Origin of the sequence: Pseudoalteromonas sp. SG43-4 (assembly GCF_014164325.1) — a bacterium.
Lineage (GTDB): Bacteria > Pseudomonadota > Gammaproteobacteria > Enterobacterales > Alteromonadaceae > Pseudoalteromonas > Pseudoalteromonas distincta.
In genome coordinates, this window is record NZ_JACJFB010000010.1 from 115,344 (window position 1) to 162,121 (window position 46,778).

Consider the following 46,778-nt stretch of genomic DNA (forward strand, 5'->3'; position numbering starts at 1 on the left):
AGCGTATTTACTAAGTAATGAAATGCCGGGCAGCCCAGCGCAACTTCTTCGTGATAAAGGATGGGTGTCTCAGCTTTCAGCTTCAGCTGCACCAAATCAATATGGCAACTATGGTTCGTTAAATGTAAATGTAGAGCTTACAGATGAAGGCATGAAAAATCGTGACGAAATAGTTGCGACTATTATGCAGTACATCGATTTAATTAAAAAAGAAGGCGTTGATAGCAAGTACTTCAACGAAATTCGTACTTCCCTTAATAACCAGTTTAAGTTTTTAGAAAAAGGTGATGAGTTTAATTATGTAAGCTCGCTTACGCAAAGCATGCAAGACTATCCGTTAAATCACGCTATTAATGCACCTTATTATTATGCAAAGTTTGACGCTGACGCTGTAAACAATGTACTTGAGCAGTTAAATGCCGACACCCTTCGTATTTGGTATGTATCGCAGCAAGAAGAGACAGACTCACAACTACACTTTTACGACGGTAAATACCGCATCAATGACATTAGCGATGATGAAATTGCCAGCTGGAAAAAACCAAGCGAATTTAAGTTAGCACTACCAACAGTAAACAATTTATTGCCTGAAAATTTTGCAATAAAAACGCAAGCATTTAAAGAGCAAAAACACCCAGAACTTGCTTACGATAAAAATGGTGTAAAAGTATGGCGCCAAGCAAGTCAAAAATTTGCAGAGCAGCCAAAAGGGCTTGTTGAAGTTTATATAAATACTCAACCAGGTTTGAACGATATCAAAGCAGAAGTACTTTATTCTGTTTGGGCTGATTTATACAATATTCAACAAAGTCAGTTAAGTACCGAAGCAGCAATCGCCGGTATGAGCGTAAGCTTAGCACCGAGTAATGGCCTTGTTTTATCTATGAGTGGTTTTACAGATAAGCAAGATGTATTGCTTAAACAAGCTTTAACCGGCTTAAAAGCTGATGAAACAGCACAAGCATTTAGCCAAGCGGTAGATCGCTTTAAACGTAATTTACTAAACCAACAAAAGCAGTTTCCGTATGCACAAGCATTTGGCGAGTATTCAAAACTAACCCGTACAGGTGGCTTTGATACAGATGCGCTTATAAAAGCCGCTGACTCACTGAGTGTTGCCGACTTAGCACAATTAAAAACAGCTACGTTTGCACAAAACGATTTACGCGTATTTAGTTACGGTAACTACGATCAGCAAGATATTGACGCGATTGCACAAGAGTTAAGTGCAACATTACCAAGTAATCATAAGCGCAGTGAATTTGCACGAAGCAAAGCGTGGTTGCCACAACCGGGCGAAACACTGGTACTGCAAAAAGATATCGATGTAGCCGATGTAGCGGTGGTTGATATGACCGTTCATCCTGTTGCGGGTTACAAACAAAAAGCAGAAGCAGCTGTATTACAAAGCCACTTTAGAACAGTTGCGTTTGATAAAATGCGTACTGAGGAGCAACTTGCATACGCAGTAGGTGCATTAGCTCGCCCAATCGAGGATTACTCAGCAATTGGTATGTATATTCAAACACCAGTTAAAGGACCAAAAGAAATACAAGCTCGTTTTGATAAGTTTAAAAAAGAATACGCAGTTGAACTTGATAACATGAGCGAAGAGACTTTTGAGCAGCTGAAAAACTCTACCCTTGTATCACTTAAAGAGCAGCCTAAAAACTTAAGTGACGAAATGAGCCCACTTATAAACGATTGGTACCGTGAAAACTTTACCTTTGATTCTAAGCAAAAGCTGATTGATGAAGTTGAAAAAGTAACGCTTGCAGATATAAAAGACTACTACAAGCAAACAATGCTTAACCCTAATGCTGCACGTTTAAATGTGCAATTACGCGGGACTAAGTTTATAGAAAGTGACTTTGCCGATTTACCAAATCAAACTAAAATCACAACGCTTGATGCCTATTACAATGGTATTAAACTACAAAAATAAGCTTTATTTATGTAGCTAAAATAAACCCCAATGTATCACTACATTGGGGTTTATTATTTATCTCACTATATTTACTAATAATACCAATTCGCTTAATTAAGTGATCTATTTTGAGGATGGAAAAACGTGTTGATAGCTAGGCAAAAAATTCGCTATTTAGTTGTTCTAAATGAAAATTTTTTAACGCAGGTAGCAACTCGTTTAGCCCCGCAAAATGATTAAGTATTATTGCGGATTGGTATAGTATTTAAGCCATTATTAAAAAGCCTATAACAGCTAATGCCGCAGCAATTAGCGTGTATGGCAATTGTGTAACAGCATGGCTCATTAAATTACAACCAGAACCTTGCGCTGCGAGTACGGTTGAATCTGAGTAAAAACACGCTTGGCTACCAAAAGAAGAAGCCGATAATAGCGCCCCAATGACCAGTGGTATGTTTGCATCAACCGCATTAGCCAGTGGCATAACAATGGGAATTGATACAGCAAAAATACCCCAGCTAGACCCCGTTGCAAACGCTAAAATAGCCATTGAAATAAATACCACGGCTGGTAAGTATGCAGCGGTCATATAAGGACTTAAGCTGCCAATAACAAACTGAGGCAAACCAATTAAGTCGCATACATCTTTAAATATAAACGCAGCTATAACAGTACCAATCGCGGGGATCATACTTTTAAAGCCATCAAGCATGCGTTCAATCATTTCACTTACACTCATTAATTTTTGTAGAGCATAAAACGGGAGAGTGACCGCCATTGTTGCTAATAAGCCTTTGTATACGTCTATTTCAAAGTAAACAGTAAATGCAACCAGTAAAATAATCGGCACCAAAAAGTTACGTAATTTACCTTTAGGATCAGCATCTTCAAAGTTCTCTTCTACGGCTTTTACCGCATATTCATCCGCTGTTTGAACGTCATTGTATTGAGCAGGGTCGACTTGAGCTTGCTCAATTTGTGCCATTTGCTCTGCTTTTTTCATTGGACCAATCGCAGGAATAATACCCAGCACAACAAGTAAAACAACAAGCACTGCAAACCACGCATAAAACATGTACGGTATGGCTTGGATATAAACTGCAATCCCTTTGCCTTCTTCTGCAATACCGTTATCTACAAGTAAGCCACCAAAAAAAACCGCCCAGGTAGATAAAGGGACAAGTACACAAATTGGTGCAGCAGTAGAGTCTACAACATAGGCAAGCATCTCACGGCTCACTTTAAATTTATCGGTAATGCGTTTCATGGTTTCACCCACGGTAAGCGCATTTAAGTAGTCATCAATAAAAATAACTACACCCAAACAAAAGGTCATAAACAAAGATGAGCGTTTACCTTTAGTGTATTTAAGGGCTAACTTGCCAAAAGCCGATGCGCCACCTGTGCGCACTAATAGCGCGATTAAAGCACCGAAGCCACCACATACAAGTATTAGCCAGCCGATGGTTTCGTCTGTCATCACTTTTAGCGATGTACTCGCAAAGTTAGTAAGTACCTGTGCAGGATCGGCGATAACTAAACCAACTAAAGCACCAATAAGTAAAGATAAAATAGGGCGGCGTAATACAACAGCCAATACAACTACCACCAAAGGTGGCAGTAAACTTAACGCAGAAGGTTCAAGCATTTAAGTATTCACAAAATTAAAAGCATGTATAAAAATTACAATAGTATTAATTTTTAAACTGCTTATACAAAAACAAAGAAGATGATAAGTTTGTTGTAAAATCATCTTCCAAGTCACTGCTTTTGTACGCGAGGGAGAGACACATAAACAGTTATGTTAAATAGCGGCTTAAGTGAAACGCGTTGGCTTTGGCGCCAGACGGTGCAAGGAGTGCAAACCGCTATTGTTGTGCCTGTAAAAACATCGGCGCAAAAATAATCTGCTTTTTAATTTCAGTCAACAAAAAGTTACATGCAAAACAAAGTTTTTTAGAGGAGCTTACATTGAACGCTGTATTTAAAACAAATCGATTGTTATTGCGCCATGCAAATGAGCTTGATGCAGCTATTTTACTTAAGCTAGTTAATCAGGCGAGTTTCATAGAGCATATTGGTGATAAAGCAATCTATACCCTTGATGATGCCAAGTCGTACATTATAGGGCCTATTTATCTTTCGAGGTTAAATTTGCAGCAGTATGTTTGGTATTTAGGCAAGGCAGAGCCTATGTAGTGTGGTTATTCCCCATAAATAGGCGATAACACAGCATAAATGCCAAACATGCGCTGCCCGAAGGGTTCTACCTAGGGGCAATTAACTCTTTGTTGCTCGGTTTTTACTTAGCCCACTAGGTTATAAACCTCACGCCGCGATTAAATCGCCCCTAGATTGAACAAATTTTAATCCTGAAAGGTCAACAGGCCCTAGTCATTTATTGCTTCTCATGTACGCCAAGGCTTTGGGCCTTACATTATTACTTTGCATAATGCTGTAGTGGTTGGCGTTGTTGGGTTTTATAAACGCGCCGCGTTACTGCAACCTGATTTAGGTTTTGCACTTGTAAGCGTTTTTGAAAAAAAGGGTTATGTTTTTGAAGCGGCCAGCGCACTTTTGCAACATAAGCATGAATTTGGAATTACAAAACTGTGTGCAATAACATCACCAGATAATAGGGCATCGCAGAATGTGTTGTTAAAATTGGGTTTTAAAATAGAGGGCAAGGCGGTTATCAATGATGACAAAACCGCCGTGATTATATTGTCACTTAACGATTAAAGTCTTGCTTGTTCTATTTGTTTTGCAACATTTAGGTTTATATTTAGCCATGTTGCTTCAAGTGTTGAAACTAAACCGTCATAGCCATCATCATCAATAGGGACCAATTGCGAAAAATTATTAATACTTATAAGGCGTCGGCCTGTTTCAGGGTGTGTGTAATATAAACGCCAAAGCCCAGAAATATCAGCGTTACCTTGCATATCGCCATTAAAGTGGTGAATTTCGTATTCAAGCTCATAAAACGTTTGTTGATCAAGTTCAGTAATGACCGGTAAGCCTTTTATTACCATCCAGTTGGGCATAGCATTAAAAAGTGTTTGCTGGGCTGTTGCAGTAAGCATTACATCCGGCGATTCGCCCCACAGGTTATAATTTGCAGCATGAATTTGGTTGCTATCTATTTTCATAGCAATGCCCAAATTATTTAAAGCGCCTCTAAGTACAACAGTTTGCATTCTTAGTTGCGCATCTGTATCTGCAACGTTTCGAGACGATGCACCTATAGGCTGCTCAAACTGGTAATACTGTGTCGCAGTTTGTATTGATGAACTACAACCTGCCAATAGTAATAATAAACTTGCAGTTAAAAATAACGATTTCATTATTGCTTCCTTGGTTTTGGATCTGCTGGTAATGATTTATCAAAAATTAGCATATTAGGTTGCTCGTTTAATCCGCGAGTTAGAGGCTGTAGGCCCTCACTTAAACGTTTAAACTCTTTTAATGTTTGCTGTATTTGATGATGAAGTTCAGAACCGGCTTGGTAACTGGCCATGGTTTTATCAAATTGGCGCATAGTGACTTCAAACTGCTCCATGCTTTTTGTCATCTTTTCGAAATTACGGTTAAAGTCGCCAGGTAAGTTTTGTGTATCTTTTTGGCTTAGCAGCTCTCGCATTTCATTAGCAAGCGCTCGGTAATCGGTAAATGTAGCTTGCATTTGTGCCAAGCTATCTTCAACTTTTAAGTTATTTACCTTATTAAGTACGTCAGAAACTTGATCTGCTAATACAGTTATACCGCTAGAAATACTCGGAAAAACATCATACTGCACAAGTTTACCTAGGTGTGCTTCTGGCGCGTCGGGGTATATATCAAAATCTACATACACAGCACCCGTTAATAAATTACCAGGCTTTAACGAGGCGCGCATACCACTTTCAATCCAGCCTTTTAAACTACCTTGCCAATACTCTTTTGCTGAAGCACTGTCATGATACAAGCGTCCGTATTCTACTTTTATAAGCACTGGAACCGCCGTATTATGGTTTCTAAAGTGGGCAGGTTTACCGTCAATAATTACATTGGCAGGGGTTTCAACAACAGTACCTACACGCATACCTCTGTATTCGACAGGTGCACCTGTGCGTAGTCCTCGAACTGATTGTTCAAATTCAATTAGGTAGTAATCAAAATCATAAAAGCGCTCTTCTAACGCCTCTTTATAGCTTTGGCTTAATGAAAAGCTATGCCCATCTTGTGCTATTTCACCCGGGGCCTGTTGTTCAGGTAAACCAACCGAAATACCGCCTTTTAATAGTTTACTCAAAGAGCCCGTATTAATATTGATACCATCGGCAGATAGGTCAATTTCAATTCCTGCGTTCACCCAAAATATTGAGTTCATGGTGATCAGATTTTGATAAGGGGCTTTAATAAATACGCCATACTTCATTGCTTGGTTTTCCCAATCAAAAGTGGCGGTTTCTATTTGCCCTATTTTATAATTTTTGAAGAATATACCGGTGCTTACATCAAGTACTTCAGCGTTGTAACTCATTAATTTAAAACGACCACCTTTCACATCTTTACCAATGAGGGCGGGTTCATCTTGTAACTTAAAACGCTCTTTTAGTTCTTTACTTTCACCGGGTGAAAACTCTAAATATACACCAGACAATAACGTACTCATCCCGCTAATACCTGTTTCATCAATGCGCGGTTTTACGACCCAAATTTTGGCATCGTCAGTCAGTAGCTCGTTGTAATTTTTATCTATTTGCGCGCGAGCAATTACGCTGTCTTGCGTGTCGGATAGCCGAACATGATCAATTTGACCTATTTTTACACTGCGCACTTTTATTTCAGTCTTACCTGCAATAATACCTTCTGCTTGTGGCATTTCGATAAAAATAGTAGGGCCTTTATTAGCTTGGTATTGGTATAACATCCACATGCCCACTAACAGCGCAATTGCCGGAATGATCCAGATAGCGGAAATTTTCGGTTCTTTTGTTATTTCGGCGGTTTCGGTCATGCTTTGTTCTCTGATTTTTTGTTTTTAGGGGAATCCCACAATAAGCGTGGGTCAAAGGCATGGGCAGCCATCATTTGGCATATTACCATAACTGTAAAAAATACAATGCCTAATCCTGGCGTTACTGACATTAAATTACCCAGTTGAACTAAGGCCACTAAAATAGCAACCACGAATACATCTATCATCGACCATTTACCAATAAACTCAGTCAGTTGATAAATTCGGGTGTAACTTTTTGTATGTTTATTGGCAGGCCTTGTAACCATAAAGCATAAAAAGCTCAATACAAATGCCTTAGCAAGCGGTACAACCACACTGGCTAAAAATATAATAGCGGCAATAGGGTAGGAGCCACTGTTCCAAAGAGTAATAACCCCACCAATTAAAGTTGAAGGGGATTCATCCCCAAGGCTAGTGGTGTGCATAATAGGTAAAACATTTGCTGGAATATAACAAACAACAGAAGTAATTAGCCAGGCTGCTGCTTTTTGTACGCTATAAGGGTTTCTGACGTGTGTTTTTGTATGGCAACGCTGGCAAATATTACCGGTACATAGTTGATGGCACACATGGCAGGCTTTAATATTTTCATCTATTGCACGTTTAGCATGCTCTGCGCCTTCGAGTACTTTTACAGGCTTTATTTGAGCCCATAAGCGTGGGCGATTTAAGTGAACAAGTGCAGCTATGTATAAAATAACAAACCCCACATAAGCCCAAAAACTCGTGCCGAAGCTAATATCAGCCAGCGACATGATTTTAACCATACTAACAAGTACGCCAATTAAAAATATTTCCGACATAATCCAAGGCTCTAACGCCAAAGTGAACTTTAGTAGTCGCCTTGCTATGCCCTCTGGTAATGCTTTTAAAAGCCCAAGATGCAAAGGAATTAAAATAACAAGCAAACCCATGGGGAGGGCAATAATGCTCAAATCAATAAATAAGCCAAGTAGCTCACTATCATAATTAAACAAAATTCGAGCCGCGTCGGGCAGTGTAATAGTTTGAGTTATACCGCTACTACTAAATGAAATAAAAGGGTAAAACATACTGCTGAGCAACATTAATAGTGCGCTAAAGCTTAGTGCAACTATGCGACTGTCGTGATTAACATCGGCTTCGCAAAGTTTATGGTGACAATGTGGGCATATCGCCATTTGTTTTGCGATTATGCGAGGTATATCTATGATCAGATCACAACAGGGGCAGACAGTTTGCAATTTAATACCAAGCAAGAAGAATATTTCTTCAATTTTGCTATATTTAATACATTAATACAACGCGTTCTGCCATCAAGCTGCTCGTTATATAAAGGAAGCGTGTGAAATATTATTTGTACTGCATACTAATGTGGCTCTTTATTTGTTCGCAAAATGCTGTGGCTATTAATAAAGAGCGAGAAGTAATTATCGCCGCGAGCGCATCAATTCCGCCCTATGTTTTTGCAAAAACAGACTCGGGTATACACCTAGGTTTAATCAAAGCCGCGTTAAAGGCTAATGGATTTGCCAATATTAATGTGCAATATATGTCGAATAAACGCGCTGAGCATCAATTGCATAATAAAGGAGTAGATATACTTTTAAATTATGCAGGAGAAAGTAGTGCAGGTATTTACTCAAGTAAACCGGTACTTAGTTATGAAAATGTAGCCATCACACTCAAGCGAAATAAATATAATATTGATGAAATAGAAGGCATGTTTAATAAAAACGTCCTTGCTTTTCAAAATGCAACTGCATATCTGCCTTCTATATTTAAAAGTAATGTTAAACACTTTAGCTCATATCAAGAGGTTATTAATCAAAAGGCGCAGGTAGATAAGCTGTTAAAAGGTTGGGTGGATGTAATTGTGTTAGATAAGCGTATTTTTTACTATTACTACAATCAACATAAATCACCCGAAGCTGTGCAAATTTACACTTTATTTCCAAAAGCAGAGCGACCTGCTTATTTTAATAACCTCTCTTTAGCTACTGAGTTTGATATAGGTTTGGCGCTCATCAAGCAAAACGGTACTTATAAAAGAATTGTTGATGAAGGCCAAACCCATTCATCAATCAAATAACGCCACTGTTTGACGTGTAAGCGCTATTAGCTCACCGGATTGTGACCATATACAGCCATCTTCTAAACCATAGCCATCTTTTGAATGATGAGTGATTGCTTCAAAGCCAAGCCATTCGCCAGGTGATAAGTTTGGCTCTTGTACAAACTCTAAATACCATGACATGCTACTAGCTGGAGCGGGTTGTTTAAACATTTGTAATAACGTAGGTGGCCATGCATCTGTTAATGCAATTACATGCGCTTCAGTTATTTGTTCGGGCGTATGTTTAAAGCGCATCCATCCCCCTAAGTGAGACGTTTCTGCGCTGCTAAATGGCATGGCACCTTGTTGAGGGCATAAATCAACATGTTGAAAAAATTCAGGCATCTGGCCTTTAATAAAAGGTAGAGTATGGCGCTCGTCTACCGGTTTTAACCCTAAAGACTTTGAAACAGGCACATTTACACCCGACTCTCTACTTTTAGCAAAACACGCTTGTACAATTACACACACTTGTTCATTTTGAATGGCTTTGGCGAGTACCTGTGTGCTGCTTTTACCTTGTCGTAATATTTCTACCGATAACGAAAAAGGAGTATCAGCTAGTAATGGCCCTACAAAATTTGTACTGAGTGAGAGTAGGCGACGATCACTGGATACTTTTCCTCTGATAGCTTGATACAACAGTGCGGCTGAGAGCCCACCAAAAGCAGTTCTGCCTTGGCACCAGTTTTCTGGAAATTGCATTGTGCTAGTTAATTGTTCGGTATTGTCTGAACTTCCAATTTTTGCAGCTTGGAGAAGTAATTGTTCAAAATGCATGAAGATGTCCTTTTATAGTGCGATTTAATAAATTTATAACACAACCAAACTAGTCAGACCAGTAATTAAAAACGTCTCTGGCGGTGCAAAAATCACCATTCCTTACAATTATTAGGGTTATTTTGTAAATAAATCACAAAAAATGGATTTTTTTTCATTTTTACAGTTGAAATAAGTTTGGCGCATCCCTATTTACTATGTCATCGAACGTATTAACGAATATTGAAGTTGGAGAAGTTTCATGGGTAAAATTATTGGAATCGATTTAGGTACTACAAACTCTTGTGTTGCAGTACTTGATGGTGGCAAAGCACGTGTTATTGAAAACGCGGAAGGCGATCGCACAACCCCGTCTATTATTGCTTACACGCAAGACGGCGAAACATTAGTAGGTCAATCTGCTAAGCGTCAAGCGGTTACTAACCCGACAAACACATTATTTGCAATCAAGCGTTTAATTGGTCGTCGTTTTGAAGACGAAGAAGTACAGCGCGATATCGGCATCATGCCGTTTAAAATCATCAAAGCTGATAACGGCGATGCATGGGTAGAAGCGGGTGGCGAAAAACGCGCTGCACCACAAATTTCTGCTGAAGTACTGAAAAAAATGAAGAAAACGGCAGAGGACTTCTTAGGTGAAGAAGTAACTGAAGCTGTAATCACAGTACCTGCATACTTTAACGATTCACAACGTCAAGCAACGAAAGATGCTGGTCGTATTGCGGGTCTTGAAGTTAAACGTATTATCAATGAGCCAACTGCTGCGGCACTTGCTTACGGTATGGATAAAAACCGTGGCGAAAACATCGTTGCAGTATATGACTTAGGTGGCGGTACTTTCGATTTATCAATCATTGAAATTGATGAAGTTGAAGGCGAGCACACGTTTGAAGTACTTGCTACAAACGGTGATACTCACTTAGGTGGTGAAGATTTCGATAACCGTGTAATCAACTACCTAGTAGCTGAATTCAAGAAAGATCAAGGTTTAGACTTAAAAACTGATCCTCTTGCAATGCAACGTGTTAAAGAAGCTGCTGAAAAAGCAAAAATTGAACTGTCATCTGCACAATCAACTGAAGTAAACCTTCCGTATGTAACTGCTGATGCAACAGGTCCTAAGCACATGAACGTGAAACTAACACGTGCTAAGCTTGAATCACTAGTTGAAGATTTAGTAACTAAATCTCTAGAGCCACTTAAACGTGCACTTGCTGATGCTGATTTATCAGTAAGCGACATCAACGATATTATTCTTGTTGGTGGCCAAACACGTATGCCTTTAGTACAAAAAACAGTTGCTGATTTCTTCGGTAAAGAACCACGTAAAGACGTAAACCCTGATGAAGCAGTTGCAGTAGGCGCAGCGATTCAAGGTGGTGTACTTGCTGGTGACGTTAAAGATGTACTATTACTAGACGTTTCTCCATTATCTCTAGGTATTGAGACAATGGGTTCAGTAATGACTGCATTAATTGAGAAAAACACGACGATTCCTACTAAGAAGTCGCAAACATTCTCAACAGCTGAAGACAACCAATCTGCTGTAACAATTCACGTGTTACAAGGTGAGCGTAAACGTTCAAGCGACAATAAATCTTTAGGTCAATTTAACCTAGAAGGTATTCGCCCAGCACAACGTGGTACACCGCAAATCGAAGTAACATTCGATGTTGATGCCGATGGTATCTTACATGTATCTGCGAAAGATAAAGATACAGGTAAAGAGCAAAAAATCACAATTCAAGCATCTTCAGGCTTAAGTGATGAAGAAGTTGAAAAAATGGTTCGTGATGCAGAAGCACATGCTGAAGACGATAAAAAGTTTGAAGAACTTGTAGCTGCTCGTAACCAAGCTGATGCTCTAGTACACGGTACTCGTAAGCAAATTGAAGAAGCTGGCGATGCATTACCAAGCGAAGACAAAGAAGCGATTGAAGCGGCTGTTGTAGATTTAGAAGCTGCTATTAAGAGCGACAACAAAGAAGAGATTGAAGCTAAAACTCAAGCTCTTGCTGAAAAGTCTCAAAAACTAATGGAAATTGCACAAGCGAAAGCACAGCAAGGTTCAGCAGATGCAGGCGAGCAACAGCAATCAGCTAAGCAAGACGACGATGTTGTTGATGCAGAGTTCGAAGAAGTGAAAGACGACAAGTAATTGTTGCTAACGCTTCTCGCTAGCCAAAAACACTTAACTCAATCGAGTGTTTAGGTTAGGATGAACAATTGAGGCGCGCGAGCAATAGCTTGTCGCGCCTTTTGCATGTATTTAAGGTTTAAAAATTCAATGATAAATCGATGCGATTTATCGGTTTATCCAGCAGCTCACGCTGCAAACAGAAAAGAGTAGTGTGATAGATATGTCAAAACGCGATTATTACGAAGCCCTCGGCGTAAGCAAAGATGCGAGTGAGCGAGACATAAAAAAAGCGTATAAACGCTTAGCGATGAAATATCATCCAGATCGTACCGCAGGCGATAAAGAGCTTGAAACTAAATTTAAAGAAGTTAAAGAAGCTTACGAGATTTTAACCGATCCTCAAAAACGCCAAATGTATGACCAACATGGTCACGCGGCATTTGAGCAAGGCGGTGGCGGTGGTCATGGCGGCTTTGGTGGCGGTCATGGCGATTTTGGTGATGTATTTGGTGACGTATTTGGCGATATTTTTGGTGGCGGTGGTCGACGTCAATCTCGTCAACAACGTGGTTCTGACTTACGTTACAACATGGACTTGAGCTTAGAAGAAGCGGTTCGTGGTAAAGAAGTTGAAATTAAAGTACCAACATGGGTGGGTTGTGAGCCATGTGATGGCAGTGGTGCTAAAGCAGGTTCTAAGCCTAAAACATGTACTACGTGTCATGGTGCTGGCCAAGTACAAATGCGCCAAGGTTTCTTTGCTGTTCAGCAAACGTGTCCAACGTGTCAGGGACAAGGTCAGATTATTTCAGACCCTTGTAACAAATGTCATGGTCAAGGCCGCGTAGAAAAAACTAAAACGCTTTCAGTTAAAATTCCAGCTGGCGTTGATACAGGAGACCGTATCCGCTTAACTGGTGAAGGTGAAGCCGGAATGCACGGCGCGCCATCTGGCGACTTGTACGTGCAAGTATCTGTTCGCGAACATGAAATATTTGTACGTGAAGCAAATAATTTATACTGTGAAGTACCAATTAGCTTTACAACAGCAGGTCTTGGTGGCGAAATTCAGGTGCCTACACTTGATGGTCGTGCAAAACTTAAAATACCTTCTGAAACGCAAACGGGCAAAATGTTCCGTATGCGTGGCAAAGGCGTTAAGTCTGTTCGAAGTGGTGCCCAAGGCGATCTAATTTGTAAGGTAGTAATCGAAACGCCAGTTAATCTTAACGAGCGTCAACGTGAACTACTGCAAGAGTTAGATGAAAGTATGGGTACAGATAGCTCGAAAAATCGTCCTAAAGAGCAAGGCTTTTTTGACGGTGTTAAAAAGTTTTTTGATGATTTAACTAAGTAAATTATTATTAATAATGAAACGGCGCTTTTTAGCGTCGTTTTTTTTGCTTTAAATTTTATTTTTGTTACTGTAAAAAAAAACACGATTAAATAGTATGACCCCAGCAATCGAATTACTTAAAAAACAAAAAATCCCCTTTGAAGTACTCAGTTACGAACACGATGCAGGTAATAGTCAATATGGGCTTGAAGCTGTTGAAAAGTTAAATTTAGATAGCGCCCAAGTATATAAAACTCTCGTTCTTGAAACGCATGAAAGGCAGCTAATTGTTGCTGTTACTCCTGTGTCGCAACAAGTTAACTTAAAACAGTTGGCAAAATTATGTGGTGCCAAAAAAGTAGCCATGGCTGCCCCGCAAAAAGTTCAAGCTAGCACTGGTTATATTTTAGGTGGAGTAAGTCCACTTGGGCAAAAAAAACGCTTAGCTACGTTTATTCATAGTAGTGCTTCACTTTTTGATACTATTTATGTGAGCGCTGGAAAGCGAGGTTTAGAAATCGCACTCTCCCCAACTAATTTAGCGGCGTTAACTAGCGCTAAATTTGGCGATTTATAGCCTTTATTTTTAAAATTACTCTCCATAAAGGCAATTAACTCAAGTTAAGCAATTTGCTCAATACCTTATTTGTAACTACATTGAGAGTATCTTTATACCGTTAATATTTAATACCAAACGGTATTACACATTTTGTATACGGCTGTTTGTATGAACCTTTTAGATGTAGATTATTTTGCAATACTGGTGGCTGCACTGTCTTCTTTTATGCTTGGCGGCATATGGTACTCAAAAGCACTCTTTAAAAACGCTTGGCTAGAAAGTATTGGTTTAACTGACCTTGATTTACAATCAGCCAATCCTAAGTTGATATTTGGCGGCAGCTTCTTTTTAGTATTTATAGCGGCTTTAATGTTGTCTCTATTTTTAGGTAAAGACGCAAGCTTAGTTGAGTGTATAGGAACAGGCTTTGTAATCGGCTTTTTTTGGATCAGTAGTTCACTAGGATTAAGTTATATATTTGAGCAACGCCCTTTAAAGCTATTTTTAATTAATGGGAGTTACTGTATTTTACAGTTTTCGTTAATGGGGCTTATTTTAGGTATTTGGCCGTAAGGGTTGAGTAGCCGTTAATGCCCGGTTTGATTCTTACCTGAGAGTAGAGTAGGTTTATATAATCGTATTTACATGATTTGGTAGCGGTATTAATGAAAATATTAGTAGTTGATGATATGCCACTCATGCGTCATGTTTTAATTAATATGCTAAGAAAGTTGGAGTATTGCAATATCGTTGAAGCTACAGATGGATTACAAGCTTTGGCTTTATTACGTGAGCAACATTTCGATTTGGTTATTACAGATCTTCATATGCCAAAAATGGATGGCGTTGATTTACTCACAAACATTCGAAAAGACAGAGCCCTTGCTGATATTCCTGTGTTGATGGTTACCTGTGAGGATAGTACAGATAAAGTTAAGCAAGTAATTGCGGCTAAAGTATCGGGGTTTATAATCAAACCTTTTAATATGAATGTATTATCATCTCAATTAAACCGCTTCTTTTTCAAAGATTAAGTTATATTGTTCATCATCATTAATTATTATGAGCTCACTTTAATAATCATACCGCGTAAAAATTCTAAAACCCAGTGGTCACCTTTATCTACCTAATACCAATGAGCAATAATACCTAATCATTTTGCGAGGCTAAATGTATCGCTCCCTGTGTTAAAAAATTCTCATTTAGAACAGTTAAATAGCGAATTTTCGCCTAGCTATCAACACGTTTTTCTACCCTCGAAATAGATCACTTAATTAAACGAATTGCTATAAACTGGTATCATAAAGAATAATTTTTTATATAGTACTGAAGGACTTAATGGCAAAACCTAATAAAAAAGGCCCAACTAAAACGGTCGATATTTTTTGCTCTGCTTGTAAAGCTTCCTTATTTAAATATCGAAAAGGAGGCAAAGGAGCATTAGTTAAGTGTTTTAAAGAGCGTATTAGTCAAGACTTTACACAAGAGCCCTGTATTTGTCCTAACTGCAGTCGGCCTTTTGCCCGAGAAGCGATTATTCGTGGTGCACCTGCCTATAAAATAATTGGTGGCAAAGTAACGTTTAAATAATTCAGATACAGTAAAATTTCTTCATACGGACATATGGCCTTGTTAGAATTTACCATATTGATAGAATCGCTCGGTTTGCTGTTTCAATGAATGAAAAAATACCCTCCCCATGGATCGGGCCAGTTTATTGGGTTATTTAAAAATGGATAAAGGATAGTTTCGTGATAGCACTCTTATTTGACATCATAGGTATGACAGGTACTTTTTTAGTAGTTGGTTCATTTTTCTTACTGCAGCTAGGAAAGACGTCTCCATCTAGCCTAACGTATAATATGATGAATTTAACAGGGGCGATTTTGTTGTTAATTAGCCTTTGCTATAACTTTAATTTAGCGAGCTTTGTGATAGAAATATTTTGGATAGCTGCTTCATTAATTGGTTTATACAAATACCTAAAAAACAGATCAGCTTTAGCTACAAATTAATAACGTATTAATTTTGTTCTAAACCTTAAACACTGCAAGCACAACTGTTTGCGGTGTTTTTTGTTTTTAGGACTAAATTTAATTAACAAGTATAATTAAATTCATTTGTTAACAAAAAGTTTATATCCCTGCCTCATATAAGTCGTTACACTAGCGACCTTAAATTTTTAGGCTATTTCTCGGGTAGGCCATGTTTACGTTTTCTAAAAAAATAATTACAGTATGTATATTATTAGTATTAATTTTGGTTGTTACATTTTGGGTAGGCCGCGCTCACGATATTGAAAAAGCAACAGCTCAAGCGCAGCGTCAGGTTACTCAATTAAATAATTACATTGATACTGAACTCGCTCGTTTTTCGGCTATTCCCCAGCTACTTACTTATAATCAGTTAATGATTGAATTTGCAAACGGCGACCAAGCCCATTACAACGCTATAAATAACTACTTAGCTGATATACAACAAGCCAGTGGTGCATCAGATATATTTGTACTTAATGCCCAAGGCGCAGTAACGGCAAGTAGTAACTGGCAAGCCGATTACACATTTTTAGGCAGTAACTTTGCCTTTAGACCTTACTTTAAACGTGCATTTGCAGGTGAAAAAGTGGCCTACTTTGCACTAGGTATGCGTTCAAAAGAGCGTGGTATTTATTTTTCGCAGGCTGTTTATCACGACAACAAAGCGGTTGGTGTTGTTGTATTAAAAGTGAATGTAAGCAAATTTGAAAACGACAGAGAGCTTTTAAATACATCTAAAGGTAGCCATTTTTATTTAGAGCTTAGTGATAATGTAATTGCGATGTCTGATATGCAAACATGGCGTTTAAATAGCTTCAGCGAGTTTGATATAACAAAGCGACGTAATATAAAGTTACGCCGTGCTTATTTAGATCATCAACCTGTATATATTAAGCAATTTCAATATAAGAGCCAGGGTATTTCGCATTTCAAAATTAATAAAAATCTTTATGTGAGTGCGACAAAGCCATTGCGTTACTTTAGTGCACATATGAACGTACTTGTTGATATTACAAAAGTAAATTCAGCTCAATTAATACGCTTGTTTTGGGCATTTAGCATTTATGCTTTAGTTATTATTGTTGGTTATAGTTTACTTGCTCGTTTTGCGGGTTATAAAAAGCTCGTTTACTCTAGGCATAGTCTTGAGCAAAAAGTGATTGAGCGCACACAAGAGCTTGAGAAAACGCAAGTTGCATTAGTTCAATCAGCAAAACTTGCAACAATTGGGCAGTTAAGCGCAGGTATTAATCACGAAATAAACCAGCCCCTTAGCGCTATGAATACTTACCTAGCAAGCGCCAAACGTTTACTCGCTAAGCAAAATTACACCGCACTTGGCGAAAGCATAACTGTGATTGAGGGGCTTGTAGGTCGCGTACACAAAATAGTGGGGCAGCTAAAACATTTTAGCAAACCATCACAAACTCAATTAAGGCCTTATCCGTTAGCTGGTTTATTAAATAACGCCTTGATGATTGCCAGCTCACAACTAAAACAAGATAACGTACACGTAGAGCAGCCTAATTTAGATAGTGGGTTAATAGTGTGGGTTGATTCACTTAAATTTGAGCAAGTGTTGGTTAACTTAATAACTAACGCGAGCCAAGCTATGAATGGCGCAATAATACGTAAATTAAGTTTTAATGTTGAGTGCTTTGATAATCGAGTAAAACTCTCAATTTTAGATACAGGGCCTGGAATAGAGCAACATGCTTTTGGTAATATTTTCGAACCTTTTTATAGTACTAAAGAGAGTAACGGTTTAGGCCTTGGATTATCTATTTCAAAACAAATCATTGACTCGTTTAATGGCTCTTTAAGTGCGCACAATCGACTGCAAGGCGGGGCTGAGTTTATAATCAGTCTATCAAGCACGCAGGATAAAACAGATGATTGAAAACTCACCGTGTAAGCACATCATTGTAGTTGATGATGAAGCGATGATCAGAGATTCATTAAAACAATTACTTACTCTCGAAGGCTATACAGTTGAGTGTTTTAATGATGCAAGTACGGCTCTAACAAAGCTTAATCGACGTTTTATGGGCGTTGTACTGAGTGACATAAATATGCCGGCAATGGATGGGCTTACCTTGCTTGAGCAAGTCACGGCATTTGATAGTGAACTGCCGGTTATATTTTTAACAGGGTACGCCGATGTAACTATTGCTGTTAAAGCTATGCAATTAGGCGCGTATGACTTATTTGAAAAACCAGTAAACGAAACATTGCTTGATTGCATAGCAAGAGCATGCGACAAGCGTAGCTTAGTGATTCAAAATCGTGCACTAAAACTTGCTGTACAAAAAACCTCAGCGCCGGGTGTACGAATACTAGGTGATACTCCTAAAATGCAAGATATGATGCATTTACTCAATACGGTTATTGATACCCCAGCTGATGTAATGATTGAAGGTGAAACTGGCACGGGTAAAGAGCTTGTAGCGCGTTACTTACACGATCAAAGTATTCGCTCAGCAAGTAACTTTGTGGCTATAAATTGCGGCGCGGTGCCTGAGCAGTTGATAGAAAGTGAGTTATTTGGTGCTGCAAGCGGTGCCTATACCGGAGCAACTCACACTCGTAAGGGAAAGTTTGAATTTGCACAAGGTGGTACAGTTTTTTTAGATGAAATAGAAAGTACCCCAATGTCGTTGCAGGTTAAATTATTACGCGTATTAGAGGAGCGAAAAGTAACTCCAGTAGGTGATAATAAAGCAATTGAATTAGATATAAGAATTGTTGCAGCCACTAAAGTAGATTTGCTTTTATTAGTTGAAAAAGGTGAATTTAGAGCAGATTTATATTATCGACTAAGCTTGGTAAAAGTAGATATACCGCCTCTTAGAGCTCGCAAAGCAGATATAGTATTACTGTTTAAGCATTTTAGCTCTATTGCAGCAACACGCTATCACAAGCCGCCAGCACCTCTTAATAGCGAAATACAACAGCGACTCTTAGCGTACGACTGGCCTGGTAATGTAAGGGAGCTTAGAAACCAAGCTGAGCGCGCGGTTTTATTAGGAGTAGAACTTGCTTTTAGTGTTAGTAAAACGCAGGCTAAAGGTGAGCTTTCTCCCGATTTAAGCTTATCTGAAAAAGTTGCTTTTTATGAGCAGTCGTTAATAGAAGAAGCCCTAGAGCGTAACCATGGCAGTATTAAAAATACGATGGATACACTGCAAATCGCTCGTAAAACCCTTTACGATAAAATGAGTAAATACAATTTAAACCGCGATATGTTTATTGACTAAATTGTGTGGTTTATGTGACAACTTCGTTTTTATGGTGTGTGGGAAACCGCACATTTATTCTCTTTTTTATACGCAATACCCATTAACTATCTGAAATATAGAAGTATTTTACCATTGGCAGTAAAGTTGCCTTATTAGGTCTGACAACAAGTAGATTCTAATAATTAGGACACATAATGATAAAGTTTACACACTCTACTATTTTACTCACCTCAATAAGTAGCTTTGCTTTTTACTCGTACACGGCTTGCGCTACTGAATATGATGTTTATGGTAAAGCCGAAGTGCAAATTGCTAATACAGATACGGGTATTATGCGTTACGCAGAAGAAGGCACGCAGATTGAAGCGCCATTTTCGCGTATAGGTATTCAAGGGCAACACAAATTAAATGAATATTTAAACGTTGTTTTTAAATACGAAGTGCAAGTAAAAGGCTTTGAGCAAGATGACACCGAAGAGCCATTTAGTGCAAGGAATACATACCTTGGTTTAAAAGGTCAATTTGGCGAGCTTGTAGTGGGAAGAAATGATACTCGCTTTAAATACTCTGAAGGCAAAGTTGATAACTTTAATGAAACCCAAGGTGACATAGCTCAAGTTATTGCAGGACAAGATAGACTTGGTGATACGCTAACATACACTTCTAAGTATTGGCATAATACGCAATTTTCGTTTACTTACGCTCCAAAAGATGACAACAAAGATAATGAAGCTGGATTTGCAGCAACCTTTATTTATGGTGATCGTAGCTTAAAAAACACCTCATATTACTTATCATTAAGCCATGTTGATTCTCTTAATAATATTAATGCGAGCCGAATAGCAGCAGCCTATAAATTTGAACAATTACAGCTTGGTGCGCTATATCAGCATTCTGAATCAACAGATGGTATAAAATCAGGTAACGGTTATGTGTTAAGTGCAAGCTATACGCTTGATAAATGGGTACCTAAATTACAGTTTGCTAAAGATGATTCTTTACTTCGTCAAACTTCTGAGGCAACGCAATGGACTACGGGCCTTGACTATGTATTTGATAAGCAAACAACTGCTTACCTTTTATACACCGACCTTAATTTAGAAGAACAAGACGACAGCAGTGTTGCGCTTGGTCTTAAATACAAATTTTAGAGGCCTGTCATGACAGATAATATACTCACGCAAAAACCAGATAAGAAAAGAAATTTCCAATGGCTTTTTTTGATACTAGGCCCTGTAGTAATGCTAATGACATGTTTACTCGATCCACCAACGGGTATGTCTGTAGCGGCATTTAAAACCGCAGGTTTAGCATTTTGGATGGCATCGTGGTGGGTGAGCGAAGTAGTACCAATTCCAGCAACTGCTTTGCTCCCTCTGGTAATATCACCACTGGCTGATATAGCAGCAATTAAAAGCGTGGCTGCCCCGTATGCGCACCCGCTAATATTTTTATTTTTAGGTGGTTTTTTAATTTCTATTGCTATGGAGCGTTGGGGGTTACATAAACGTATTGCGCTAAGCACCATGTTATATGCGGGTAAAAAGCCAAGCTTGCAAATTTTAGCCATGATGCTGGTAACCGCATTTTTGTCGATGTGGATGTCAAATACCGCAACAGCTGTAATGATGCTGCCTATTGCGCTTTCAATTACTAATTTAGTTAAGCAATCAGACCCGAGTAATGAAGGTTTTGGTAAGGCTTTACTGTTATCAATCGCTTATGGTGCAAGTATTGGTGGTATTGCTACCTTAATCGGTACTCCGCCTAATGCTTTAATGGCTGCTTACTTGTCAGATAGTTACCAAATAGAAATTGGCTTTGCGCAATGGATGATTATAGGCGTACCACTGTCTTTAGGCATGCTAATTATTAGCTGGGTTTGGCTTACTAAATTTGCGTATAAAGTAGATGCTAATGTTAAAAACGATCAAAAAATTGATACAAAAGCGGTGTTTTCAACGCAGTTAAAAAGCCTAGGTATAATGCAGCGCGCCGAAAAAGGCGTGTTATTTGTGTTTGTTTTAGCAGCACTGTGTTGGATATTTAGACCTTTATTAGGTGATATAACAGGTCTTAATATTTCAGATACTACTATTGCAATTGCAGCGGCATTGCTGTTGTTTGTAATGCCAGCGAATAAAGGCAAAGATGAGCGTATCCTTGATTGGGAAAGCGCAGCTAAAGTGCCGTGGGGCGTTTTATTATTATTTGGTGGCGGGCTTACACTTGCATCTCAAATTAAGTCATCAGGGCTTGCTGAATTTATTGCTCACCTAATTGAAGGCGCCAGCACTATTCCACTTGTTATGAGTGTACTTGTTGTTGTGGCATTAATTACGTTTTTAACTGAGATCACAAGCAATACAGCAACTGCAGCTGGCTTTCTTCCTTTGTTAGGGCCCGTTGCAGAGTCTATAACAGGTTCACCATTGGTTTGGGTTATTCCTGCAGCTATAGCGTGTAGTTGTGCGTTTATGATGCCGGTAGCGACACCACCAAATGCTATTGTGTTTGGCTCAGGGCAAATTCAAATGCGCGACATGATAAGAGCGGGCTTTGTGCTAAACATTGTGGCTATTGTATTAATTACGTTGGTTACAATGACGATTGCAGCCCAAGTATTTGGCTTTTAAAGCTGAACTAAATTAGTTCTAACCAACCTATGCCAGAGTAGCTTTGTTTATATTTACAGTTTTAAACAAAGCTACTCTTTATGCTTATTTATATTGCTTAAGAAGCTCTTTTTTAGATAATTAGTGTTATTGCTCGAAAAACAGAACAAGGTTATAGTCGTTAATAACTTTAAAAATTGAGTAACCTATTTTGAGCACTGAGACATCACAGGCAATGCCTTTAATTCCCCAGTTTGATGAATTGCAAAAAAGCTTTCTCGAAACGCCTTACTTGCCAATTGATAAACGTCTCGTTTTATTGAAAAAACTCCGTGTACGTATTGTTGAACTTGAGCAAGAGCTAGTAGATGCTGCTTCAAAAGACTTTGGTTACAGAACCGCTTTCGATACATTACTAGGCGATATATTACCTACAGTGCAAACACTCGCGCACATTATTAAAAAATTGCCAAAATGGGCAAAGCCAAGTAATCGCTCTGTGGGTTTAAGCTTATGGCCTTCAAAAGTAAGTGTTAATTATCAGCCCAAAGGTGTGGTTGGTATTATTGCACCGTGGAATTACCCCATTCAGTTAGCGTTAGTACCTGTGCTTACCGCCATAGCTGCCGGTAATAGAGTGATGCTTAAATTAAGCGAATTCACACCTCATACAAACGCCGTTATCGAAAAAATATTTAAAGATGATCTGCAAGCTCATTGTAAAATAATACTAGGGGCGAGTGATGTGGCAGCACAGTTTTCATCACTGCCATTTGCTCATTTATTATTTACGGGTTCTACGAACGTAGGTAAATTAGTAATGGCGTCAGCGAGTCGTAATTTAACGCCGGTAACGCTTGAACTCGGTGGTAAATCGCCAGTTATTATTACGCAAAATGCCGATATTAAAAAAGCGGCACAAGCCTTACTGTTTGGTAAAATGGCCAACGCAGGGCAAATATGCGTTGCACCCGACTACGTATTTGTACCCAAAGAGCTTGAGCATCAGCTTATTCAGCAATTATGCGAGTTGTATAAAAAGCATTTTAAAGACGGTGTTGAAGGTAAAAACTTAACTTCTATCATTAGCGATGCGCATTATAAACGTTTGGCAACCTACTTAGAGCAAGCCCAAGAACTGGGTGCAAACATTATTAAGCCACTTGAACACAATCATCAGCAAGACGAAGAAAAGCATCGTATGGGGCTGCATTTAGTGACTCAAGTAACTGACGAAATGCAGCTTATGCAAGATGAGTTATTTGGTCCAATACTGCCAATAATGAGTTATGAAAAGCTCGACAGCGCAATTGACTATATTAAAGCTCATCACCACCCATTAGCGCTTTATATTTTAGGCCAAGATAAGCACGCTCAAGAATACATTATGAAGCAAACAATCAGTGGCACTGTGGCAATAAACGATACCTTAGTGCAAGTAACTGCTGACGATGCTCCTTTTGGTGGTGTAGGCCATTCAGGAATGGGGCATTATCATGGTATAGAAGGTTTTTTAACGTTTAGCCATGCTAAAAATACGTTAGTATCGGGCTCGTTTAATCCTCGCATTGTTATGCTACTAAAACAAAGCAAACTTATTATTAAGCTTCTAAAGTGGCTTTACATAAAATAATAGGGTGCTGATTTGGTAAAGTTGAATAGGTGTTAACTTGCTAATCAAGATATATTAAAAAGGCTGAATTACATTATGTAATTCAGCCTTTTTTAGATTAGTTTAAAGCTACGGTCTTAAACTCTAAAATAAGACTTTAAAATAAGCGACCTTCGCCAGCATAGGTACCCACTTGTATTTTTGCATAAATGGCATCGGCTTTTTCTTTAGCTGCTTCAATTTCTTTAGGCAGCATTTTACGCTCATCAAGTTTACGGCTATGACTCGCTTGCATATTACCGTTGTACTCAGCGATAGTATTCCAAATATATGACTTTTCAAGATCTTTTGGCATACCTAGTCCTTCAAAATACATGAGGGCTAAATTAAATTGCGCTAAAGAGTAATTGTTTGCAGCTGCTTTTTCGTACCAGTTACGTGCCGCTTCATAGTCTCGTGTAACACCCACGCCATTAGCGTACATTACGCCCAAATTAAATTGAGCTGCAGGTAAATTCTTCTTAGCTGCTTTTTCAAATAAGGTAACTGCCATTTGATGATCAAGTTTTACGCCTTTACCTTCATCGTATAAAACAGCTAGAGCAAACATCGAATCAGCATGGTTCTTTTTAACGCCTTGTTGATAAAGCGCAGCTGCTTTGCGGTAATCGCGTGTTACACCGTATCCACCTTCGTATAATTTGGCTAGTTCGTAAATTCCTGGCGCAAAACCTTTATCTGCTAGGTATTGGAATTCTTTTAGGGCGACTGCAAATTCACCTTCGTTAGCTGCTCTTATGCCATCTTCTAATGTTGCATGAGCGAAAGGGCTGGCAAGTAAAACGCCAGCAAGAACGAGTGCTTTTAAATTAAACTGTGACATATTAATGTCTCCAATTAGTAATAGTTTCGATAGATTTTAGAGCCAGTACATTTTTTAGGTTAAACACCCACTGCTATTTAGGCTCGCCCTTGAGGCGGTTTGCTCTTTGTTGCTCGGTTTTTTAATGAGCTTACTAAGTTACAAACTTTGCGCGGCGATTAAATAGCGCCTAGATAGAACAAATTTTAATCCTAAAAGTTCAACAGGCCATAGCTAAATGCTAATTTATTAAATTTTTGCACTATTTGCACATTATAAACGTTTAATACCCAATACATTTATGTAAAGACTAAATCGGCTACTATAAATAGATGCAAAAAAAGGGGTCTACTGTTATGTTTTACGCCAGCTTTAGTGTAAACGCAAGGCGGTACCTTATAAGATCGTGCGTATAAAATGTAAATAACACCGCGGTGGACTTTCAAGGCAAGCTAATGAGTTTAAGAAGTGTAAGATACAGATTTTATAGAAAATTTAAAGATATAAAAAAAGCCCGTTAGGGCTTTTTTGAGTCATATTAACCGTCACTAATATGAGCAATGTAGCAAGTAAATGTGATATTTGGTGTTATTACTTGGGTCGAGTAAGCAATAACACGAAGCGGCACGTTCTTCTTTTAATGTGTCAGCATCCTTGCTGAATATTCTTCCATAGGCACTGAGGTCGGTACACTTTGTTTCTGATAATGATTATTAGTTAGATTAACGCGCAAGTCAATACTTAATGATAATTATTATCAAATAAGATTTTCATGAGTATAAAATTTTAAATAAGGAAAGTGATGCTTAATAATCTTAAAGCTAAAAAAGTGATAAATGCATGCTTTGCTATCAGCATGGTATTTTTGTGTAGCTGTTCAGCCTCATTCACTTATAACAACTTGAGCTGGCTTTCGTCATTTTGGGTAGATGATTATATTGATTTAAATAAAACACAAAATAAGCAGCTCAAACAGATTATTAACACGACCCAAGCCTGGCACAGAAGTACGCAGCTGCCTGCCTACAAACAAGACATTCAAAATATTAAGGCACTTTTTAACACCACACTAAGCATTGATCAGTTAAAAGAGCAGGTGGTTTTTGCTAAAAAGCATTGGCAAAACCTACTTGAATACGCGCACATGCCTTTAGCTGAGCTTGGGGCAACCTTATCAAGTGAGCAAAGAGAAGAGCTTTTAAACAATATTCAAATAAAAATTAACGACGAACGTGAAGAGTTAAACGAACAAAGCCCGCTTGAGCGAAAAGATGAGCGTTTGGAAGAGCAATTTGAATACTACGAGCAGTGGATAGGAAAGCTTAGTAAACAACAAAAAGCGCTGATTAAATCAACTAATGAGCAACATCAAGACTCAGAGGCGTTGTGGTTAGAGTACAAGCAAACCCGTTTGAATGCGGCCAAACAGGTATTTACAAATGCTGAAATTACAAAAAAAGAATTTATAAATCAGTTGAGTACAGTTATTAAAGAGCGCGAACTATATATGAGCGATGCACTATTGAAAACCAATGAAGCAAACTTAGATTTATATATAAATTTACTCTACGAATTAAACTCAACCTTAAATGATAAACAACGCCAAAGCGTTAATGATCAATTTGATGAGTTAATTGAGACCTTAAACGATATAATAAAAAACTAAATTGTGCGTGAATTATTAAGTTTTAAATTAGCTGTTTAGGCTGATTTGTTTTTAAACGCAAAAATGCTTTTTAAAGGGCAATATATGGTTACAGATTTGAAAAGTATCTTAAACACTTGGTATCCCAACAGGGACAACCAAGAATGGGTTTTAGCTACTTTGTACAAAATTGAAGGCTCTAGCTACAGAAAGCTAGGTGCTATGATGCTTATTTCGAGCCTAGGCGAGCGCTTAGGGATGCTTTCGGGTGGCTGTTTAGAAGCTGACATACAGCGCCATGCTAAACAAGTAATGAGTACTTTAAGCAGTAAAACCATTAGTTATGATGCTACCGATGAAGACGATTTAACATTTCAACTTGGCATTGGTTGTGGAGGCATAGTACATATCTTACTGCAGCCTATTCATAAGGCTAATGACTATTTACAGTTAGAGCTTGTATCTAAAGCACTTAATGAGAATAAACCAGGGCGATATCTTCAACAAGTAAGCCCCATTTTGCCAGCCGGTAGTGGTGTATTTACGCAAAATAATGAGTTGCATGGTTTATCAATGAACCGCAAAGCGCAGTTGGTAGAATTACAAGGCGCTACGAGTTTGCAAACCTCTATTTATCCACCGCCCCATCTATTAATAGTAGGTGGCGGCGCAGATGCAGTTCCGGTTTATACATTTGCCAAACAACTTGGTTGGAGTGTAACTGTATGGGATACACGCGCGGCTAATGCAAAAAGACAATATTTTAAAAATGCAGATGCTATTTTGCGCATCACACCGAGTGAGTTAAAAGAATATTGCATAACTCATAAAGTCGATGCGACTATTTTAATGGCTCACAGCGTTGAACTTGACGCCAGTACGTTGGCTCAATTTAAAGATGTTCCGTTTAAATATATAGGATTATTGGGTCCTAAGCACAGACGTGAACAAGTTTTAGAGCACGCAAATACGCGTGTTTCACAAATTAAGTCTCCTGTTTTTGGGCCTGTCGGTTTAAATTTAGGCGGCGACTCGCCAGAGAGTATTGCACTATCGCTGATCAGCGAAATACATGCAGTGCTGTGTGATAAAGATGCCCAATCACTAAGTCATTGGGGGCAAGAGCCGTGCTAATTGCAAAAGTTGTTTTAGCCGCAGGTCAATCATCTCGCTTTAACGGCTGTAAATTAACAGCTGATATTGGCTTTGGCAAAACAATGATTGAGCATGCTGTAAATACACTTCAAGCACTTGATGACACGCCCGTGTATGTAGTTACCGGGGCATGGCATAAAGAAGTAGCGCAGGCACTGGCAGGTTATCAAAGCATAGAGCTGATTGAGAACAAGCAATGGAGCCAAGGTTTGGGTAATTCAATCGCGACAGCTTCTCAAACTGTGTTTAAAAATAAGTCCTTTGATGGGATTTTATTTATGCTTGCGGATCAGGTTGAGCTAAAAGTAGCGCACTTAAGTGAGCTAGTTACTGGTTTTAAACGTAATCCATCGCGCTGGTGCGCAAACTATGGCGAGCGTTTAGGTGTACCCGCTATATTCCCAGCGGTTGATTTATCTCAGCTTGCAAGCTTAACTTCAGATAGAGGTGCGCAGCAATTACTGCGTTCCAGCAGTGAGGTCGTTAATACAATTAGTTTAAGTAGTGCGAGTGTAGATATAGATACTCAAAAGCAGCTAAGTAATTTTATAGCTAAAAATGAGTGAAAAAGTAGTCGTAGGGCAAAATAATTTTTAGCTGCGCTAACGCTTTAGTGCAGTGGTTATGGTATTAAGCTGTTAATGTAGCTGATGCGGTAACTATATGTGTTATGGATTAGTAGTTACAACAATCTTAACTGTTATAACCTGCGTTTAAATTAAACAATTTAAACGCAGGTTATAAAGCTTAATCAAGGGGCAAGCTATGGTGACGTTTACAATTAATGGCAAGGTGGTTGAATCACACGCAAGTGAAGATACACCATTATTATGGGTTATTCGCGATGAAATTGGATTAAAAGGTACGAAGTTTGGTTGCGGTATTGCAATGTGTGGTGCGTGTACGGTGCATTTAGATGGGCAAGCAACTCGCTCCTGTGTTTTACCAATTGGCGCTATTGCAGGAAAAAACATTACCACAATTGAAGGGCTTAATAACGAACACCCACTTCAAAAAGCATGGGTTGAAGAGCAAGTACCACAGTGCGGTTATTGTCAGTCTGGGCAAATAATGCAAGCGGCTACATTACTGGCAGCTAACCCAAGTCCTTCAGATGAAGAGATAGTAAGCCATATGAATGGTAACTACTGTCGCTGTATGGCTTATAAACGTATTAAAACTGCTATTCAACGCGCTGCAGATGAGTCACAAAGTGTAGTAAATATATTTGATCCAAATGCACAAGACGCTTAACTGGAGCCGATAATGAAAAAATTATTTCAAAAAAATAGCGAAACCGTTAATTTAAATCGTCGCTCGTTTATGATTGGCACTGCTAGCGCAGGCTTAGTCATGGCGTTTGCCCCTGCGTTATTTTCGGGTTCGCTCAGTGCAAAAGAATCAATTGCGCAACAAGCTTTTTCACCCACCATTTGGTGGACTATGAGCACCGACGGCGCTGTAGAAGTAAGTATTGCAAAAGCTGAAATGGGTCAACATATCGGTACTGCTCTTGCGCGGATTGTGGCTGATGAACTTGAATGTGATTGGGATAAAGTATCAATTACCTACGTAGATACTCATGAAAAATGGGGCTTTATGGTAACGGGTGGTTCATGGTCTGTATTTCAAAGCTTTAAGCCATTATCCCAAGCCGGCGCTGCGGGTCGAATTGCATTAATAGAAGCTGGAGCTAAATTGCTCGGCGTGCCTGCAGATAAATGTCGTGCTGAAAAGGGCTATATTATTGCAGGCGAAAAATCGGTTAGTTACGCAGACATAGTTAAAAAGGGCGAATTTAATCGTACATTTACTAGTGATGAAGTTGCAAACCTTCCACTAAAACCTGCTAATAAACGTCATTTAACTGGGCTTAAACAAGATTTTAAAGCGCTTGATATACCAGCCAAAACAAATGGTACAGCAGTATATGGGATAGATGTAGAAGTTGAAGGCATGCTGTACGCGCGTCCAGTTATTCCACCAACTCGTTATGGCAGTACAGTAACAAACGTTGATGATAGTGCAGCAAAAGCAATTAAAGGTTACAAAGGCTATGAAATTTTAAATGACCCTAGTAACACAGTTCAAGGCTGGGTTGTTGTATTAGCTGATAGTTACCCAAGTGCCATTAAAGCAGTAGATGCTTTAAAGGTGAGTTATAAAAAGGGTGAGTCGGCAAATATATCTGAAGCTGATATTCAAAAAGAAGGTAAGCGATTATGCGAGCAACGCGACTCGGGTACTTTGTTTGTTGATGAAGGCGATATAAAGAAAATTCAAGCAGACGCTAGTGAGTCGTTAGAATCAATGTATACCACAGCGACAGCGAGTCATTATCAGCTAGAGCCATTAAATGCGGTTGCAGAGTTTAAAGACGGAAATTGGATTATTCATACAGGTAACCAGTGGCAGTCACTTACGTTACCAGCGCTTGCTAAAGCACTCGATATAGAACAAAACAAAGTAATTATTCGTCCTTATTATTTAGGTGGTGGTTTTGGTCGTCGATTATTTGGTGATTGGACTGTACCTGCAGCTCTAACTGCAAAAGCAGTAGGTAAACCAGTAAAACTGGTATTTACACGAGCAGACGATAGTTTATTCGATCAGTCTCGCTCAGCATCTGCTGCAAAAATGACGGCGTCGTTTGATAAAAATGGTACCTTCACAGGAATGGAACATGCATTTGCTGCTGGTTGGCCTACTAAAGCTATGGCACCAGGGTTTTTATCACCGGGTGTTGATGGCAAAGGTAAATTTGATGCATTTTCGGCATCAGGCGCTGATCATTGGTATAGCATGAGCAGTCATCGTGCACGCGCTATTAATAACAAAGTTGCACAAAGCACCTTTAATCCAGGTTGGTTACGTTCAGTAGGGCCAGGTTGGATTGCATGGAGTCTTGAGTCGTTTATTGATGAAATTGCCCATAAGCAAGGCAAAGATCCTGTTCAATTTAGAATTGAAATGTTAGATGGTAAAGGCAAGCAAGCGGGTAAAGCACCTGAGAGCGTTGGCGGAGCACTGCGCTTACGTAATGTGCTTAAAACGGTGTCTGACAAAGTAGCTTCTGTAAAATTAGCGAAAGACGAAGGCATTGGTTTTTCTGTAAGCTCAGGGCAAGAACGTACTATGCCAGCATGGCTTGCAACCGCAGCGCATGTTCACGTTAACCGTGATAGTGGTAAAATAACGCTTAAAAAGCTTTATGTTGTTGTAGATGCGGGCTTAATAGTTCACCCAGATGGCGCACTAGCGCAAATTGAAGGGTCGTTACTATGGGGCAGCAGCCTTGCATTGCATGAATCAAATACGTATAAAGATGGGCAAGTATCTGCGACTAACTTTAATACTTATTTACCGCTAAGAATGCAAGATGTGCCAGATATGGACATCGAGTTTTTACAAAGCGATGAGTTTCCAGTTGGTTTAGGTGAGCCTGGCGTGATAGGAGTTGCTCCTGCTATTGGTAATGCAGTGTTTAATGCTGTAGGCGTGCGTTTACGTGACCTACCAATGAAGCCAAGCGAACTTAAAAAAGGCTTAGAAGCGTAAAACAAAAATAACTAAGGGGTATGCTTTATGCAGCCCCTTTAGTTATTAAATATATTTATGTAATTATTATTTATGTATCAATAGGTAGCGTTGTTTATACCAGTTTGCTTAATTAAACGATTAAGTATTAGTGCAAATTGGTATTAGGTTGTTATTACGTGTTGATATTAGTTAAGGTTTATTTATGCTAATCGACCCAACAGGGCGAGAGTTTAGTTACTTACGTTTGTCTATTACGGATGTATGTAATTTTAAGTGTGTTTATTGTTTACCAGATGGTTATCAGGGCGGTCACGACCGTGGCTTCCTCACAATTGATGAAATTAGCAATACGCTTAAAGCGTTTGCACACCATGGTATTGAAAAAGTAAGGATCACTGGCGGAGAGCCAACCCTTAGAAAAGACTTTATAGATGTTGTTCGCGCGGCAAAAGATGTTGCGGGCATAAAAAAAATTGCAATGACCACCAATGGTTTTTCTCTTCATAAGAATATTCATGACTGGGTAGATGTAGGCTTAAACGCCATTAATGTAAGCATTGATAGTTTAGATTCGCGCATGTTTAACACCATTACTGGGCATGACAAATTTACCTCAGTAATGAAAGGTATTGATACTGCGCTTGAAACGGGTATTGATTCGGTAAAAATAAACAGCGTGCTGATGAAGCAATACAACGCAAAAGAGTTTGATACATTTTTAAATTGGGTTAAACACCGCCCCGTTACCATCCGCTTTATAGAATTGATGCAAACAAACGACAACAAAGCCTTTTTTGATGCTAACCATGTTTCTGGGCAAGTTTTAAAAACTCAGCTATTACAAACGGGTTGGCAGCAAGTTGCGCGTAGTGCATCAGCAGGTCCTGCTCAAGAGTTTGCCCACCCTGATTATCAAGGCAGAATTGGTTTAATAATGCCTTACAGCAATGATTTTTGTAGTACCTGTAATCGACTAAGGGTTACAGCAAAAGGAAATCTGCACTTGTGTTTGTTTTCTGAAGAGGGTATTTCGCTAAGAGAATATATGAACAACAGTTCGAATAGTGAATTAATGGCATTGTTATCTCGTTATATTAAAACTAAGAAGCCAACTCATCTTTTGCATCAAGGTAATACGGGCATCACCACTAATTTATCTATGTTAGGTGGTTAATTGTTAGAGCTAATTTGTAAACAAAAACATCAAACGTGTCCCTAAATCACCAATAAAAGGGTGTGTTTACATGGTTTTAGAGCAACAAAGCTTGTTAAATTGTATTTTCACGTTAAACTTAATTTTTATTTTTATTTTTATTAAGTGATTAGAATGGATATCGCAGCCCTTAATAGCACTAAATCATTAAGAAAGGACGTTCTAAGAGGAATGTGCCTTTGCTTTGGTGTTTTATCGGTTGGATTTGCGGGATTTAATTTAACTGTAAATAACTTTCCATTGCTTGGCTATATCGAAATCTGTTTTTCCATTTATTGTATATTTACTTATATTTCACTTAAACGCCGTCCACTACAGTTTTGGCAATCCTTAATAATGTGTGCACTGGTAACGTTAATTATTATTATAGGTACATCCTTAGCAACGCCTAGTAATGGTGTGTTTGTATGGTCGTTTGCATTACCTATTTTGTACTACCTGTTACTAGGTAAACAATATGGTGTAATTTTCTCTGCAAATTTATTAGTGATCCAAGTGTTTATTTTAGGTAGTCAGTCTACTCTTGCCCCCTTTGAGACTTTTAACTTATCTCTTAATCTACTCTGTGCTTATTTAAGTATTTGGGCGATTTCTCATGTTTTTGAAGGGAGCCGTTCACACTTTTCAAGGCGACTTAAAAATTTAGCGTTACTTGACCCACTAACGGGTGCAGGCAATCGCCTTTCAATGAACCACTACTTTGAAGTTGAACTACAAGATAAGTCACAGTTATATTTGTTTTTACTCGATTTAGACTTTTTTAAGCAGATAAATGATGAGCATGGCCATGGTGTCGGTGACCAAGTACTTATCGAAGTGGCCACTTTACTAAGGGTTGTGCTTGGTAGAGGGTATGTATTTAGAGTAGGCGGTGAAGAGTTTGCTTTATTTAGCTCTTTTGCAAATGAAGAGACTGCACTTAATACCGCTGAACAAATAAGAGCACGTTTTGAAAATACCACATTTGACATTGACGGCCTTGCAATCAATGTTACAACCAGTATTGGTGTCGCAAAATTTAAAAGTACCAATTCATTGGAAAGCTTTGTAAATCAAGCTGATAAACAGTTATACAAAGCAAAGCAATTTGGTCGCAATAAAGTGTATTGTAAGTTTAAAAAAGAAAATGATTACCAGGCAGTCGTTGCGTAAGTCGTGCTACTTAGTACATTTGTTCAAAGTTAGGGATCCCGTTTTCCCAAATCGGTTTATCTTTTCCTAAATGCTCACGTACAGCATCAAAAAATAATCGGGTTCTTACTGGTAAATCTCGATGCGGGTATACGGCATACATAGCGCTAAATTCCATCAGTTTTACATCGGTCAATAAAGGCACTAACTTACCTTGTATTATTTCATCACCAATAATAAATGCAGGGGCGACAAAGTAAGTTGTGCCCGACAATGTTTTCATTAACAATGATTCTGCATCATTTGCCCTAAACACACTTTTTATTTTTTGCTCGCAGCGCTCACCTTTACTATCGTAATAATCAATTGCTTCTACTCGAATAGAGTTACTGGCATAGCTTGCTGCTGGTAATTTCGCTAACTCTTCCATTGTTTTTGGCATACCATAAGTTTCAATAAACTGTGGCGCAGCTAAAATTAATAATCGATTACGCGCTATTTTACGTGCAATAAGTGACGAGTCTTTAGGCTCTCCTACACGAAAAGCCAAATCAAATCCTTCAGAGACTATATCTACTAATCTATCGTCTAAACGCAGTTCAACTTCTACTTGCGGAAAGCGTTTTTGAAAATCATTAAGTACAGGTTGTAAATAACGACGACCAATAAGTGTTGATGAAGTGATTTTTAAAACGCCGCGCGGCTCTAAATGGTAGTTTTCAGCCATGCGCACGGTTTCGCCGAGCAGCTCTCTAAGCTCAGCGGCTTTTTTGATCATTTCGGCGCCTGCCGCTGTGAGCGAAAATGAACGGGTAGTTCGGTTAAGTAACCTAACGCCTAACTCATCCTCTAAACGGCTAATTTGTTTAGATATAACAGAGCGATCTATGTTGCGTATTTCTGCAGCTTTAGCAAAAGAGCCTTGCTCAACTACTTCAAGTAACATTAAAAGTCGACTTGTTGTATCCATTATTACACCTTAACCAATCTATTGATGCCATTTTGGCATTAATGAATTTAAAAATCTATGGTTTTTACACACGGGTTTAATCCGTATTATGCGAGGCTAATTAACAATGGAGCGTCTTCATGAACAAACATCTAATTGCTGCTGCACTTACTGCGGCATCTTTAACACTTGCGGGTTGTGCTGATGAGAGCACAGCTCAATCAGCACCTGCACAGCAACTTCAACCAATTGATGTAGCACAGGTGCTTGTTAAGCCGGTACAGAGCTGGCACACATATACAACTCGTTTAGAGTCTCCACAAGAAGTTGCTTTAATGCCGCGTGTATCAGGAATCATCGATAGCATTGAATTTAAAGAAGGCGACGTGGTTAAAGAAGGCGATGTTTTATTTCAATTAGATGCTCGCCCATTTGCAGCGGTTGTTGCAAGCTTAAAAGCGCAAATTAAAAGTGCAGAAGCCGCACTTGAGCAAGCTAAAAGTGAAGACAAACGTGCGGTACGCTTATTAGACCGTAAGGCAATTTCTACTGAGCAAGCACAAGCGCGTACTTCAACACTGCGCCAACGCGAAGCACAGCTTTTAGCACTGCAAGCACAACTTACCTCAGCAGAACTTGATTTAGAGTTTACGTCAGTAGTATCACCAATTGATGGCATTATTTCTCGTGCAAATATTACTAAAGGTAATAACGTACTTGCGGGTCAAAGCGTATTAACATCGATTGTTTCAAACCAAGCTATGTACGCTTATTTTGATGTTGATGAGCGCACATGGAATAGCTCTTTTAATGACGTTACTGCTGCGAGCCACCAAACTGTTGTAATGCAAAAAGTCGGTCAAAGTGATTTTGCATACAAAGGCTACATTAACTTTATTGATAACCAAATTAATTCATCAACGGGCACATTACGTGTACGTGCGGTATTTAATGAAGACAACAACCAATTACGCGCAGGCTCGTTTGCACGTATCAAGCTTGCAGCCAATTCTATTAGCGACGCTATTATTATCCCAGAACGTGCAATTGGTACTGACTTAAAAAATCGCTTTGTACTAACCGTTGGCGAAAACAACGTACTTGAATACAAGCTTATCACTACAGGTGAGCGTTACGGTGCATTACGTGCGGTCACATCAGGCCTTAATGAAGGTGATGTTATTGCCGTAAATGGCCCTGCTCGCGTAGGCCCTGGTATGCCAATCTCTCCGCAAACCGTAACAATTGATACCAGCGGTGTAGCATTTACATTGTCAAACGACAACGCACAATTTGTGGCTAAGCAATAAGGTTTATTGATGAAATTTTCGCATTTCTTTATACAGCGTCCAATATTTGCGGCCATGCTTTCGTTGGTTATTTTAATTGCTGGTGGCATATCACTATTCCAATTACCAGTAAGTGAATACCCAGAAGTAGTTCCTCCAACAGTTGTTGTTACCGCCAACTACCCAGGTGCTAACCCTACCGTTATTGCGCAAACAGTGGCAACACCGCTGGAGCAAGAAATTAACGGCACTGAAAACATGTTGTATATGTTTTCGCAAGGTACTAGTGATGGCCGTATGACTCTAACGGTAACTTTTGCGTTAGGTACCGATTTAGACCGTGCTCAAGTACAAGTACAAAACCGTGTAAACAGTGCACTTCCGCGTTTGCCAGAAGAAGTACAACGTTTAGGTGTTGTGGCTGAAAAGTCATCACCCGATTTAACCATGGTAGTGCATTTATACTCACCTGAAAAAACGCACGACACAGCTTACTTATCTAACTATGCTGATTTAAACATTAAAGATGAAATTGCGCGCTTACCAGGCGTAGGTGATATTCGCATGTTTGGTGCTGGCAAATACTCAATGCGAGTATGGCTAAACCCAGATGCACTTGCTGCACGCGAATTAACAGCAACAGATGTTGTAACAGCACTTCGCTCGCAAAACCAGCAAGTTGCTGCAGGTAGCTTAGGTGCGCAACCAATTTCAAACGACAGTCAATTTCAAATATTGTTAAACGTTAAAGGTCGTTTAAACAGTATTGAAGAATTTGAACAAGTTATTATTAAAGTAGGCGACGAAGGTCAGTTAACGCGCTTATCTGATATAGCCCGTGTTGATTTAGGTCAAGACACTTACGCCCTGCGTGCAGAGCTTGATAACCAACCAGCTCTTGCAATGCCAATATTTCAACGCCCAGGTTCAAACGCTATTGAGCTTTCTGATCAAGTACGCGAAACAATGGCGCGCTTATCTAAAGATTTCCCTACTGGTGTTGAATACGACATTGTGTACGACCCTACGGTATTTGTTCGCGGCTCAATTGACGCGGTAATTGCAACGTTGCTTGAAGCAATTGTACTGGTAGTTATTGTTGTTATTGTATTTTTACAAACGTGGCGTGCATCTATTATTCCGCTAATTGCTGTGCCTATTTCACTTATTGGTACATTTGCCGTAATGCAGTGGTTAGGTGTATCAATTAATACCTTGTCGTTGTTTGGCTTAGTATTGGCCATAGGTATAGTTGTAGATGATGCGATTGTAGTTGTTGAAAATGTAGAGCGTAATATTGAAAAAGGCTTATCGCCACTTGAAGCAACCCGCGTTGCAATGAGCGAAGTAACAGGCCCTATTATTGCCATTGCGCTAGTACTAAGTGCCGTATTTATTCCTACTGCGTTTATTACCGGTTTATCAGGTCAGTTTTATAAGCAATTTGCACTTACAATTACAATTTCGACGATTATCTCAGCGTTTAATTCATTAACGTTATCGCCTGCGCTTGCTGCATTGTTATTAAAATCTCACGATGCAAAACCAGATGCGTTCACGCGTTTACTTAATAAATTGTTTGGTCGTTGGTTGTTTAAACCATTTAACCGCGTATTTAATCGTGGTGCTAAAGGGTACGAAAAACTGGTACAAAAACTAATCCGTATGACCGTTGTTGTAATGGTGGCTTATATTGCACTTGTTGGCGGCACAATTAAGTTATTTGATACCGTACCAGGTGGCTTTATTCCACAGCAAGACAAACAGTATTTAGTGGCTATTGCGCAGTTACCTGACGCATCAAGCCTTGATCGTACTGAAGACGTACTTGCTCAAATGCAGCAAATTGCATTAGAAGTCCCAGGCGTTGCACATACTGTTGCTTTTCCTGGCTTATCAGTGAACGGTTTTACAAACAGCCCTAACAGCGGCATTGTATTTACACCACTTGAGAGCTTTGACAAACGTACCGATCCGAGCCAATCAGCGATGGCGATAGCGGCGCAGTTGAATAAACGTTTTGCTGCAATTGATGAGGCATTTGTAGCGGTATTTCCACCGCCGCCAATTCAAGGTTTGGGCACAACAGGTGGTTTTAAACTGCAAATAGAAGACAGAGCTAATAAAGGATTTGAGGCACTATTTAATAGCCTGCAAGCCGTTATTGGTAAAGCGCAACAAGACCCAGCATTAATGGGCCTGTACTCAAGTTTCCGTATCCAAGTTCCACAAATGGATATTGATATTGACCGTGAGCAAGCGCTTATTCAAGGTATTCCACTTGATGAAGTATTTAATGCACTGCAAATTTACTTAGGCTCTGTGTACGTAAATGACTTTAATATGTTTGGTCGTACGTACCAAGTAAATGCACAGGCTGATGCTGACTATCGCTTAGACCCTGATCAAATACTTAATTTAAAAGTACGAAACCGCTCAGGTAATATGGTGCCACTAGGCTCTGTATTAACAGTAACACCAACAATTGGTCCTGACCGTGTTATGCATTACAACGGATACCCAAGTGCAGAACTAAATGGTAGCCCAGCGCCAGGTTATAGTTCTGATCAAGCACAAGTTGCTATTGAAAAAGTACTCGCAGACACACTACCAACAGGTATTGAGTATGAGTGGACTGAAGTAACGTACCAACAAGTACTTGCCGGTAACACCATGGTTTATGTATTCCCGTTAGTTGTATTACTTGTATTTATGGTACTTGCAGCGCAGTACGAGAGCTTACGTTTACCACTGGCAATTATATTAATTGTACCAATGACTATTTTCTCAGCCTTGTTGGGCGTGTGGTTTGTTGGCTCTGACAACAACATATTCACCCAAATAGCGTTAATAGTTCTGGTCGCGCTGGCTTCTAAAAATGCGATATTGATGGTTGAGTTTGCAAAAGATAGACACGACTCAGGCTTATCGCACTTAGAGGCAATACTTGAGGCATGTCGTATGCGCTTGCGCCCAATATTAATGACGTCGATTGCATTTACAGCAGGTGTTGTACCGTTAGTACTTGCCACCGGTGCGGGCGCCGAAATGCGACACGCAATGGGTAACGCCGTATTCTCAGGCATGATAGGTGTAACCGTGTTTGGTCTATTGTTTACGCCGGTATTTTATATGTTAGTGACTAACAAAAAAGAGAAAGCGCAGGAGAATACTCATGACTAAATTAATGCAAAAAAGGCTTAAAACAAGTCTAACTGTCAGTGCGGTATTAGTCGCTGCGTTTTTAGCAGGGTGCGCGAGTAAAATAGACACCATGAGCGAGCAAAAAGCTGTTAACGAATTTGTTGCCAAAGCTAATATTGCTAGTAACGTTAGCGTTGCTGATGAAACAAACTGGTGGAAAAAGCTTAATTCTGATCAACTAAATGAGCTTGTTACTGGTGCGCTTGCAAATAACTATAATTTGCAAACAAGCCAGCTAACACTTAAAAGTGCATTAGCGCGATTAGGAGAGCAAAAAGCTCAATACCTACCACAAGGTGGCGTAAATGTTGGCGCAGCTCGAAGCGATGCACCAAGCGTGTTTGACCGTCAATCAAGTGCAAACGTTGCACTTGATTGGCAGCTAGATTTATTTGGTCGCATTACGGCGTTGGTTGATGCTGCAAATGCATCGGCCATGAGCCAAGCAGAGCAAGTACGTTTACTGCAAATTGAAGTAGTTTCGTCAGTTGTTAAAGGCTTTGTAAGTTATCAAGGTAATGTTGAAAAACAACACATTGTAGCACTTCAAATTGAAGCGCTTGAGCAAAGTATTGACGTTCTTCAAGCCCGTGTTGACGAAGGTGTTGCAAACGAGCTTGATTTAAACCGTACTATGGCGCAGCTTAGGCAGCAACAAGCACTCATGCCTGCCATTGAGTATGCAAAATACAGCGATTTATCTGCGCTTGCAGTACTAAGCGGTAAGTTAGCGCAAAATATTGCTATTGAAAACGAGCAAGGCGTGCTTGAACGTGACTTTAGCGTAGCATTAAAAAACGCTAATAATGCCATTGCCTTACGTCCTGATATTAGCCGTGCACTGTTTGACTTTAGCCAAGCAAATAGTTTAAGTGTTGCAGCTAGCAAAGCGTTATTACCAGATATTAGCTTATCTGCATTTGCAGGGGTTGTGAGTATAGACAGCACAGGCTTAAAAAATACTGATCAGCAGTGGCAAGTAGCGCCGCAGTTACAATGGTCGTTATTAAGTTACCCAGCATTATTAGCACAGCGCGACGCGCAGCAGTTTTTAAGTGAAGCCGCATACAGCGATTATCAACAAGTGGTATTAACTGCACTAAGTGAAAGTGAACTTTCACTGCAATTGTTGGTCAATCAGGCACAGCAAAAACGCTTTGCAGATGAGCGCTATGACTTTGCTAATAAAGCATTTTTACAAGCCCAAGCAATGTATGAAGAAGGCCAAATTCCTTACCTTGAGTTGTTAGATGCGCGTCAGGATGTTTTAATAGCACAAGAAAATGCTGTTGAAACAACAATTTCTTCACTGCTTGCCAAAGTAAATGCTTACCAGTCATTTAATGGCCAATGGAGTTATGCGTTAAACGACACTAATAAGTAGAGTTATATTGATGCCAAATACTGAAAATTTACATGAATACATTATCCCGCAAACGATGCGCGCTATTGTACTGCCAGAACCAAATGAAGCAATTGACTTAGCAGATGCTGAGCTGCCTGTTCCAGACTGTGCAGATAACGAGCTGCTTGTAAAAGTAGAGTACGTTGGTTTAAATCCAGTTGATGGTCAATTTGCTAAAACAGGCTTTTGTAAATGGCAGTATCCACACATTTTAGGCTTAGATGCTGTAGGTGTTGTGGTTAAAGCTAATAAAGGTGTGTTTCCAAATGTTGGCCAGCGGGTTATGTGGCATGCCAACATTGGTGAGCAAGGTGCTTTGAGCGAATACACCAAAGTACCTAACTTTGCAGTGTCGGTTGTGCCAAGCGGTTTAAATCCGGCCATAGCAGCAACACTTCCATGCGCCGGTATGGCAGCACTTATCAGCTTAGATAAAATAGGCATTAGTGAAGGCGATACTATTTTTATTGAAGGCGGAGCCGGAGCGGTAGGGCAGTTTGCTATTCAATATGCAAAACAGCGTGGTGCAGATGTATTTACCACCGCATCAAAGCGTAACCATAAATTGGTTAAGCAGCTAGGCGCTGATGTGGTTTTTGACTATAGCGATAAAAAGCTATGCGAAAAAATCCGCAGAGAACTTGGCCCGCAAGGCTTTGATGCGGTTATTGATACGATAGGTGGAGAGTGTACTCAGCGTAATATTGAGTTAATGCGTTTTTGCGGACGTATTGCCTGCTTAAATCCGCTACCTTATTTTGATCAAGACTTAATGTATCACCGAGCGCCGAATATTAGCGTTGTATCGATTGGTGGTGCATGGCTTGCTAATAGTTTATGTGCACAACAACGCTTGAGCTTTATGGGCAACCTGTTACTTGAAGGAGCTGTTAGTGGCGACATTAAACACCCAGAAATAACGCCCGTAGACTTTAGTGCTGAGTCAGTATCGCAAGCGCTTAATAAACAACTTGCTGGTGGTTTTACCGGCAAGCAAATTGTTAAAGTTGCTAAGTGAAGCGCTTATACAATTTGATTTAAATTTAAGTAGTTTTAGCTAGATTAACTGATAATGTAGCCTCTACAAATTGAATAAAAACGTAGCCTATTTGTGCTGCGTTTTTTTATGCCCATCAAAAAATAGATACAGCGCTAGCGCTTTTGCTGTTTTATTCATCATTTTAGTCAAAATACTTTTTTTCAGCGTACAACTGTAAGCCTTTGTGTTTCAACAGTTTACGTTCAGGTAAAGAAAATAAATTGAAAAAACTGTTAATTAATTGAATAGAGTAATTGATCTAAACGATTTTTTATGACGTAATGTAGGTATTATTTAGCTGGTCGGATGAGTTCAATCATGAGTTTACGTACAAAACTAAAAAAAGTATTACCAAGTATTTCTATCACAGAACAAGAAGCGCTAGACGCGGGTGATGTATGGCTTGAAGGTTCTATCTACCAAGGTAAACCTGATTTCAGTGCACTTCGCGACGTACCTGCTGCTACATTAAGCGCAGACGAGCAAGCATTCTTAGACGGTCCAGTAAAAGAACTACTGGGCATGATTGATGATTCAGTGATTCAAAACGGCATTCATTTACCAAATGACATCTTAGAATTTTTGAAAAAAGAGCGTTTTTTCTCGCTTATCATTCCTAAGTCGTTTGGTGGTTTAGAGTTTAGCCCTTATGCAAACTCTACCATTGTTGGCACAATTGCGACTAAAAGCTCAGCAGTTGCGGTAACCGTAATGGTTCCTAACTCGCTAGGGCCAGGTGAGTTATTACTTCACTTTGGTACGCAAGAACAACAAGCACATTACTTACCACGCCTAGCAAATGGTACAGATATTCCATGTTTTGCATTAACAAGCCCAGAAGCGGGTTCTGATGCAGGTGGTATTCCTGATGTTGGTAAAGTAACTAAAGGTATGTACAACGGCGAAGAAGTCCTTGGTTTAGAAATTACCTGGGACAAGCGCTACATTACACTTGCGCCTATTGCTACCGTACTTGGTTTAGCATTTAAAGTAGTTGACCCTGATGGTCTGCTAGGTGGTAAAGAAAACCTAGGCATTACCTGTGCACTTATTCCAAAAGAGCACCCAGGTGTTGAGCTTGGTAATCGCCACGACCCAATGGGTATTCGTTTTTACAACGGTACTACACGTGGTAACAAAGTATTTGTACCAATGGACTTTGTTATTGGTGGACAGAAAAACATCGGCCGTGGTTGGCAAATGCTGGTTAGCTGTTTAGGTGCTGGCCGTGGTATTTCATTACCTGCGCTAGGTGTTAGTACAGCACAAGTTGCATTTAAATCAGCATCTGAATACGCAGCAGTGCGTGAACAGTTTGGTTTAGCCATTGGCCAGTTTGAAGGTATTCAAGAAAAACTAGCCGACATTGCAGGTAAAACATACCTACAAGAAGCAATGCGCGTACTTACAACTGAAGGCTTAGGCATGGGCTTAAAACCATCAGTTGTTACAGCAATCGCTAAATACCATATGACAGAGCTTGGTCGCGACGTGCTTGATTCAGCAATGGATATTCAAGCGGGTAAAGCGATTCAAAACGGTCCACAAAATACATTAGCAAGTGGTTATGTTGCTCAGCCGATTGCCATTACGGTAGAAGGCGCGAACATTCTTACACGTAACCTAATGATCTTTGGTCAAGGTGTTATGCGTTGTCACCCATATTTACAATCTATGGTTGAGTCAATTCACAGTGAAGACAAAGGCGCAGATAAAGAATTTAACGGCATTTTGCGTAAAACAATCGGCTACAGCACAGCAAACAGCTTACGTGCTTTCCGCCTTGGTGTTTTACCATTTACAGCAAGTGCTAATTCTGAATTACCAGAAGTACGTGACTACGAAAAAGCAGTACATAAATTATCTGCAAAACTTGCAGTGTACGCAGACTTTTCGTTACTTGTACTTGGTGGTAAGTTAAAACAAGCAGAAATGCTATCGGCACGTTTAGGTGATGTAATGAGCTTCTTATATGCAGCTATGGCATCAATTAAATACTACGAGCAAAAAGTATCAAGTAGTGACCGTGAGCAAGCAGCGCCGTATTTCCATTACGCGACTCGTTTTGCACTACAAAGTGCTGAAGAAGCATTGCATAAGTTTTTAGATAACTTCCCTGCAAGTGGTACACGTAAGTTTATTCGTTTCATTACAATGAACTACTCAACTAAAATGCCAAAAATTAGCGACGATTTAATCCGCGAACTAGCTAAGCAAGCTCAGCTAGATACCGCATTTAAAGCGCAAATCACGCATTTAGTTAAACCAGTAGTGGGCGATGGCCATCATATTAATGAGCAAGCTTACAAAGCTAAAATGGCATCACTTGGCGAGCTGGCTAAAGTTAAAAAAGCACTACGTGCTAAAGTAATTAAGCCAGGTGCACGTTTTAACATTACACTTGATAACGCACTAGCGGCAAACGTAATTACCCAAGCTGAACACGTTCAGTTAATTGATTACAACATCAAACGTGAAAAGGCGATTCGTGTAGATGAGTTCGATTTTGATATGAACATACTAGACGATAACGCACAGCCAATTAACCCGCTTAAAAGCGTAGTTAATCAATAAAATTAAATTCAATGATGCAAAGCGCCCGCAGTATCGGCGCTTTTATTGTTGAGTAAAGAATTAGTGTGGGGCCCCGCTTGTGTAAAAACAAGCGGGGCTTTTTTATGTGTTATTTAAAGTAGAAATAGATGACGGTATTGGTTTGAAAGTGAATATGTATCTGTAGAGGATTAAAAAGAGACGCTTATAATCTTGAAAAAGGGCTAACAACCCCGTTAGCACCTTGCTGTAGTACATGGGTATAAATTTGTGTAGTTTTAACATCAGAATGGCCAAGCTGAGCTTGAACAGTTCTTATATCGGCGCCACTTTGCAGTAGATGAGTAGCAAAAGAGTGTCTCAATGTATGAGGTGTTATTATTTTTGTTAACCCTGATTTTTGGACGGCTTTTTTAATCTCTTTTCTAATACAAGAGTGATGAAAATGATGTCGCCTTATTTCACCACTTTGAGGATCTGAACTTAATATATGAGAAGGAAATAAATATTGCCACGCAAGCGATTTTGCGGCACTTGGATATTTTTTTGTTAAAGCATATGGCATCCATACGCCAGAATATTCCGTATTATTTAAATCCAGTTTTAAATAGTCATCAACGTTCAAAATTTGATTTCTCAGCATAGGAATTAGCTCTGTGGCCAGCGTAACAATGCGGTGTTTATTACCTTTTCCATTCCATACTTGAATGCATTTATAATCAAAATCAATATCTTTTACTCTTAATTGCACCGCTTCCATTACTCTTAAGCCACTTCCATACATAAGGGCTGCAATTAAATAATAGCGCTTATTTAAATGAGCCATCAACATTTTAACTTCCTCTGGGGTCATCACTACAGGGAGCTTTGCTTGTTTTTTACTACGGGCAAAATTTAAATTTAATGAGAGTTCTTTTTTTATTATGTGCTTGTATAAAAATGACAATGAATTGAGTGCGGTGGCTTGCGTACGTGGTGCAACGTTTTGCTTTAACACTAAATGTTCTAAGTAGCGTTCGACTTCATTGTCCCCCATTGAGGCGGGATGGCGTTTATTATGAAAATGGATATAAGATGCAATCCATCTTAGGTAAGTATCTACGGTGCGTAATGAATACTGACGTACCAACATATAATCGGCTATATAATTTAAAAATGGAGAGCGTGTTTTCATATTACCACCAACAATATAACTGTATTTATATACAGTATAGTTGTGCTGCTCCCATATTCAAGAAAATGAGCGACGAGCGCATTTTGTCTTTTATTGAGAGTTTGAATGCTAATAAAAATTATATATAGCAATGTGTTAAGTTATTTGGTAAAAAAGATTTATAAAATACATGAGCGTATCGTTGGCAGAAATATGCGCGATGAGCGCACTATTAAATTGTTAGGTTCACAAGGAGGTTTGATGGAATATTCATTATTCGCAGATGAAAGTGGTACATCTGCTGTAGATAAGTGTTTTACAATTGGTTGTTTGCTAGTACCAAATAATTTTTTAGATGACTTTGAGCAGCAGGTTCGTCATCTACTTAAAAAACATAACTTACCTGATGAAAGAGAGCTTAAATGGTCAGGTATTAAAAAAAACTATGGAATGGTTAACCTTCTTATTGATTTAACTCAATTAATAACTAATTCACCAGCAAGCTTTATATGCAAAGTATCTTGGAAACAACCTTACTATAATTGGCAAGCAAATGAAGAAGTAGCATTTTATAAATCATATACAATGCTAATGTCATATTGTGCAAGAATATTGAAATCAGACATAAATGCTAAAATTGATGATAAATCCGATTCATATAGTAAACACGCTGAGGTTGTCGAAATTATTGGTAACCACAACCTTAAAGATAGACTTGGCTCTATTACTGAAGTTAAAAAGTGTGATTCAAAATCTGAGTTATTAATTCAGGTTGCTGATCTTTTTACTGGTGCAATCAATGCATCTCATAATTTGTTTTTACATCCAGAGGCACAAATACATAAAGGTAAAGTTTTAGCTATTAACAAAATAGCTGAATGCCTAGGTTGGGATGCATTGCATTATGATACATATCCTAATGCGGATATAAATATTTGGCACTTCCCAGAAAAAGAATATAGAAAGGTTCCAAATACGTTAGATGTGGTTCCAACAAACAATGTTGCCTATGTTTCTCGTGAAGATGTAATGTGAACCTAACAAGGGTTTTCAAGACGGACAAATTACAGTTGGCTTTTTGTTCGTGCCTCACTTATTTTAGCCAACTGCAATTTGCCGCTTAAAACGGCGTTAGCTATACAAGGAGAGTTTAGTGTTTGATTGGATCAAGAAAATAATATCAAAAGGCATTTGGTATTCATTAGCAATTCTTGTTGTTGCATTTGCTGCCGGACCAGAGATATTAATAAGTATGGAACTCATGGTATTGGTAGAGTTTCTTGGGGCTTCAACATTCGTCTTAATGTATGTTTCAGGTTTAAAGTTGTTTTTAGCTAAAGCATATAATTCTTTCTTTAAGCCTGTATTATTTCCAATATATAAAAAACTGCAGCAATTAGATCCGTATTTTTTTGTTCCTTCGTATAATAATGTTAAGAAATTCCCATCATTACTTTGCCATTCAATACCTGGTTTTATGCTATTAATGGTTGGTAGTTTATGTATAAGCCAAGAGTCAGGTTTGGTGTAAAGTATAGCTAACAAGTCGTTAAAGCAGGACAAATAACAGTTGGCTTTTGCTCCTGCGTCGCTTATTTTAGCCAACAATTATTTGCCTCTTAACGAGGCGTTAGGTGATTATGAAAGTTCGGAGTTGTTTTCTAATTTTAGTTTTGCTTTTACAGGCTTGTGGCAAACCAGTCAATATTGATGAAATTAAAGAAAGTTTTGTCCAAAACAAAGCCTCTTTTGAACAGCTAGATTCAATGATAAAAGAAGATACTAAAACTAACACGTGTTTTGCTGTTGGTACTGACCACATAGGCGATTTTTGGGAACATGATAATAAATGGAATACTAACCAAAACTATGACAGAAAGGTGTCACTTGAAATTGTTTTGAGAGAGGTTGGTATTTCAAGTGATAGATACAAACAATACTTGGCTTTATTTAAACAGGTTGGTTCTGAACGTGTAGAGCATTGTTCAAACACACCTAATTGGACACGTATTATGGTGCACAGAAGTGGTTTAGCTGTTTCGGGCTGTTTGACTACCGTTAATATTAACGGTGATGGTTCAATGCCCGAAACAGATCTGAAACCAGGTTATGCTCGTGAGATTACAGATCTTGGTAAAGGATGGTATATAAATCACGATTGCACCTAAATCACCTAACAAGTGACTATGGTGTCAATTCCTAATTTCAAACCATTTTAGGATCCCACATGACACCATCCCTCACCATAGAATTTATGATTACTATAAGCTTTCTTATACAGGCAATAATAGCCACT

The 46,778-nt window shown here is 39.1% G+C and carries 39 protein-coding genes (1 of these 39 only partly in view); 31 read left to right on the top strand and 8 right to left on the bottom strand.

Going from position 1 to position 46,778, the window contains the following annotated elements; all coding sequences use genetic code 11:
- Window positions 1-1,945: the 3' portion of an insulinase family protein gene (locus H5160_RS11690; protein WP_182737513.1), read on the top strand. It extends 938 nt beyond the left edge of the window; the window shows 1,945 of its 2,883 coding nt (coding positions 939-2,883); its start codon lies beyond the left edge, outside the window; the stop codon is at window positions 1,943-1,945.
- Between the two features lie 247 nt (window positions 1,946-2,192).
- Here H5160_RS11690 and H5160_RS11695 read toward each other — a convergent pair whose 3' ends face one another.
- Window positions 2,193-3,575, bottom strand: a complete 1,383-nt coding sequence (locus H5160_RS11695) for a Na+/H+ antiporter NhaC family protein (protein ID WP_024604188.1) — start codon at window positions 3,573-3,575, stop codon at window positions 2,193-2,195.
- 323 nt (window positions 3,576-3,898) lie between these two features.
- On the opposite strand from H5160_RS11695, the gene H5160_RS20440 reads away from it, so the two are divergent.
- Both H5160_RS20440 and H5160_RS11705 read left to right on the top strand, forming a co-directional pair.
- Window positions 3,899-4,126 carry a hypothetical protein gene (locus H5160_RS20440; protein ID WP_404936232.1) on the top strand — a complete coding sequence of 76 codons (228 nt, stop codon included), beginning with the start codon at window positions 3,899-3,901 and terminating at the stop codon, window positions 4,124-4,126.
- A gap of 201 nt (window positions 4,127-4,327) precedes the next feature.
- Window positions 4,328-4,669 (top strand): GNAT family N-acetyltransferase, encoded by a 342-nt coding sequence (locus tag H5160_RS11705; protein WP_310736671.1) that lies wholly within the window; start codon window positions 4,328-4,330, stop codon window positions 4,667-4,669.
- Here the strand turns inward: H5160_RS11705 and H5160_RS11710 are convergent.
- From H5160_RS11710 to H5160_RS11720, 3 genes are read right to left on the bottom strand one after another with little or no spacing between them, the layout of a single operon-like run.
- Window positions 4,666-5,274 carry a PqiC family protein gene (locus H5160_RS11710; RefSeq protein ID WP_182737514.1) on the bottom strand — a complete coding sequence of 203 codons (609 nt, stop codon included), beginning with the start codon at window positions 5,272-5,274 and terminating at the stop codon, window positions 4,666-4,668. The two genes, H5160_RS11705 and H5160_RS11710, sit on opposite strands and share 4 nt — an antisense overlap.
- Entirely contained in the window at window positions 5,274-6,929 is a 1,656-nt protein-coding gene (gene pqiB / locus H5160_RS11715; protein WP_002959056.1) for an intermembrane transport protein PqiB, read from the bottom strand. The genes H5160_RS11710 and pqiB overlap by 1 nt, the downstream gene beginning before the upstream one ends.
- Window positions 6,926-8,092 carry a paraquat-inducible protein A gene (locus H5160_RS11720; RefSeq protein ID WP_259417070.1) on the bottom strand — a complete coding sequence of 389 codons (1,167 nt, stop codon included), beginning with the start codon at window positions 8,090-8,092 and terminating at the stop codon, window positions 6,926-6,928. Before H5160_RS11720 ends, pqiB begins: the two co-directional genes overlap by 4 nt.
- Before the next feature lie 164 nt (window positions 8,093-8,256).
- Here H5160_RS11720 and H5160_RS11725 point away from each other — a divergent pair, with 164 nt between their 5' ends.
- Window positions 8,257-9,003: an ABC transporter substrate-binding protein gene (locus H5160_RS11725; RefSeq protein ID WP_182737517.1), complete on the top strand. Its 747-nt coding sequence runs from the start codon at window positions 8,257-8,259 to the stop codon at window positions 9,001-9,003.
- Here H5160_RS11725 and H5160_RS11730 read toward each other — a convergent pair.
- Window positions 8,992-9,807: a thioesterase family protein gene (locus H5160_RS11730; RefSeq protein ID WP_182737518.1), complete on the bottom strand. Its 816-nt coding sequence runs from the start codon at window positions 9,805-9,807 to the stop codon at window positions 8,992-8,994. The two genes, H5160_RS11725 and H5160_RS11730, sit on opposite strands and share 12 nt — an antisense overlap.
- Window positions 9,808-10,048: 241 nt before the next feature.
- Between H5160_RS11730 and dnaK the strand changes: the two genes are divergently transcribed.
- From dnaK to H5160_RS11790, 12 genes are all read left to right on the top strand, one after another.
- Window positions 10,049-11,965, top strand: coding sequence for a molecular chaperone DnaK (gene dnaK / locus H5160_RS11735; RefSeq protein ID WP_182716357.1), 1,917 nt, complete (start codon window positions 10,049-10,051; stop codon window positions 11,963-11,965).
- Between the two features lie 202 nt (window positions 11,966-12,167).
- Entirely contained in the window at window positions 12,168-13,304 is a 1,137-nt protein-coding gene (gene dnaJ, locus H5160_RS11740) for a molecular chaperone DnaJ (RefSeq protein WP_182737520.1), read from the top strand.
- Between the two features lie 94 nt (window positions 13,305-13,398).
- Window positions 13,399-13,860 (top strand): Cys-tRNA(Pro) deacylase, encoded by a 462-nt coding sequence (gene ybaK / locus H5160_RS11745; protein ID WP_024595562.1) that lies wholly within the window; start codon window positions 13,399-13,401, stop codon window positions 13,858-13,860.
- 150 nt (window positions 13,861-14,010) lie between these two features.
- A complete protein-coding gene (locus H5160_RS11750) occupies window positions 14,011-14,415 on the top strand; it encodes a DUF1761 domain-containing protein (RefSeq protein ID WP_002959069.1) in 405 nt (134 codons plus the stop codon).
- A gap of 92 nt (window positions 14,416-14,507) precedes the next feature.
- A complete protein-coding gene (locus H5160_RS11755) occupies window positions 14,508-14,876 on the top strand; it encodes a response regulator (protein WP_182712324.1) in 369 nt (122 codons plus the stop codon).
- A gap of 304 nt (window positions 14,877-15,180) precedes the next feature.
- Window positions 15,181-15,432: a hypothetical protein gene (locus H5160_RS11760; RefSeq protein ID WP_024595559.1), complete on the top strand. Its 252-nt coding sequence runs from the start codon at window positions 15,181-15,183 to the stop codon at window positions 15,430-15,432.
- Window positions 15,433-15,593: 161 nt separating this feature from the next.
- Entirely contained in the window at window positions 15,594-15,857 is a 264-nt protein-coding gene (locus tag H5160_RS11765) for a hypothetical protein (protein WP_024595558.1), read from the top strand.
- Window positions 15,858-16,047: 190 nt separating this feature from the next.
- Entirely contained in the window at window positions 16,048-17,778 is a 1,731-nt protein-coding gene (locus H5160_RS11770; RefSeq protein WP_182712322.1) for an ATP-binding protein, read from the top strand.
- Window positions 17,771-19,135, top strand: a complete 1,365-nt coding sequence (locus H5160_RS11775) for a sigma-54 dependent transcriptional regulator (RefSeq protein ID WP_002959078.1) — start codon at window positions 17,771-17,773, stop codon at window positions 19,133-19,135. The genes H5160_RS11770 and H5160_RS11775 overlap by 8 nt, the downstream gene beginning before the upstream one ends.
- Before the next feature lie 176 nt (window positions 19,136-19,311).
- A complete protein-coding gene (locus H5160_RS11780) occupies window positions 19,312-20,268 on the top strand; it encodes a porin (protein WP_182693761.1) in 957 nt (318 codons plus the stop codon).
- Between the two features lie 9 nt (window positions 20,269-20,277).
- Window positions 20,278-21,753 carry an SLC13 family permease gene (locus H5160_RS11785; protein WP_182737521.1) on the top strand — a complete coding sequence of 492 codons (1,476 nt, stop codon included), beginning with the start codon at window positions 20,278-20,280 and terminating at the stop codon, window positions 21,751-21,753.
- A 214-nt stretch (window positions 21,754-21,967) separates the two neighbouring features.
- Entirely contained in the window at window positions 21,968-23,365 is a 1,398-nt protein-coding gene (locus tag H5160_RS11790; protein WP_404936233.1) for a coniferyl aldehyde dehydrogenase, read from the top strand.
- Between the two features lie 136 nt (window positions 23,366-23,501).
- Here the strand turns inward: H5160_RS11790 and H5160_RS11795 are convergent, their stop codons facing one another.
- Complete coding sequence (locus tag H5160_RS11795; RefSeq protein ID WP_182716872.1) at window positions 23,502-24,227, bottom strand: tetratricopeptide repeat protein; 726 nt, start codon at window positions 24,225-24,227, stop codon at window positions 23,502-23,504.
- Window positions 24,228-25,008: 781 nt separating this feature from the next.
- Between H5160_RS11795 and H5160_RS11800 the strand changes: the two genes are divergently transcribed.
- The 7 genes from H5160_RS11800 to H5160_RS11830 all read left to right on the top strand — a co-directional run bounded on the left by H5160_RS11800 (window position 25,009) and on the right by H5160_RS11830 (window position 32,911).
- Window positions 25,009-25,872, top strand: a complete 864-nt coding sequence (locus tag H5160_RS11800; protein WP_182737525.1) for a DUF6279 family lipoprotein — start codon at window positions 25,009-25,011, stop codon at window positions 25,870-25,872.
- 84 nt (window positions 25,873-25,956) lie between these two features.
- The gene (locus tag H5160_RS11805; protein WP_182737526.1) at window positions 25,957-26,985 is read left to right on the top strand and encodes an XdhC family protein; all 1,029 of its coding nucleotides are present in this window, start codon (window positions 25,957-25,959) and stop codon (window positions 26,983-26,985) included.
- Entirely contained in the window at window positions 26,979-27,572 is a 594-nt protein-coding gene (locus tag H5160_RS11810; RefSeq protein ID WP_182695170.1) for a nucleotidyltransferase family protein, read from the top strand. The genes H5160_RS11805 and H5160_RS11810 overlap by 7 nt, the downstream gene beginning before the upstream one ends.
- Before the next feature lie 199 nt (window positions 27,573-27,771).
- Window positions 27,772-28,260, top strand: a complete 489-nt coding sequence (locus H5160_RS11815; protein WP_007582016.1) for a (2Fe-2S)-binding protein — start codon at window positions 27,772-27,774, stop codon at window positions 28,258-28,260.
- Window positions 28,261-28,272: 12 nt separating this feature from the next.
- Window positions 28,273-30,564 carry a xanthine dehydrogenase family protein molybdopterin-binding subunit gene (locus H5160_RS11820; protein ID WP_182737528.1) on the top strand — a complete coding sequence of 764 codons (2,292 nt, stop codon included), beginning with the start codon at window positions 28,273-28,275 and terminating at the stop codon, window positions 30,562-30,564.
- Between the two features lie 184 nt (window positions 30,565-30,748).
- A complete protein-coding gene (moaA, locus tag H5160_RS11825; RefSeq protein ID WP_182737529.1) occupies window positions 30,749-31,720 on the top strand; it encodes a GTP 3',8-cyclase MoaA in 972 nt (323 codons plus the stop codon).
- Window positions 31,721-31,873: 153 nt separating this feature from the next.
- Window positions 31,874-32,911, top strand: coding sequence for a GGDEF domain-containing protein (locus H5160_RS11830; protein WP_182737530.1), 1,038 nt, complete (start codon window positions 31,874-31,876; stop codon window positions 32,909-32,911).
- Window positions 32,912-32,921: 10 nt separating this feature from the next.
- Here H5160_RS11830 and H5160_RS11835 read toward each other — a convergent pair whose 3' ends face one another.
- A complete protein-coding gene (locus H5160_RS11835; protein WP_002958690.1) occupies window positions 32,922-33,860 on the bottom strand; it encodes a LysR family transcriptional regulator in 939 nt (312 codons plus the stop codon).
- Between the two features lie 119 nt (window positions 33,861-33,979).
- Between H5160_RS11835 and H5160_RS11840 the strand changes: the two genes are divergently transcribed.
- The 5 genes from H5160_RS11840 (at window position 33,980) to H5160_RS11860 (ending at window position 43,350) form a co-directional block, all read left to right on the top strand.
- A complete protein-coding gene (locus H5160_RS11840; protein ID WP_182737531.1) occupies window positions 33,980-35,149 on the top strand; it encodes an efflux RND transporter periplasmic adaptor subunit in 1,170 nt (389 codons plus the stop codon).
- A gap of 9 nt (window positions 35,150-35,158) precedes the next feature.
- Window positions 35,159-38,311 carry an efflux RND transporter permease subunit gene (locus H5160_RS11845; protein ID WP_002958688.1) on the top strand — a complete coding sequence of 1,051 codons (3,153 nt, stop codon included), beginning with the start codon at window positions 35,159-35,161 and terminating at the stop codon, window positions 38,309-38,311.
- Entirely contained in the window at window positions 38,304-39,716 is a 1,413-nt protein-coding gene (locus H5160_RS11850; protein WP_182737533.1) for a TolC family protein, read from the top strand. Before H5160_RS11845 ends, H5160_RS11850 begins: the two co-directional genes overlap by 8 nt.
- Before the next feature lie 10 nt (window positions 39,717-39,726).
- Window positions 39,727-40,755 (top strand): zinc-binding dehydrogenase, encoded by a 1,029-nt coding sequence (locus H5160_RS11855; protein WP_165723352.1) that lies wholly within the window; start codon window positions 39,727-39,729, stop codon window positions 40,753-40,755.
- Window positions 40,756-41,094: 339 nt separating this feature from the next.
- Entirely contained in the window at window positions 41,095-43,350 is a 2,256-nt protein-coding gene (locus H5160_RS11860) for an acyl-CoA dehydrogenase (protein ID WP_149603631.1), read from the top strand.
- A gap of 184 nt (window positions 43,351-43,534) precedes the next feature.
- Here the strand turns inward: H5160_RS11860 and H5160_RS11865 are convergent, their stop codons facing one another.
- Window positions 43,535-44,503 carry an integron integrase gene (locus H5160_RS11865; protein ID WP_182737534.1) on the bottom strand — a complete coding sequence of 323 codons (969 nt, stop codon included), beginning with the start codon at window positions 44,501-44,503 and terminating at the stop codon, window positions 43,535-43,537.
- A 105-nt stretch (window positions 44,504-44,608) separates the two neighbouring features.
- Here H5160_RS11865 and H5160_RS11870 point away from each other — a divergent pair, with 105 nt between their 5' ends.
- The 3 genes from H5160_RS11870 (at window position 44,609) to H5160_RS11880 (ending at window position 46,650) form a co-directional block, all read left to right on the top strand.
- Window positions 44,609-45,517 carry a DUF3800 domain-containing protein gene (locus tag H5160_RS11870; RefSeq protein ID WP_182737535.1) on the top strand — a complete coding sequence of 303 codons (909 nt, stop codon included), beginning with the start codon at window positions 44,609-44,611 and terminating at the stop codon, window positions 45,515-45,517.
- A 118-nt stretch (window positions 45,518-45,635) separates the two neighbouring features.
- The gene (locus H5160_RS11875) at window positions 45,636-46,013 is read left to right on the top strand and encodes a hypothetical protein (protein ID WP_182737537.1); all 378 of its coding nucleotides are present in this window, start codon (window positions 45,636-45,638) and stop codon (window positions 46,011-46,013) included.
- A gap of 109 nt (window positions 46,014-46,122) precedes the next feature.
- The gene (locus H5160_RS11880) at window positions 46,123-46,650 is read left to right on the top strand and encodes a hypothetical protein (RefSeq protein WP_182737538.1); all 528 of its coding nucleotides are present in this window, start codon (window positions 46,123-46,125) and stop codon (window positions 46,648-46,650) included.
- The last annotated feature ends 128 nt before the right edge of the window (window positions 46,651-46,778 follow it).

Excerpts from the sequence above, each read along its gene's own strand:
- H5160_RS11860 (WP_149603631.1), top strand. The coding sequence starts at position 41,095 with ATGAGTTTACGTACAAAACTAAAAAAAGTATTACCAAGTATTTCTATC.
- H5160_RS11835 (WP_002958690.1), bottom strand. The coding sequence starts at position 33,860 with ATGGATACAACAAGTCGACTTTTAATGTTACTTGAAGTAGTTGAGCAA.
- H5160_RS11770 (WP_182712322.1), top strand. The coding sequence starts at position 16,048 with ATGTTTACGTTTTCTAAAAAAATAATTACAGTATGTATATTATTAGTA.
- H5160_RS11720 (WP_259417070.1), bottom strand. The coding sequence starts at position 8,092 with ATGGCGATATGCCCACATTGTCACCATAAACTTTGCGAAGCCGATGTT.
- H5160_RS11775 (WP_002959078.1), top strand. The coding sequence starts at position 17,771 with ATGATTGAAAACTCACCGTGTAAGCACATCATTGTAGTTGATGATGAA.
- H5160_RS11695 (WP_024604188.1), bottom strand. The coding sequence starts at position 3,575 with ATGCTTGAACCTTCTGCGTTAAGTTTACTGCCACCTTTGGTGGTAGTT.
- H5160_RS11830 (WP_182737530.1), top strand. The coding sequence starts at position 31,874 with ATGGATATCGCAGCCCTTAATAGCACTAAATCATTAAGAAAGGACGTT.
- H5160_RS11850 (WP_182737533.1), top strand. The coding sequence starts at position 38,304 with ATGACTAAATTAATGCAAAAAAGGCTTAAAACAAGTCTAACTGTCAGT.
- H5160_RS11790 (WP_404936233.1), top strand. The coding sequence starts at position 21,968 with ATGCCTTTAATTCCCCAGTTTGATGAATTGCAAAAAAGCTTTCTCGAA.
- H5160_RS11815 (WP_007582016.1), top strand. The coding sequence starts at position 27,772 with ATGGTGACGTTTACAATTAATGGCAAGGTGGTTGAATCACACGCAAGT.
- H5160_RS11785 (WP_182737521.1), top strand. The coding sequence starts at position 20,278 with ATGACAGATAATATACTCACGCAAAAACCAGATAAGAAAAGAAATTTC.
- H5160_RS11800 (WP_182737525.1), top strand. The coding sequence starts at position 25,009 with ATGCTTAATAATCTTAAAGCTAAAAAAGTGATAAATGCATGCTTTGCT.
- H5160_RS11750 (WP_002959069.1), top strand. The coding sequence starts at position 14,011 with ATGAACCTTTTAGATGTAGATTATTTTGCAATACTGGTGGCTGCACTG.
- H5160_RS11865 (WP_182737534.1), bottom strand. The coding sequence starts at position 44,503 with ATGAAAACACGCTCTCCATTTTTAAATTATATAGCCGATTATATGTTG.
- H5160_RS11855 (WP_165723352.1), top strand. The coding sequence starts at position 39,727 with ATGCCAAATACTGAAAATTTACATGAATACATTATCCCGCAAACGATG.
- H5160_RS11840 (WP_182737531.1), top strand. The coding sequence starts at position 33,980 with ATGAACAAACATCTAATTGCTGCTGCACTTACTGCGGCATCTTTAACA.
- H5160_RS11795 (WP_182716872.1), bottom strand. The coding sequence starts at position 24,227 with ATGTCACAGTTTAATTTAAAAGCACTCGTTCTTGCTGGCGTTTTACTT.
- H5160_RS11870 (WP_182737535.1), top strand. The coding sequence starts at position 44,609 with ATGCTAATAAAAATTATATATAGCAATGTGTTAAGTTATTTGGTAAAA.
- H5160_RS11780 (WP_182693761.1), top strand. The coding sequence starts at position 19,312 with ATGATAAAGTTTACACACTCTACTATTTTACTCACCTCAATAAGTAGC.
- H5160_RS11805 (WP_182737526.1), top strand. The coding sequence starts at position 25,957 with ATGGTTACAGATTTGAAAAGTATCTTAAACACTTGGTATCCCAACAGG.
- H5160_RS11730 (WP_182737518.1), bottom strand. The coding sequence starts at position 9,807 with ATGCATTTTGAACAATTACTTCTCCAAGCTGCAAAAATTGGAAGTTCA.
- H5160_RS11760 (WP_024595559.1), top strand. The coding sequence starts at position 15,181 with ATGGCAAAACCTAATAAAAAAGGCCCAACTAAAACGGTCGATATTTTT.
- pqiB (WP_002959056.1), bottom strand. The coding sequence starts at position 6,929 with ATGACCGAAACCGCCGAAATAACAAAAGAACCGAAAATTTCCGCTATC.
- H5160_RS11845 (WP_002958688.1), top strand. The coding sequence starts at position 35,159 with ATGAAATTTTCGCATTTCTTTATACAGCGTCCAATATTTGCGGCCATG.
- dnaK (WP_182716357.1), top strand. The coding sequence starts at position 10,049 with ATGGGTAAAATTATTGGAATCGATTTAGGTACTACAAACTCTTGTGTT.
- H5160_RS11710 (WP_182737514.1), bottom strand. The coding sequence starts at position 5,274 with ATGAAATCGTTATTTTTAACTGCAAGTTTATTATTACTATTGGCAGGT.
- moaA (WP_182737529.1), top strand. The coding sequence starts at position 30,749 with ATGCTAATCGACCCAACAGGGCGAGAGTTTAGTTACTTACGTTTGTCT.
- ybaK (WP_024595562.1), top strand. The coding sequence starts at position 13,399 with ATGACCCCAGCAATCGAATTACTTAAAAAACAAAAAATCCCCTTTGAA.
- H5160_RS11755 (WP_182712324.1), top strand. The coding sequence starts at position 14,508 with ATGAAAATATTAGTAGTTGATGATATGCCACTCATGCGTCATGTTTTA.
- dnaJ (WP_182737520.1), top strand. The coding sequence starts at position 12,168 with ATGTCAAAACGCGATTATTACGAAGCCCTCGGCGTAAGCAAAGATGCG.
- H5160_RS11880 (WP_182737538.1), top strand. The coding sequence starts at position 46,123 with ATGAAAGTTCGGAGTTGTTTTCTAATTTTAGTTTTGCTTTTACAGGCT.
- H5160_RS11820 (WP_182737528.1), top strand. The coding sequence starts at position 28,273 with ATGAAAAAATTATTTCAAAAAAATAGCGAAACCGTTAATTTAAATCGT.